This is a genomic window from Leuconostoc gelidum subsp. gelidum KCTC 3527, assembly GCF_000166715.1.
In the GTDB taxonomy this organism is placed as follows: domain Bacteria; phylum Bacillota; class Bacilli; order Lactobacillales; family Lactobacillaceae; genus Leuconostoc; species Leuconostoc gelidum.
Genome location: NZ_AEMI01000015.1, coordinates 1 through 57671 on the forward strand (window position 1 = coordinate 1; position 57671 = coordinate 57671).

54 protein-coding genes and 2 tRNA genes (1 of these 56 running past the window's edge) are annotated in these 57671 nt (G+C 37.1%); 13 read left to right on the top strand and 43 right to left on the bottom strand.

What is annotated here, in order from left to right; translation table 11 throughout:
• Positions 1–64 precede the first annotated feature (64 nt).
• From pgmB to EUI_RS0102800, 6 genes are all read right to left on the bottom strand, one after another.
• Positions 65–745, bottom strand: a complete 681-nt coding sequence (pgmB, locus tag EUI_RS0102775; protein ID WP_010015922.1) for a beta-phosphoglucomutase — start codon at positions 743–745, stop codon at positions 65–67.
• Positions 738–3110 carry a glycosyl hydrolase family 65 domain-containing protein gene (locus EUI_RS0102780; protein WP_010015924.1) on the bottom strand — a complete coding sequence of 791 codons (2373 nt, stop codon included), beginning with the start codon at positions 3108–3110 and terminating at the stop codon, positions 738–740. The genes pgmB and EUI_RS0102780 overlap by 8 nt, the downstream gene beginning before the upstream one ends.
• 25 nt (positions 3111–3135) lie before the next feature.
• Positions 3136–5184 carry a glucose PTS transporter subunit IIA gene (locus EUI_RS0102785; protein WP_010015925.1) on the bottom strand — a complete coding sequence of 683 codons (2049 nt, stop codon included), beginning with the start codon at positions 5182–5184 and terminating at the stop codon, positions 3136–3138.
• A 37-nt stretch (positions 5185–5221) separates the two neighbouring features.
• Positions 5222–5923 carry a trehalose operon repressor gene (gene treR / locus EUI_RS0102790; protein WP_010015926.1) on the bottom strand — a complete coding sequence of 234 codons (702 nt, stop codon included), beginning with the start codon at positions 5921–5923 and terminating at the stop codon, positions 5222–5224.
• 251 nt (positions 5924–6174) lie between these two features.
• Positions 6175–8298, bottom strand: coding sequence for an AAA family ATPase (locus tag EUI_RS0102795; protein WP_010015927.1), 2124 nt, complete (start codon positions 8296–8298; stop codon positions 6175–6177).
• A gap of 72 nt (positions 8299–8370) precedes the next feature.
• On the bottom strand, positions 8371–8604 hold the full coding sequence (locus EUI_RS0102800; RefSeq protein WP_010015928.1) for a hypothetical protein: 234 nt from the start codon (positions 8602–8604) through the stop codon (positions 8371–8373).
• A gap of 283 nt (positions 8605–8887) precedes the next feature.
• Between EUI_RS0102800 and rlmD the strand changes: the two genes are divergently transcribed.
• Complete coding sequence (rlmD, locus tag EUI_RS0102810) at positions 8888–10384, top strand: 23S rRNA (uracil(1939)-C(5))-methyltransferase RlmD (protein WP_010015929.1); 1497 nt, start codon at positions 8888–8890, stop codon at positions 10382–10384.
• Positions 10385–10424: 40 nt separating this feature from the next.
• On the opposite strand, the gene EUI_RS0102815 is transcribed toward rlmD, so the two are convergent.
• The 6 genes from EUI_RS0102815 to mutY all read right to left on the bottom strand — a co-directional run bounded on the left by EUI_RS0102815 (position 10425) and on the right by mutY (position 14326).
• The gene (locus EUI_RS0102815) at positions 10425–11273 is read right to left on the bottom strand and encodes a DUF1129 domain-containing protein (protein ID WP_010015931.1); all 849 of its coding nucleotides are present in this window, start codon (positions 11271–11273) and stop codon (positions 10425–10427) included.
• Positions 11251–11607, bottom strand: coding sequence for a PadR family transcriptional regulator (locus EUI_RS0102820; protein ID WP_010015932.1), 357 nt, complete (start codon positions 11605–11607; stop codon positions 11251–11253). The genes EUI_RS0102815 and EUI_RS0102820 overlap by 23 nt, the downstream gene beginning before the upstream one ends.
• 138 nt (positions 11608–11745) lie before the next feature.
• Positions 11746–11818: transfer RNA gene (locus EUI_RS0102825), tRNA-Thr, on the bottom strand.
• A 63-nt stretch (positions 11819–11881) separates the two neighbouring features.
• Positions 11882–11963, bottom strand: a tRNA-Leu gene (locus EUI_RS0102830).
• 222 nt (positions 11964–12185) lie between these two features.
• Positions 12186–13304 (bottom strand): AI-2E family transporter, encoded by a 1119-nt coding sequence (locus EUI_RS0102835; protein ID WP_010015933.1) that lies wholly within the window; start codon positions 13302–13304, stop codon positions 12186–12188.
• Positions 13304–14326, bottom strand: coding sequence for an A/G-specific adenine glycosylase (mutY, locus tag EUI_RS0102840; RefSeq protein ID WP_010015934.1), 1023 nt, complete (start codon positions 14324–14326; stop codon positions 13304–13306). Before mutY ends, EUI_RS0102835 begins: the two co-directional genes overlap by 1 nt.
• Before the next feature lie 127 nt (positions 14327–14453).
• Between mutY and EUI_RS10610 the strand changes: the two genes are divergently transcribed.
• Together EUI_RS10610 and EUI_RS0102850 are read left to right on the top strand one after the other, a co-directional pair.
• The gene (locus EUI_RS10610) at positions 14454–14597 is read left to right on the top strand and encodes a hypothetical protein (protein ID WP_010015935.1); all 144 of its coding nucleotides are present in this window, start codon (positions 14454–14456) and stop codon (positions 14595–14597) included.
• 114 nt (positions 14598–14711) lie between these two features.
• Complete coding sequence (locus EUI_RS0102850) at positions 14712–16115, top strand: MDR family MFS transporter (RefSeq protein ID WP_010015936.1); 1404 nt, start codon at positions 14712–14714, stop codon at positions 16113–16115.
• 93 nt (positions 16116–16208) lie between these two features.
• Here the strand turns inward: EUI_RS0102850 and thiD are convergent, their stop codons facing one another.
• The 13 genes from thiD to EUI_RS0102915 all read right to left on the bottom strand — a co-directional run bounded on the left by thiD (position 16209) and on the right by EUI_RS0102915 (position 31156).
• Complete coding sequence (gene thiD / locus EUI_RS0102855; RefSeq protein WP_010015937.1) at positions 16209–17015, bottom strand: bifunctional hydroxymethylpyrimidine kinase/phosphomethylpyrimidine kinase; 807 nt, start codon at positions 17013–17015, stop codon at positions 16209–16211.
• Positions 17016–17122: 107 nt separating this feature from the next.
• On the bottom strand, positions 17123–17602 hold the full coding sequence (gene rlmH / locus EUI_RS0102860; protein WP_010015939.1) for a 23S rRNA (pseudouridine(1915)-N(3))-methyltransferase RlmH: 480 nt from the start codon (positions 17600–17602) through the stop codon (positions 17123–17125).
• Between the two features lie 639 nt (positions 17603–18241).
• Complete coding sequence (locus tag EUI_RS0102865; RefSeq protein ID WP_010015940.1) at positions 18242–19381, bottom strand: S1C family serine protease; 1140 nt, start codon at positions 19379–19381, stop codon at positions 18242–18244.
• Positions 19382–19443: 62 nt separating this feature from the next.
• Complete coding sequence (gene yycI, locus EUI_RS0102870) at positions 19444–20208, bottom strand: two-component system regulatory protein YycI (protein ID WP_010015941.1); 765 nt, start codon at positions 20206–20208, stop codon at positions 19444–19446.
• A gap of 33 nt (positions 20209–20241) precedes the next feature.
• Positions 20242–21540: a two-component system activity regulator YycH gene (gene yycH / locus EUI_RS0102875; protein ID WP_010015942.1), complete on the bottom strand. Its 1299-nt coding sequence runs from the start codon at positions 21538–21540 to the stop codon at positions 20242–20244.
• Complete coding sequence (gene walK / locus EUI_RS0102880) at positions 21530–23401, bottom strand: cell wall metabolism sensor histidine kinase WalK (protein WP_010015943.1); 1872 nt, start codon at positions 23399–23401, stop codon at positions 21530–21532. Before walK ends, yycH begins: the two co-directional genes overlap by 11 nt.
• A gap of 106 nt (positions 23402–23507) precedes the next feature.
• Positions 23508–24215, bottom strand: a complete 708-nt coding sequence (yycF, locus tag EUI_RS0102885; protein WP_010015944.1) for a response regulator YycF — start codon at positions 24213–24215, stop codon at positions 23508–23510.
• A 141-nt stretch (positions 24216–24356) separates the two neighbouring features.
• A complete protein-coding gene (locus EUI_RS0102890; RefSeq protein ID WP_010015945.1) occupies positions 24357–25337 on the bottom strand; it encodes a ribose-phosphate diphosphokinase in 981 nt (326 codons plus the stop codon).
• 85 nt (positions 25338–25422) lie between these two features.
• Complete coding sequence (tpx, locus tag EUI_RS0102895; protein ID WP_010015947.1) at positions 25423–25920, bottom strand: thiol peroxidase; 498 nt, start codon at positions 25918–25920, stop codon at positions 25423–25425.
• Positions 25921–25977: 57 nt separating this feature from the next.
• A complete protein-coding gene (locus tag EUI_RS0102900) occupies positions 25978–26796 on the bottom strand; it encodes a Cof-type HAD-IIB family hydrolase (protein WP_010015948.1) in 819 nt (272 codons plus the stop codon).
• A 181-nt stretch (positions 26797–26977) separates the two neighbouring features.
• Positions 26978–27520 (bottom strand): NUDIX hydrolase, encoded by a 543-nt coding sequence (locus EUI_RS0102905; RefSeq protein WP_010015950.1) that lies wholly within the window; start codon positions 27518–27520, stop codon positions 26978–26980.
• Positions 27521–27644: 124 nt separating this feature from the next.
• Positions 27645–30098, bottom strand: coding sequence for a phosphoketolase family protein (locus tag EUI_RS0102910; protein WP_010015951.1), 2454 nt, complete (start codon positions 30096–30098; stop codon positions 27645–27647).
• 329 nt (positions 30099–30427) lie between these two features.
• The gene (locus EUI_RS0102915; protein ID WP_010015953.1) at positions 30428–31156 is read right to left on the bottom strand and encodes a GntR family transcriptional regulator; all 729 of its coding nucleotides are present in this window, start codon (positions 31154–31156) and stop codon (positions 30428–30430) included.
• Between the two features lie 79 nt (positions 31157–31235).
• Here EUI_RS0102915 and EUI_RS0102920 point away from each other — a divergent pair, with 79 nt between their 5' ends.
• Both EUI_RS0102920 and EUI_RS0102925 read left to right on the top strand, forming a co-directional pair.
• On the top strand, positions 31236–31736 hold the full coding sequence (locus EUI_RS0102920; RefSeq protein WP_010015954.1) for an aminoacyl-tRNA deacylase: 501 nt from the start codon (positions 31236–31238) through the stop codon (positions 31734–31736).
• Complete coding sequence (locus EUI_RS0102925) at positions 31729–32277, top strand: metalloprotease family protein (RefSeq protein WP_029508502.1); 549 nt, start codon at positions 31729–31731, stop codon at positions 32275–32277. Before EUI_RS0102920 ends, EUI_RS0102925 begins: the two co-directional genes overlap by 8 nt.
• A gap of 52 nt (positions 32278–32329) precedes the next feature.
• Here the strand turns inward: EUI_RS0102925 and dnaB are convergent, their stop codons facing one another.
• From dnaB to EUI_RS10985, 16 genes are all read right to left on the bottom strand, one after another.
• On the bottom strand, positions 32330–33796 hold the full coding sequence (dnaB, locus tag EUI_RS0102930; protein WP_010015957.1) for a replicative DNA helicase: 1467 nt from the start codon (positions 33794–33796) through the stop codon (positions 32330–32332).
• A gap of 2 nt (positions 33797–33798) precedes the next feature.
• Positions 33799–34251 carry a 50S ribosomal protein L9 gene (gene rplI, locus EUI_RS0102935; protein ID WP_010015958.1) on the bottom strand — a complete coding sequence of 151 codons (453 nt, stop codon included), beginning with the start codon at positions 34249–34251 and terminating at the stop codon, positions 33799–33801.
• A gap of 67 nt (positions 34252–34318) precedes the next feature.
• On the bottom strand, positions 34319–36349 hold the full coding sequence (locus EUI_RS0102940) for a DHH family phosphoesterase (protein WP_010015959.1): 2031 nt from the start codon (positions 36347–36349) through the stop codon (positions 34319–34321).
• 146 nt (positions 36350–36495) lie between these two features.
• The gene (rpsR, locus tag EUI_RS0102945) at positions 36496–36780 is read right to left on the bottom strand and encodes a 30S ribosomal protein S18 (protein ID WP_010015960.1); all 285 of its coding nucleotides are present in this window, start codon (positions 36778–36780) and stop codon (positions 36496–36498) included.
• Positions 36781–36817: 37 nt separating this feature from the next.
• Positions 36818–37360: a single-stranded DNA-binding protein gene (gene ssb, locus EUI_RS0102950; RefSeq protein WP_010015961.1), complete on the bottom strand. Its 543-nt coding sequence runs from the start codon at positions 37358–37360 to the stop codon at positions 36818–36820.
• Between the two features lie 33 nt (positions 37361–37393).
• Positions 37394–37690 (bottom strand): 30S ribosomal protein S6, encoded by a 297-nt coding sequence (gene rpsF, locus EUI_RS0102955; RefSeq protein WP_010015962.1) that lies wholly within the window; start codon positions 37688–37690, stop codon positions 37394–37396.
• 166 nt (positions 37691–37856) lie between these two features.
• Positions 37857–38162, bottom strand: coding sequence for a hypothetical protein (locus tag EUI_RS0102960; RefSeq protein WP_010015963.1), 306 nt, complete (start codon positions 38160–38162; stop codon positions 37857–37859).
• A 49-nt stretch (positions 38163–38211) separates the two neighbouring features.
• Entirely contained in the window at positions 38212–39657 is a 1446-nt protein-coding gene (pepV, locus tag EUI_RS0102965; protein WP_010015965.1) for a dipeptidase PepV, read from the bottom strand.
• 14 nt (positions 39658–39671) lie between these two features.
• Entirely contained in the window at positions 39672–40502 is an 831-nt protein-coding gene (locus tag EUI_RS0102970; protein WP_014947401.1) for an energy-coupling factor transporter transmembrane component T family protein, read from the bottom strand.
• 93 nt (positions 40503–40595) lie between these two features.
• A complete protein-coding gene (locus EUI_RS0102975) occupies positions 40596–42275 on the bottom strand; it encodes an ABC transporter ATP-binding protein (protein WP_010015967.1) in 1680 nt (559 codons plus the stop codon).
• Between the two features lie 53 nt (positions 42276–42328).
• Positions 42329–42895 carry an ECF-type riboflavin transporter substrate-binding protein gene (locus EUI_RS0102980; protein ID WP_010015968.1) on the bottom strand — a complete coding sequence of 189 codons (567 nt, stop codon included), beginning with the start codon at positions 42893–42895 and terminating at the stop codon, positions 42329–42331.
• Positions 42896–43367: 472 nt separating this feature from the next.
• Entirely contained in the window at positions 43368–43910 is a 543-nt protein-coding gene (locus tag EUI_RS0102985) for a hypothetical protein (protein ID WP_010015969.1), read from the bottom strand.
• Between the two features lie 185 nt (positions 43911–44095).
• The gene (adhP, locus tag EUI_RS0102990) at positions 44096–45151 is read right to left on the bottom strand and encodes an alcohol dehydrogenase AdhP (protein WP_010015970.1); all 1056 of its coding nucleotides are present in this window, start codon (positions 45149–45151) and stop codon (positions 44096–44098) included.
• Positions 45152–45321: 170 nt separating this feature from the next.
• Positions 45322–46224, bottom strand: coding sequence for an NADP-dependent oxidoreductase (locus EUI_RS0102995; protein ID WP_010015972.1), 903 nt, complete (start codon positions 46222–46224; stop codon positions 45322–45324).
• A gap of 152 nt (positions 46225–46376) precedes the next feature.
• Positions 46377–47873: a glutamate--tRNA ligase gene (gene gltX, locus EUI_RS0103000; protein WP_010015974.1), complete on the bottom strand. Its 1497-nt coding sequence runs from the start codon at positions 47871–47873 to the stop codon at positions 46377–46379.
• Between the two features lie 252 nt (positions 47874–48125).
• Positions 48126–48266 (bottom strand): GNAT family N-acetyltransferase, encoded by a 141-nt coding sequence (locus tag EUI_RS10985; protein ID WP_224156797.1) that lies wholly within the window; start codon positions 48264–48266, stop codon positions 48126–48128.
• A gap of 586 nt (positions 48267–48852) precedes the next feature.
• On the opposite strand from EUI_RS10985, the gene EUI_RS0103010 reads away from it, so the two are divergent.
• Together EUI_RS0103010 and EUI_RS0103015 are read left to right on the top strand one after the other, a co-directional pair.
• Positions 48853–49842 carry an L-tyrosine/L-tryptophan isonitrile synthase family protein gene (locus tag EUI_RS0103010; protein ID WP_010015976.1) on the top strand — a complete coding sequence of 330 codons (990 nt, stop codon included), beginning with the start codon at positions 48853–48855 and terminating at the stop codon, positions 49840–49842.
• Positions 49839–51032 (top strand): MFS transporter, encoded by a 1194-nt coding sequence (locus EUI_RS0103015; RefSeq protein WP_010015977.1) that lies wholly within the window; start codon positions 49839–49841, stop codon positions 51030–51032. Before EUI_RS0103010 ends, EUI_RS0103015 begins: the two co-directional genes overlap by 4 nt.
• Positions 51033–51379: 347 nt before the next feature.
• Here EUI_RS0103015 and radA read toward each other — a convergent pair whose 3' ends face one another.
• Together radA and EUI_RS0103025 are read right to left on the bottom strand one after the other, a co-directional pair.
• On the bottom strand, positions 51380–52747 hold the full coding sequence (gene radA / locus EUI_RS0103020) for a DNA repair protein RadA (RefSeq protein ID WP_081460643.1): 1368 nt from the start codon (positions 52745–52747) through the stop codon (positions 51380–51382).
• A gap of 98 nt (positions 52748–52845) precedes the next feature.
• Positions 52846–53385, bottom strand: coding sequence for a dCTP deaminase/dUTPase family protein (locus tag EUI_RS0103025; RefSeq protein ID WP_029508503.1), 540 nt, complete (start codon positions 53383–53385; stop codon positions 52846–52848).
• 382 nt (positions 53386–53767) lie between these two features.
• Here EUI_RS0103025 and EUI_RS0103030 point away from each other — a divergent pair, with 382 nt between their 5' ends.
• The 6 genes from EUI_RS0103030 to EUI_RS10025 all read left to right on the top strand — a co-directional run.
• Positions 53768–54673 (top strand): metal ABC transporter solute-binding protein, encoded by a 906-nt coding sequence (locus tag EUI_RS0103030; RefSeq protein ID WP_010015981.1) that lies wholly within the window; start codon positions 53768–53770, stop codon positions 54671–54673.
• Positions 54674–54677: 4 nt separating this feature from the next.
• Positions 54678–55337 (top strand): metal ABC transporter ATP-binding protein, encoded by a 660-nt coding sequence (locus EUI_RS0103035; protein ID WP_010015982.1) that lies wholly within the window; start codon positions 54678–54680, stop codon positions 55335–55337.
• An 18-nt stretch (positions 55338–55355) separates the two neighbouring features.
• The gene (locus tag EUI_RS0103040) at positions 55356–56162 is read left to right on the top strand and encodes a metal ABC transporter permease (RefSeq protein ID WP_010015983.1); all 807 of its coding nucleotides are present in this window, start codon (positions 55356–55358) and stop codon (positions 56160–56162) included.
• A gap of 259 nt (positions 56163–56421) precedes the next feature.
• Positions 56422–56727, top strand: a complete 306-nt coding sequence (locus EUI_RS0103045; protein WP_224132845.1) for a GNAT family N-acetyltransferase — start codon at positions 56422–56424, stop codon at positions 56725–56727.
• On the top strand, positions 56724–57407 hold the full coding sequence (gene rpiA, locus EUI_RS0103050) for a ribose-5-phosphate isomerase RpiA (protein ID WP_010015987.1): 684 nt from the start codon (positions 56724–56726) through the stop codon (positions 57405–57407). Before EUI_RS0103045 ends, rpiA begins: the two co-directional genes overlap by 4 nt.
• A 182-nt stretch (positions 57408–57589) precedes the next feature.
• A protein-coding gene (locus EUI_RS10025) for an aspartate ammonia-lyase (RefSeq protein ID WP_010015988.1) crosses the window boundary here: on the top strand, positions 57590–57671 show its 5' end (the start). It continues 1343 nt past the right edge of the window; only the first 82 of its 1425 coding nucleotides appear in the window; its start codon is at positions 57590–57592; its stop codon lies off the right edge, out of view.

Sequence of the window (57671 nt, forward strand, 5' to 3'; positions counted from 1 at the left end):
TCATATACTAACGTTTAGTTTTTTTGTGTTATTTATTTTCTAAGAATGACATCGTGTTTATAAATTATTTTGAATTTTGCATACCAGCAGCAATATTTGCCAGAGAAATTTCTGCTGTACTAGCTACCCATAAATTTGGAGATGCAGATTTTGCCGCTAAACCAATACCTAATGCTGTCTGACCAGCAGCTTTAATGGCTTCTACCCCCGCGCTAGCATCCTCTAATCCTATAATTTGGCTCGGACTTAACTTTAAAATGTCGCCGGCTTTAGTAAATATTTCGGGATCAGGTTTCCCATGTGATAATGTTGCTGGGTCAACGATCCCAACAAAATCATCAATAATACCCAATTTTTCAAGAATTTTAGGCGCATTTTTAGAAGCACTTGCAATACTAGCAATATAACCACCAGATTTAATTTCTGACAAAAATGCAGTCATGCCTGGTAAAATGTCTTTTGGTGTAATCTCTTGAATTAGTTCAACATAGTGAGTATTTTTTTGTATCGTAAAGGCTTGTTTTTCTTCATCACTATACTTATCTTGCTGTCCCGCAGCTGACAAGATCATGTTTAAAGAATCCATGCGACTAATACCTTTTAATTGGTTGCCTAGCTCATCAGACCAATTAACACCTATTTGCATAGCTAAATCATGCCATGCTTGCTCATGAAATTTAGCCGTATCAGTAATGACACCATCTAAATCAAAAGTAAAACCCTTAATATCTGAAAACTCAACCATTGTAAACTACCTTTCTTTCTTGTTGTGCAATAAGCGCAATTATTTGATCAGTTACCATAATATTGATATCACGATTACTGGTAATCGTTACCTCTTTAGCTGTTATCTCAATGGTTAATTGCGCGCCTTGATAAAGTTGTGTAAAACGTAATTTTGACCATTGCTTCGGCAAACGTGGATTTAACACAAACATATCATGTAGCATGTCCACACCTGCATAATCATTTTGAATAACCGATAATGTTTCACCCATCACACCCATGTGAACACCTTCGGCTGTTGTACCACCTTGTATATCATAATAATCTGAACCAATTGCATCAGTTAAAAAATCATAAGCTTGTGATTCAAGCGTTGTATTACCCTGTCGTGCAAGTTCAACATAAATACCCGCAAATACTGGTCGTGATGTTGTTGAACCATGTGTTGTCCGTTTTAAATAATAGGCTGTATTTTTAGCTAACCAATCATCTGGTAATTGATAACCTAATTGTGTAATTAACTCATGTGTATGCGCAGCGCCTAAATTATAAATTAACATCAAGAAATCAGCTTGTTTAATAACTTGGTAATCATCTGGCGCTTTTCCTTCAGATTTTAAAAGTCGATCAATACGATGAATATCACCGTATTTAGCTTGATAAGCAGAAAAATCTAACTGTTTCAACTGGAAAAATCCTTCATATTGTTCAACAATGCCATCACTATTAATTGATAACTTCAAGAGATGGCGGATCATTTCTGCTTTTTCTTGTTCATCATCAGTATACCCAACCTGCTTTGCTACTTGACTAAAATTGCTAGCAGGATTTTGTGATAATTCATGCAAGTAATTTAAAAGCCACACTAGCATAATATTTGTATAGGCATTATTAAGTAGGCCACCCTTATGTGCTCCAGGAATTTCTTCGTGAAACTCATTTGGTCCCATCACACCAGCAATAATAAATCTATCGCCTGCTGATTGTGCCTTGTTAATCCAAAAACGGGCAATTTGTATGAGCATTTCTAACCCATTATCATTCAGATGATCTAATTTCCCCGTCATTTTCTGGTACACCCACATGTTGTAGGCTATCGCCAAAGACACATGCCGTTGCAGACGAGAATTATCGGGAATCCAAGTATTATCGACTGTATTTAAATGAATTAACTGGCTTTGTTCATCCCCGTACATACCTGATTGCCAAGGGTACATCGCACCAGTTTCATTCTCAGACAAGGCATTTTTTTCAGCCACTGACAAACGGTTCGTACGATATTTCAAAATTGATCGTGCCACAGTCGATTCATTTGCTGAATAATAGGGTAAAACAAATAGTTCATCCCAGAAAATATGGCCACGATAACCTTCACCAGTTAATCCACGAGAACCAACAGACACGTCTAAATTCGGATTGGCATGACGATTTCCCATTTGGTTTAAATGAAAGATACCCATTCTGATTAATTTTTGCATCGCATCATCACCAGTAATTTGAATATCTTTTGTCTGCCATAATTCATGCCAATAAGCATGACTGTTTTGTTGAATCTCTGAAAACGTTGTTTGGTCAACCGCATTTTGAACTAATGCTGTGGGATCTGTTTTTGTTTCCAAATCACTTGCTAGCGCCATCACACGCGTGATAACCACCGTTTGTCCTGTACGCCCGTGAGCAGCATACTGGTCAATAACACTGTCATCTGTTATTTTAGTCGTTTTTGATTGCACATTTTCGCCACTTGATTGCGATGCCAAAGCCACTGTCACATGAGTTGTTCGTGTATGAGTTGTCATCGTTGTGTCAGTTATTGATTGAATCACAAATTCTTTCGAATCAAAATCTCGGTAGCGCGCAACGTTTTTATTTTCAACGCTACCATCAATTTTGGCCTCAACCGTCAAATCAACATCATAACTAGGTGTGACTTTGAATTTTAAAGCTAGACAATGCCAATTTACGGGGTCAACAATTTTGATAGTTTCAATATCAACAAAATGTTCCGGATTATCATCCACCAAAACACGATACTGATCAATTAATTCTCCTGTTTTAAAATCAAGTTGTCGTGTCAAGTTGGTCATCGTATCATTATTAATCACTAAGGGTTGACCAGCAATTGACACCGTCATCAATTGGACGTTTGGTAAATTAACTAAATCTTCATTAATTACAGCGCGTCCGGCAACCGGTGTTGACGTTTGATTAAAAACACCTGCTGCGTACAGTCCAGGGTAAAAATCGACATCATAAGTATTTGTAACAAGTGCACCACGCCAACCAAGAAATCCATTTCCTAGGCTTAGTAAGCTTTCACGACCGTAGTTTTTCACGCCATCTACGATATCATCATAAGTTAATGACCAAGTATTTTCTGCCATGTTTCCTCCTTAAATTGTCAACTTCTTACTTACCAGCAGCATCTTTAAAGGCGTTTCTCTTCTCAACTGTTTTTATTTCACTTGCGTCAGAGTCTTTAAAGCCGAAGAAGTACACCATTGCAAACGAGACAATAATTGTTGCGGCCGAAGCAATCCAGAAAATCAACATATTATTACCAGCGCCCACCTGACCTTTTGGTACAGCAAACGATGGGAAACCAATTAACGAACCGGTGAAACCATACATATTTAAGTTAAATAATCCTGCAATAAAGCCACCAACGGCACCACCAATATTGGCCATCCAGAATACACGACCATACTTTAAATTAATACCATACATAGCAGGTTCGGTAATACCAGCCATTGCTGACAGGAAGCCAGCACCGGCAAGCCCTTTAAGTGAAGGAATTTTTGTTTTCGCCCACACAGCCAGTGCACCAGCACCTTGAGCAATCATTGTAAAGTTAACAATGGCGTTCAACGTTGAATGTCCTGTTTGTGCAATTTCGTTGGCAATCAACGGTACCACCATCCAATGTAATCCAAATATAACAAGTGCTTGATACAAGCCACCAATAATTAAACCAGACAATGGATAGTTCAAATGTAGTAACCAGTTAATTACTGTAGAAATGCCTTGCGATGTTAACGTGATTGCAGGGCCGACAAGAATTAGCACTACAGAAGCCACAACAACTAATGTTAGTAATGGTTGGAAAATTGAACGTAATACCAATGGTAACTTCTTTTTAAGCCAATTTCCAACTGGTCGTGCTAGCCATGCAGCAAATATAATTGGGAAAATTGAATAGGCATAACTCGGAATATTAATTGGCAGTCCGAAGAAACTCGAATTCAAACTGACACCAAATAATGTCCCCATAATTTTACCAGGTTGAACAATTTCATTATTGACAACATGAGCATTTGTTAAGTTAATAAACTCTGGTTTAACAAGAAACGCACCAATAGCTGCAACAACAAATGGATCACTTTTCAGTTGTTGGGCAGCTGAGAAACCAACTAGAATTGGTAGAAAATAAAACGGTGCCATCGCCATTGATTGTAAAATCGTAAACGTACTCGATGCTGGATTAATAAAATAAATTGCCGAAAATGATGCTTGATTCGATACCAAACTCAAGAAACCATTTAACATACCACCAGCAGCAAGTAACCCAATGATTGGCATCATTGAACCAGTAATGGTGCCAATTATCGCCTGAAACGCGTGCACGATTGGATTTTTAGAACCATTACCACCTCGCGTTTCAGCCACTGCCTGATCTGTTGCATCATTATCAACCACATTATCGCCTAATTGCGTAATCACCTCATCATAAACATCGGCAACAGCAGGACCAATGACAACTTGATACTGTCCTAATGAATCGGCATAATTTACACCTGCTATACCATCTAAACTTTCAATGGCCTGATTATCAGCAATGTTGTGATCTTTCAAATAAAAACGCAATCGCGTAATACAGTGAATCACTTTATCCACATTTTGTGCACCACCAACACCAGCAATAATGTCAGCAGCCAGTCCTTCATACTGATTACCAGATCTTTTTACTGAACTACTCATTTTAGTTGTCTCTATTATTTCTTGTTTAATAGCTACATCAGCAACCACTTCACCAGCTGTTACCGTTTTATAATCGATAACTTTCAAACTATCTACCCGCTCAGCTGTGTTCGTCACGACCACCATCGTTGTTGTAGATAGATTGGCTGCAGTAATTTGGGCTAAATCAACAGACCCAACTTTATCTCCAGCACGTACATGATCACCTTTTTTAATTGTCCATGAAAATGGTTTGCCATCAAGACTGACTGTTTCAAGACCAATATGTGTCAATACATCTAAGCCATCTGAATTATGCAAACCAAAAGCATGACCTTGTAGGGCAATAACTTCGCCAGCTACTGGTGCAACTATATCATGACCCGTTGGTATCAGTCCAAATCCATCACCCATCGTTTTCTTGCTAAAAATTGGATCATCAACTTCTATTAATGGGATGAGTTTGCCGGCAAGCGGCGCCAAAATTTTTGTATTTGTCATTTCTTTTCTCCTATGCGTAACTATTCCCAACATCATTTCAATGGCGTCTAGAAAATTCGACACTCTTGAAGCGATCGCCACGATGACGGGATTCAGTAAATGCGATAATTCTCCCATCATTAAGAAAGGTTTCTGAACGAATCACGACAATTGACATGGGTTCCGTCAATGACATTAGCTGCCTATCTAATGTATTGGCAGTTTCAATCGTAATTGTCTTTTTTGCATAACTAATCACTAAACCTAACTTTTGCTCAAATAATTCAAATAATGATAGTGAAGTCGACAAACCTTTAATTTCTGGGACAACATCTTTTAAAACATAATCCCGGTCAATAATTACGGGTTCATTATCCAAATAACGAATACGCACAATTTCTGTTGCCGGTAAGGGTATTTGTTCACTATAATCAAAAACTAATGGAACATCTTTATCTGAAATAGCATACAGTTGCGTCCGTTCATTGAGATTTAGACGTGCCGCTAATTCACGATAACTTTCAACATGCGAAATCGGAAACGAATAACGATTTTGATTAATAACAAATGTCCCACGCCCTTTAATTCGCATGACATATCCCTCATCAACTAACATTGCAACAGCCTTTCGCGACGTCTCGCGAGCGACATGATAGCGATTCATTAGGGCAAAATCACTAGGTAATTTTGCATCTTCTGGATATTTCCCATCATTAATTTGTTTTAGCAATTCATCGTGGATGATCTGATATTTATTCATCACAAATTCTCCTCTATCGCTATTTACAGCTTAAATATAACATTATTTGTAAGCGCTTACAAATAATTAAGCTGGCTCTTTCATCTAAATGTATAGACAAGTTAAGCCACTGGTACCGTAGCATAGACTTACCAGTCTAGACAAGATTTTTTGAATTTAATCACTATTTGAACCGCTACCTAAAAATAAAACTAATCAGACACTAAAAAACGGTTAGCATGATATCGCTAACCGATCTTTTTGACACAATATTATTTTTTAATAATAGCTGAAATCACAACTTGATCATCAATTAAGTCTGCACTAAGTTCTTTCTCGCCAGGGCTATCAAGGTAAAAGTCAGTGACTTGATCACGAATTTGTTGTTCAATAACACGACGGAGTGGTCGTGCACCCATCGCTTCATCATAACCATCTTCAATCAAATGATTTTTAACAGCGTCAGACACCTGCAAAGTCAAATCTTTCTTAGCTAATGTCTGACTCACATCAGCTAGCATTAAATTAACAATTTGCTTGAGATCATCTTTACTCAAAGTTGAAAATTCAATCACCCCATTAAAACGGTTTAAGAATTCCGGACGGAAGTAAGGTGCCAAACGCGCCATGAGTTCACCATCGCTCTTATCTGAAAAACCGGCATTTGAAGTTGCAATAATCACTGTATTTTTGAAATTAACAACGTTACCTTGACCATCAGTGAGTCGACCATCATCCATTACTTGTAGTAATAATGTTAAAATTTGTGGATTTGCCTTTTCAATTTCATCAAGTAAGACAATAGAATAAGGATTACGACGCACTTTTTCTGTTAGCGTGTTACTGTTATCATCATATCCAACATAGCCAGCAGTAGTCCCAATTAACTTTGAAACTGCTGTCAAGTCTGAATACTCTGACATATCTAATCGTACAATGTTATCTTTGCTACCAAACATATCTAGCGCTAGTTGCTTAGCTAACTCTGTCTTTCCAACACCTGTTGGACCAACAAATAAGAAACTACCAATTGGTCGATTTCCTTCGTCAAATCCCGCACGGTTACGACGAATAGCACGTGCAACCATATTAACTGCGTCCTCTTGTCCGATAACTTTACCAGCCAGACGATCGCCGATTGTCTTCAAACGTTCAATATCAGAAGCACCCATTTGTGCGACTGGAATACCTGTTAAACGTTCAACAGACTCTGCCACATCATTAGCAGTGGCAACAACTTTGGTCGCTTCATCTGCCCCGGCAATTTTCTGTTCTAACTCAGCAATTGTATTTTTATGTTTTAATGCAGCTTCAAAATCCTCGTCTGCAACAGCCTTTTCCTGCTTTGCTTTGGTGTCATGCAATTGCTTTTCTAAACTAACTTTGTCTGTTACTGGATTTTTAGCACTCAAATGAGCTGCCGTCATATCCAACAAATCTATCGCCTTATCAGGCAGCGAACGTTGTGGAATATATTGTACCGCGTAATCAACAGCAGCCTTCAACACATCCTCTGGTAAGGAAACATGATGGTGCGTTTCATACAATGCAGCAATACCTTTTAAAATTTGTAGCGTATCCTTGGCAGATGGCGCATTAACAGTAACTTCATTAAATCGACGTGCCAAAGCAGCATTTTTCATAATAGTGTTACGATATTCATCTTGAGTTGTCGCACCAATTAGCGAAATTTCACCTCGACTCAAGGCAGGTTTGATAATATCAGCCAAACCTTTGCCCCCATCTTCACCGCCAGTAGAACCAGCGCCCAAAATTTGATGAATTTCATCAAAGAATAAGATAACATTCCCTGCTGATTTAACTTCTTTCATCAAGTTTTGAATATTCTCTTCGAAAGCACCACGGAATTGCGTACCTGCCTCTAAACTTGAAATATCAATCGAATAAATTTCTTTATCTTTAATAGCAGCAGGTACATCACCTGTCACAATTGCTTGTGCCAGACCTTCAACGACAGCTGTTTTACCAACACCAGCATCGCCAACTAATACTGGATTATTCTTCGTACGGCGACCCAAAATTTCTGCAGTCTCTTGAATCTCCTTGTTACGACCAATCACTGGATCAAGCAAACCATCACGTGCTTCTTGTGTCAAATTACGGCCCAACTTAGCTAATATACCTTCCTGCTTAGGTTGTCCTTGCGACTGAGCTACCTGTCGACCAGCGCTATCCCCATTAATTGTTGCCTGTTGACCCTGAGGCAACTGTCCGCTTTGACGATATTGCGCAAACTGCTCAGGTGTCACTTCTTGTCCATTGATAAGATAACGCCGGTTTTCAGAATTATAACCGTTCATATTACCCATCATATTATTAAAAATATTGTTCATATCTGATCCGAATGGATCATTTAAAAAATTGTCATTAGCCATTTAAAATTCCCCTTTTATTCATTTATATCAGACACTTAATAAGTGTAGCCACGTTCAAAGTTGTTAGCTACATCAACGCTCGTCTGAATTAAAATATAATTTTTCAAGATCTCTTAGCACTTCCCACATTGCTTGATGTTGCGCTTTAGCAAGTGCATCAAGATCTCTCATATTCAAACTAGTTGCACCTGATTGCGTTTTGTTAAATGATTTATGGATTGTTGTATAACCATATCCAGAATCTTTCGCTACTCGGTAGATCGTGAGCGAATTGTCATCCAAATACGCTTTAATATCAAATCTCATAATCATCACTCCAATTTAAAGTTTGTCCACGTACACGATCATGATCGCGATTAATAAAGTTTTTGCTTCTTATCATTTTTCCACATCTCCTTTACAATTCAATTATAACACATACGTGGTATAACACAAGTGTGGTATACCTAAATTTATCACCTGTTTTATATAGAATTAGCTGTTATACTTGATAGATAACAAAGTTACCATGGCATTGCAATGCAGAAAGGAAATGTTTTAGCGCTTGTTCAATACATAATATTAAACGATCCGCTAAAACATAAACATCATGACAGAAAATTCACCAAAAAAACGTGCCTATGCACAAAAAAATAGCAATTCAAGTGGTAAAAAACCTTTTTACGGCAAGAAATTTGATCCACGCAAATCAGGTCAAAGACAAGATCCCCATTTCGATGGTGTGGATGTACATGTCGATCAAAATTTCCCACTAACGATCAAACGCCTAGGCATCAATGGTGAAGGAATTGGCTACTTTAAACGTAAAATTGTTTTCGTTCCTGGTGCTTTACCAGATGAGGTGGCTGTTGTTAGAGTCACTGAAGTCGAACCTAAATATATTGCGGCTCGCGTGTTAAAAATTCGTGAAAAATCACCAAACCGTGTTAAACCCATGGATGAATTCGCTACTGAGGTCGGTGGCTTTGAACTCGAGCACATGACATATCCCGCACAATTAGCATTCAAAAAAGACGTCCTTGTGCAATCATTAGAAAAATTCCAACCACGCGGTTGGTCTGATTACGATTTGCGCGACACAATTGGTATGGAAAATCCATACGAATACCGTAATAAAGCACAATTTCCAGTTCGTAAAATAGGTAAAAAACTCAGTGTCGGTATGTACAAACGTAGTAGTCACGATCTTGTCGATCTGCCTATTGTCCATACACAAGACCCTGTTACAATGAAGGTTCTACGAACGATTCGTGAGCTACTTGATAAGCTTTCAGTTTCAATCTACAATGAAGATAAAAATCATGGCACAGTTAAAACAATTGTCGTTCGTGTGTCACATACAACTGGTGAAGTACAATTAACTTTTGTTACCAATACTGATGGATTCCCTGGAGACACAGCGTTGATTACGGCTATTAATCAAGCCTTACCAGAAGTCACAGGTATTTTCCAAAATTTCAATCCTGGTCGCACCAGCCTTGTCTGGGGTGATGAAACAATCAAATTATGGGGTAAAGACTACATTGAAGAAACAGTTATGGGGAAAACTTTCCAACTCTCGCCTCGTGCCTTCATGCAACTCAATTACACACAAATGGCAGTAGTCTATAAGGAAGCACTAGCTGCACTTGACTTAACACACGCTGATAAATTAGTCGATGCCTATGCTGGTGTTGGTACGATTGGTTTAAGTTTAGCTGATAAGGTTGGCGAAGTTCGCGGTATGGAAATTATCCCTGAAGCAGTTGATGATGCTAACATTAATGCCAAAATTAACTACATTGAAAATGCCCATTACGAAATAGGAACAGCAGAGGAACTATTTCCAAAATGGCAGTCTGAAGGCTGGTTAGCCGATGCATTGATCGTTGATCCACCACGTACTGGACTAGATACTGCTTTACGTCGCGAAATTTTGCGTACAAAACCGGAAAAATTTGTTTATATCTCATGTAACGCATCAACATTAGCCCGTGACTTAGTTGATTTAACAAAAGCCTATAAAGTCGATTACATTCAAAGCATTGATATGTTCCCACAAACTGCCCGTTGGGAAGGCGTTGTGAAATTAACACGCCGAGATTAATAAAAAACAGGTAGCAATAGTATAAACTATTGCTACCTGTTTATTTGATTTCATCAATTTTTTTTAATTTTTTGGCTACAATAATATTCCACAACCAAAAAACCATTAACAGCACAATGATAATGCCAACAACGATATATCGCCCCTTTTGTGTAGCCATCAATAGATGACCTATTTTCGGTAAACGGGTCACAATACCTAATGCACCAGCGCCACCTAAGTATATGGCAAATGGCCAACCGAAAGTCTTATCTTTTTGACGTATAAAGAAAAATGAGCCAATCAGTAAGCCAAGTATAATCACAATAATACCAAACCAACCATCAAGCTGAAAGCGAACTGGCGTTTTTACAAGAATTCCAATTAAGGTCACAGGTGCTATACCAATACTTACCGCTATGAAAGCAGCCGAAAACTTCAAAATTTTGTTTTGTATCATGATATTCACATTATAAATTGTTCGACCAATGTATTTAAACAAAATTAATGCGATACCAAATAGATACAGACCAGATAATCCTAGGGCACCAATATCAACAGGTTTGCCAGATGTCATCAAAGCTGGCAAAAAACTGACACCCATATAGACCATCACAACATATAAACCTGTCTTAATGACTTCCCAGAAACTGCGTGGCATTTCAGCCAATAACTCATCAGCAATCATCTTTGGATTTTTTCCAAAATACGTTTCTGCTGTGATGCCATCATTTTGTGCCTCTAAAATATCTTGTAATATCATGAGTAAATGCGTTTCTATTTTGTTTTCATCGCGCGTAAATCCCTCTATTCTGAAATACAATAATAAGTTTTCATAAAATATTTTATTCTCTTCGTTCAGATTTTTTCGTAACTCATTATTCATTTCAATCATTTCTTTTGTTTTCATCTGTTGTTCCCTCATCTATTAGTTGATTCACTGCACTTTCTAAAAATTGCCACTCTTTAATAAATTGCTGCTTAGCTGCTATACCATCTGATGTAATAAAATAATACTTTCGATCTGGTCCTTCCGCAGATGGTTGCATCTTACCCTCAACTAAACCACGTTTTTCCATCATAGTCAGTAACGGGTAAATCGTTCCTTTAGGAATATCGTCTAAACCATATTGATTAATCTGTTTACTAATACCATAACCATAATCTGGTTTTTTAACCAAAATCATGAGCATAACGCCTTGCAAAATGCCCTTAAGCATCTGACTCGAAATATTTGGCTTCATAATCTTACCCCTACACTAGTCTATTTAACATACTAGTAGTATAGATGATATCAACTAGTTTGTAAAGCCAATTAGTTGATTTAATCATGTCCAACAAAAAAAGCAGTGATATATTAATATATCACTGCTTTACTATAATGCCGACTAGCGGATTCGAACCGTTGACCCCCTCATTACTAGTGAGATGCTCTACCAACTGAGCTAAGTCGGCAACTCCAAGTACTCAAGTATGCCTAAATCATACTAGATACCCCAGAGAATACTAATTCTCTTATACGGGTGACAGGAATCGAACCTGCACGCCTTGCGGCACTGGAACCTAAATCCAGCGCGTCTGCCAGTTCCGCCACACCCGCATTGTTGTTTACGCAACTATATAAGTTTACTTGAAAAACGATCATACGTCAACACCCAATTTCAGATTGCCTTTTAATTGACATACTACATTAAACTCCATATCTTTACGTACCAACGTTTGTTGCATGATTAATTTATATTTTTTACAATGCTATACACGTTCATAAAAATAATAATTAATCATTTCAAGAACATTTTTGTCAAATAAAAAAACGAACCCGTTATTCTCGTAATATTTCTTTACTTTTTGTCAACGCAAAGAGCTCCAGAACAAAAGAAATAATCACTCGTAGAACTGCGTATACTGGTACGATCACGATCATACCAACAATACCCCATAAATTACCAGCTACCATTAATAGTAGCATAATGGTCAATGGATGAATCGCTAATGATTTACCAATAACATTAGGATAAATAAAATTGCCATCAAGTTGTTGAACAACTGTCATTACTATAAAGACAAAAATCATCTGTTTCCAAGATTGTGTACTGGCGACAATTAAAGCTGGTATCACACCAATCCAAGGACCAATATATGGCACAATATTTGTAATACCCGCCACGACGGCAAGCAACCAAGCATAGGGTTGTCCGATAATCAAATAACCAATAGCCATTGTGACACCAACAAACAACATTTCAATGGCCTGTCCCGAAATATACTTTTCTATGGTGTTGTCCATTTTTGTTGTCAATTCAGAAATTTTCTGCGCGTGTCGATCTGGAAAAGCTTTTTTAATGGCAGGTACCAAACGCTCCCCATCACTTAACATGTAAAATAATACAACTGGAATGGTAACAAGGTTAATCGTAACAGATGTGACTGTAGACACAACCGTTCCTAAAGTTCCTGCTGTAATGTTTAAAAATGATGCGGCATACTGACCCACTGCAGACCTAATTTGATCCGCATTAACAGATAAATGTAAATTTTCAAACCATCGACTATTGATAGTTTCTGTTGTAAATCGTTGCATATCTTGTGCGAAACTTGGCATTGCGGTGATCAAATTCGTTATTTCACGAATCAAGGTTGGCACAAGAACAATTAACGCTGTAGCAATAACAGCCAAAAACAAAACAAAAGTGATAATAACCGCAAATTGGTGAGGTATTGATTTACCAAAAATTTTTATTTTTTTTACTAATTTTAAAATGGGCTTTAGTACATAATAAAGAAAGCCTGCTACAAGGAGTGGTACAAATACTGTTGAAATAAAAACTGAAATAGGTCGCATCAAAAAATCAAACCCAGATACAATTAAAATTAATACAGCTCCTGCCAGTAACTCTAGCGTCCAAAAAAACAGTTTTTTTAATTTCATATTAGGAAACATTATTTTAAATCCTCCAGTGCTTTAAGTAGTTTATGTTGTACAGTAGGTAAAGATAATGTTTGCCAATCACTTGATGATAGGTATTGTTGATTGGGCATGCGATCAACCTCTTGTTTTACCAACCATATTTCCCAACGGCGATGTGTAAACACATGAACAATTGGCTTAATATTAAGTTGTTGTCCTTCAATATCATCAATACTATTGATCGGAATTAATGGGAACGTCCAAAAACCAGCGAGTAAACCAGTGTCTGGTCTTTGTTCAAATAATAACTGGCCACCTTTTTCAGAAATAATTGCAACATATTGCTGTTTTATTGGTTTCTGTTTTTTAGTTTTAACAGGAAAGTTAGCTTCCACACCGTCACGAAAAGCCGCATTAAACGATCGAACTGGCGAGTGATGACTATCTGGATTTTTAGCAGTCATGTAACTTGATCCAAGATCCATAATCGCCTGATTAAAATCTCCAGGACGTACTGGATCCACAATTGGTAAAATAGCATCATAAAAAATATGACGTGATTTTGTATTAGCAATATCAGCATCAATTTTGAGTAACCGACTGAACACACGATAAGCATTGCCATCAACAGCGGGCACCACCTCTCCAAAACTAATGGATGCAATAGCCGCTGACGTATAAGGACCCACACCCGGTAATTCCTGCAAATCATCTGCACTTTCAGGCCAATTACCATGTAACTCTTCCACAATGAACTTGGCTGCTTTTTGCAAATTACGCGCGCGCGAATAATACCCGAGTCCCTCCCATAGTTTTAACACTTGCGCTTCGGGTGCGTATGCTAAATCTTGGACAGTTGGCAAATCAGACATAAATCGCTCATAGTATGGTAAAACCGTATCCACTTGTGTTTGTTGCAACATAATTTCAGATACAAGCACGCGATAAGGCTCATGATTGACACGCCAAGGTAAATTCGCACGTCCCTCTTGGTTGTACCAATCAAGTAGTGTACGACGAAAATCTTTAATTGTTTGTTCAGACCATATTTCCATATATCTATTGTACCTTAATTTTATGATATTTTAGAAACACTTATTTGTTTAAAAGATTGATTTTTAAACCTATCTAACGTATAATAAGATCTTGTATGTAAAAACATTTGAAAAAGGAGTACCCATCATGGCATTAAAGAAGCCGCTTAATTCATTCGCCCGTGCTCGCAAGGTCGGACACAACTCAGCTAAGAAACAACGCCAAACTGCTATTGCAAAATTGCAACAATGGGCAAAAGGTAAGTCAGAAGAATTACCTGTAACAAAGTAATTTAATTTGATATAACAAAAACCAGTATTTTTACTGGTTTTTTGTTTACATCTTTATCATTATATTATCGTTAATCACATGTTATAATTATTTAAAAAGAAAGGTTGGGCGCACTTGAATATATCAAAAAAACAAAAATCAATTCTTATCATCCTTGTCATTGGCACATTTCTGGGGTTTTTAAATCAAACACTAATGAATGTTGCCTTACCTAATATTATGCATGAATTTAACATTGGTCCAGGATTAGGACAATGGATGACAAACGGTTACATGTTAGTTAACGGTGTCATGGTTCCCCTTACTGCATTCCTAATTCAACGTCTAACCACACGTAGACTTTACCTTACCGCTGTTGGCTTATTCGCAATTGGTACACTCATAGCCGGATTCGCGCCAAATTTCACCATTTTAATTACTGGAAGAATGATTCAAGCGATGGGTGCTGGCGTTTTTGGCCCATTAATGAACGTTATTGTGATGAATCTCTTTGCACCTGATAAACGTGGTGGCGCAATGGGCTTAATTGGTTTAGCGCTAAACTTTGCGCCTACACTTGGCCCAACATTATCTGGTTTTATTGTGACAAATCTCTCTTGGCGCTTTCTATTTTTCATCGTAGCACCCTTAATTATTGCCGACTTTATACTTGCTTACTTCTTATTACAAAATATTGGCGAACAAAAGATGCTTAAATTCGACTTTATCGGTGTCGTATTATCAAGTATTGGCCTTGGTTCATTACTTTATGGTTTCTCAAATGCTGGCGCAACACCATGGTCTGAATTCACCGTCTGGGGCTTTATTATTATTGGGTTAGTTGTCACTGCTTTGTTTATTTGGCGACAGTTTTCAACAAAAACACCATTACTTAACATGGCGGTTTTAAAACAACGTGAGTTTGTTATCGCCATGTTAATTAACATTGTCTTAATGATTGCTATGTATGGTGGGGCTCTTATGTTACCACTTTATATGCAAACTATTCGTGGCGCGTCAGCGTTTGTATCTGGACTTGTACTATTCCCTGGTGCCTTAGTTACTGCGTTTTTATCGCCATGGAGCGGGCGTCTATATGATCAATACGGCGTCAAATATCTCACATTAATCGGTATCTTAATTACAGCTGTTGGCACAATTGTTTTAGCCTCACTGACACTGACAACCCCATTGTGGTTTGCGGTTGTTGGTCAATTTATCCGTCAACTTGGCTTAGTCTTAGTGCTAATGCCTATTCAAACTGAAGCCTTTAATGCCTTACCTTTGGCACTAATGCCTGATGGATCAGCAATGTTCACGACAGTCCGTCAAATTGCGGCTTCATTTGGTACTGCAGCATTAGTTACTATCATGACAAGGTCATCTCTTAGCTATGCTAAAACGCATGCCAGCACACTCGATGTACTTATCCAGCTTCATGGCATAAAAATAACATTCCTGACCGCCGCAGCATTAATGCTTGTTGGTGCTGCACTCACCCTACTCTTTAGGAATAAGGCACCAAGAGACTTTATATAAAAAATAACTCTCATTGCGTGTAATAAGCACGAAAAAAACGATGGCAGTAAATTAGATAAATCTAATTTACTGCCATCGTTTTTTATGTTTAATTTAAATATCTGCTGCAGCCCAGTGATTAATCGGCCCAAACTGATGCCCAACAGCAATTTCATTCTCAATGGCCGCTTTTGTCACATCATGTCCTATTTTAATGGCTGTTGCTACATCTGTGCCTTTAGCCATTTCTGCAGCAATCGTGGCACTCAAAGTGTCACCTGTCCCATTGATATGTGTTGTATCAAAATAGCTATGCCGTAACCAAAAATCGCTACCATTTGCTAATAACACATAATCGGCAACCTCAGATTGATTTTCTTGATTATGCCAACCCTTAATGACAACATTTTTCACGCCAAATTTTTGAATATCACGTGCGGCTTCACGTTGATCAGCCTCTGAATTAATAGTCCTTCCGGTAAGTAGTTGTGCTTCAAAAAAATTAGGCGTAGCCACTTCAGCCAATGGTAGTAGCTTAGTTTTCAATGCCTGAAAGGCACTATCAGCTAACAGCTGCGCGCCGTGTTTCGTTGTGATCACAGGATCAACAACCAATGGCCCAAAATTATAAGTCTTATAGGCATTAACAACTGTTGTAATTAAATCAGCATCTGAGAGCATACCTGTTTTACTTGCCCGTACTTGAAAATCATCAGCTAAAACCTCAAATTGTTTTTCAATAAAGGGTAGAGGTAATGTTTCAGCAGCATGAATGCCAAATGAATTGCCCGCTACTGCAGCAACCAACACACTCATACCATATGTTTTTCGAATAAAAAATGTATGTAAATCAGCTTGCATACCTGCCGATCCATCTGAATCAGACCCAGCAATCGTCAAAACTTGTGGAAATTCATTCATGTCAACACACCCTTTTATAGATAATTACGATTTACTATATTATATGTCAACTATCGTTTATTTGCTATATTATTCACGCTTTATTTTATCGATTTCACAGCAAATTTTTATTTGTGGTACGGTGACCCCTGTTGAATCATAAAGGCACGGTAAATTTGTTCGATCAAAACAAGCCGCATAAGTTGATGCGGCAGTGTTAGTAAACCAAAACTCATTTGCATATTAGCACGTTGTTTAATTACTGGATCAAGCCCTAATGAACCACCAATAACAAAAGTGATATCCGAATATCCAGAAACGGTTACATCAGCAAGTTTTTTAGAAAACGCTTCTGAAGCTAATTGTTTACCTTCAATTGCTAATACAATAACAAAATCACGTGGCCCAATTTTTTCGGAAATACGCCCCCCTTCCTTAGCTATAATTTGATTATTTTGCGCCATACTAGCCTTTTCAGGCGTTTTTTCATCAATTAATTCAATGATTTCCATTTTAGCAAAACGTGATAATCGCTTTGTATATTCTGCAATACCATCCTTGAGATATTTTTCTTTTAATTTACCAACTGTGATCAATTTAATATTCATGTTATCCTCTATTTTAAACTTTCTTAATATTATGATGTATCGTGCAAACATTTGTATTTTAAAGTTTTCCACAATTATCCACACGAACAAGCAAACAATATGAGTATCATATTCCTATTATATCAGTCATTGAGATGTTCGTATGCTTTTTTATCCACAATTTTTGATGATATTACCATAAATTGTGGATAACTTTTGTGTCGCCGTTTGAGGCTATTTATGTCAGGAATGTCTGCTTCATTATGACTTATCCACAGTTTTCCACTTTTTTATCCACAGCTGTGGATAAGCACATATGTTCCCTTGACAATTCATGTTCTTTTAAATGCAAACGTTAGCATTTAACGTAAATCAAGCATTATTAATGTGTTTTTTCGTTATTTTTATAGATAAATACGTACAATAGGGTAATTGTTGCGTTTTAAGTAAAAAAATATCGATATTTTCAACTAAATAGCACTATTTAATAGTTTTTTATATTTTTAATCTATTTTTCCACAATATAGTTTCCTTTATCCACATTTTATTGACTTTTGTAAGCTTTTATCAACATTTTCACATTAGTTTTCAACATTTTATGAAAACGCTTATTTTAATACTTTTGTCAACAAATGGTAAAGAAAAAGCTAACGCTAGGCGTTAGCTTTCTAACTTTTGCGTTAACTTTACTTTAACCGTTTTCTTATCTTCTTGATGATAATACGTAATTGTTACAGTGTCATTGAGATTATGTTTATACAATTCTTCTCGTAAATCTGCTTGACCCGTCACTTTTTTGCCATCAATTGCAGTGATCACATCATATTTTTTCAAGCCAGCTTTATCTGCCGGCCCATTTTGAGTTGTGCTCATCACAACAACCCCACCATTAACAGATGCTGGGATTTTTAATAGCTTTTTTTGATCATCCACTGTAACTGCAGATAGTTCAACAAGGCCAATACCAATGGCAGGACGTGTTATTTTACCATCTCTAACAAGTTTATTCACAACATCAACGACCTGATCAGAGGGAATTGCAAAGCCCATTCCCTCAACACTAGTACCAGATGCTGACGATGAGAGCTTCATCGAATTAATACCGACTACCTGCCCTTGGAAGTTGACTAATGGGCCCCCTGAATTACCCGGATTAATTGCTGCATCTGTCTGAATAACTGTCGAACCACCATAATTTTGGCCATTCTCAGAGGTAGATGCTACTAGTCGTTTCTTAGCAGAGATAATACCCTCAGTCACTGAGGAAGCATATTCAGACCCAAGTGGTGATCCAATTGCCAATACCTTTTGACCAACCTGTATTTTACTAGAATCGCCAAAATCTGCTGTTGTTGTCACAACACTTGGATCTATTTTCAGTACAGCTAAATCAGTCATAGCATCCTTACCTACAAGTGTTGCCGTAACCTTTTTCCCGTCATGCAGCATAACTTGGATTTGGGCTGCATCGTTAATGACATGGTTATTTGTAACCACGTAAGCAGCATCTCCAGCTTTTTTATAGATAACACCTGATCCTTCAGATGATTCTTGATAACTATTAGTACCTGATTTTGAAAAATTCAATACCGAAACAACAGCATCTGAAATTTTACCGTACGCTGATGTTGCAGTTGCATTATCAGATATGGTCGTTGTTTTCGTGGCTTTGGTATTAACTTTTTGTGTCGTAGCTTGTAAGTTTTCAACACCACGTTGTCCATATAAAATTGCACCACCGCCAATAATACCAGCGATTGCACCTGTTAATATAATTTTTGTTACAGATTGTTGCGCCATTTTAGCCACCCATCAATTGAATTATGTTTATTCTACACGTTAAAAATTAATATTAGATTAAATCATTCCGACAAATTATCACCTGTAAAGGCATTAATTTTTAAAACATATTTTCCACTACCACTATATGCTTCAAATGCCCATACTGGTAAAAAAATATCGTACCCATTAACCGTCAAGGTTCTATCATAAGACAGATAACCTTTAGACAAACTATCACCACTATCAATCTCATTGTAACGATACAGTGCAATAATAGCTTCTTCTTCTGTTATTGTCGCACGATCATCACGAAGTCGTTCAATATTGACTAACTGTCGTTTAGTAAAACCCACAGGTTTACCACTTTTATTGTACTGAAAAGTCATAATCCCACTTTCAGCAATGACCGGTAGTCCCTCAATGCGTTGTGAATAGACACGATCAAAGTTCGTTTTATCCGCTGTTAATACTGGATTAAATCGATAACCAGCGCTATATGTAGCCAGCGCTGATTCATCTGAACCCGTGCCACTTTTTTTGAATGAATCTCGCTTAAATTTGGCAAACACGGTGTTTGTGTTATTCCCAGTAAAAATATCTAGGCCAGCAGGCAAAGACATCTCACGTCTATCACCATATTGTGCAGCAATATAGCTACTATAATGCACAGACGTCCCAAATTTAGGTAGTTTAATTTTTTGTTTTTTCATTTCTGAAATGATATCTGTGTTAGCATCTGTTACACGTTCTTGTGAGACCTCCCCAGAACGCCACCAATTGAGCAAAAATATATCTAACAAAAAAAACAAAATTAACATTAATATTTTAATTCGTTTAAATTGCATACTTTCCTCCTTGATTTTATAACTAGTCCTAGTTTAACGTGTTTTTAAAAAAGATGACACACTTTGCCAACCATTGGTTGTTTCAATCATCCACGTTGGTTCCATGTTGACGGCCGCCTGACTATCTTTATCAAGTAACCATTCATAACCCGGAGCGATGAAATTGTAGTCTTTCTCCTGTACACCAGCATCAGACAACTGATTAACAATATCTCTTGTTGATGGCAGAATCACATCAGGCTGGTTATTGGGTACAGGTACCCCAATTTCATTAAGGGAATACGTACTTGTCAAGTTTCCGTGTTTATCCATTGTCATATGAATAGCGCCACTTTCAGACTGAAAATAAACTGGAAAACCTTCAACATATGTTCGAAAAGTAATTTTTTGACCATTTTGCTGACTTTCATAAAAACGTGTATCGGTAAAATCAGACTGTAATAAATTAATTTGAGAGAGCCCCATATTTAAACGATTCAGATAGAATTCAGGTAATTTATTTTTTGTATTGTGATCTTCAAATGTCACTGTTTCCCAGTTTGGATCATAAACTATTTTTTGATTATTGAGTTTGTTTGTGTAAACTGTTTTATCACCATCCTGCGTTACATTAAGTTGATTAATTGTTCCTAGAAGTGCAGAAACATAGGTTTTAGGATCACGATGATTAACTAAGTAGGAATATACTGGCAATTTAATTTTTTGAGGATAATTAAGTCGCACACGATTATGATAATTTTGAAAATTAATATTCATATTTTTAGGCAATTGTTGTGCTTGTTGCCAAATATCATGATGATTTAATTTGTTGACTTTTACAGTTGTTATTTGATTTGTTTTAGTATTAACAAAATAACCATTATTTGAATGATCTAATGCTAATACAAAATAATCAAAATTAACATTTTTTCGAGTTGAAACACGCTGACTATAACGTATATTGAAGTAAGAGATTGGTACGACATCGGGGTAATGGAAAATTTGCGCTTGTTTTGTAGTTAAAATTTTTTTTATTTTGACAGCGTTCACAGTCTTTGTCTGCGCATCCGTTAATTGCGCGTTTGTCAACGCATGACGCATTTTTTTTAATTTAGCATCGGTTGCATTCATAACCAACTGTTGCGAGCCATCAGGTTGATTAACAATATATTGCGTCGGACGAAATATTTCAAGCAATTGTTTTTCTGGTTGTTGTGCCGTTGACTGGTCAGGCGCTTCATTTTTACCAAATGAACTAAAAATAAACCCTGTTAAAACAACCGAGATAACTAGCGATAGAACGAGTAACCCATTCAACAACGCGCTTTGTAAAAACTTTTGTTTATTCCGCATCCCAATCGCCCTCCTCAATGACATCATCATCTACATAGGCAAGTGAAATGTAAAAAGTTGATCCCCTATTTTCAACAGAATCGACCCAAATACGACCATTAAAACGCTCCACAACTTCTTTAGAAATTGCCAATCCTAAACCAGTGCCACCTTGTGCGCGTGAACGTGATTTATCCACACGGAAGAAACGATTAAATATACTATCTAAATCTTTACGTGGAATACCTAATCCTTGGTCGGAAATACTTAAAATAGCCCGTGTTTTAGTTTTTATTAAACGTGCTGTAATTATGCCACCATCAGGTGAATACTTGACAGCATTATTCATAATATTATCAAGAACTTGCGTAAACTTATCTGGATCAAATTCGACCCAAACATCTTCATTTGTAAATTCGCGTTGTATATTATAATTTTTATTTGGCGTATCAGTGTTTTTAGCATCACTTTCAATAATCATGTCAAATCGGTTTAACACAAAGTTAAATAAACTATTCAAATTAACAACTTCAAGTCTGACATCCATTGTCCCTTGATCTAGCCTTGATAAGGATAACAAGTCATTAATCATGCGAATCATACGCTGAGTTTCATCCTGCACAACACCCAAAAAATTTTGCGCCATTTCGGGATCGTCAATTGCGCCCTCTGCTAAGGCATCAACATACGATCGCACTGAAGTTAACGGTGTTCTTAATTCATGCGATACATTTGACACAAACATGCGCCGTTCAGAATCAATGCGTTGCTGTTCAGTAATGTTATGTAATACCACTACCAAACCAGAAATAAATCCTGACTGCCGCTTAATTAGCGATACATAAGCTTGCAATAATATATCAGTACTATCATCTGATAAATCAACGCGAAAATCATCAAGATTTTCTAACATATCACGTAATGTTCGTTTGCCCTGTAAATGTAACAAATCAATCACATTTTGGCCAATAGCTGCTTCACGATCAATACCAACAAAATTTGCTGCCGCTTGATTGATAATGGTAATTTCACCACGACGATTAGCTGCTAAAACACCATCTGCCATATGAGTCAAAACAGAATCTAATCGGTTTCGCTCAGCGTTGACAGTTTCTGTTGATTCTTCAACACGTGTTGATAATTCGTTTACTGATTGTGCTAAGTGCCCTAATTCATCAGAGCCATAGATATGATTAACCATTGAATAATCGCCACCGGCAATTTTAGTTGTTTGTTCATCAATTTGTGCAATTGGTCGTGTTAAGGTACGTGCAAGAAATAATGCTAATGCGATACTGATAAATAAAGCTGCCAAACCTGCAATGACAAATAAGCGCATCACGCTGTTAACGTTGCGATACACTGGTAACAAACTAGCTTTAACAACAACGACGCCAGTTATATCTCGCACACGCCCTGTCGTGACACCAAGAGCTGTCGTCATGAGTTCTTTTCGCTCACCGCTTTCACTAATTGTGCGTGACGTTAAGAAAGATTGTTCTCCCGCAACAGCTCTTTGGGCATTCAAATCAGTTGTTTTTTGACCAATTGTTTGTTGTCCAGAAACTGACAAAGTACCACGAATTGTACCTGTTTTATCGATTACCTGTGCTTCTTGAAGGTTAGTGTTATTTAACCCAATTAACACATCTTGAATTGCATGGTTACCAGCATCAACATCCCTATTTCTCAATGCTGTCGTAATTTGATCTGTCACATACTTTGGTAAGGTCATTTGTTGTTGGAATGTCGCTAAATTTTGTTGTTCTATTTGACGTACAAAAAACGCACCCAACAGTTCGAGTGCGATAATCATTAACAACACAAAAACAAGTGTGATGCGAAAACGTATAGATTTAAAAAAGTTAGTCTTAATGTTCATAATTGCTGACGCTTAGCGTCTGTCTCCTTGGCGTATAACAAAGAAAATACCTTCGTTGTACTATTAAGTAAAAAATATTTGCTTTACTGGTACTGAAGACATCTACTTACTCTGCGTCAGGACGCAAATAATATCCTACCCCACGACGCGTTGCCAACCAATTAGGGTGACTTGGATTATCTTCAATTTTTTCACGCAAACGGCGAACAGTAACGTCTACCGTTCGGACATCCCCGAAATAGTCATAGCCCCAAACCTGTTGCAATAAATGTTCACGTGTCATCACTTGACTAATATGTTGTGCTAAATAATAAAGCAGTTCGAATTCACGATGCGTTAATTCAATATCTTGGCCAGCCTTTGACACCATATATGCTTGTGGGTGTATTGTCAAATCACCTAACTCGATGTCATCAGTATTCACAACAGACTCATCAATATGTTGTGCAACAGCTTTACGGCTACGTAAATTAGCCTTAACACGTGCTACTAATTCACGATTTGAGAACGGTTTTGTAACATAATCGTCAGCACCCATTTCTAAACCTAACACTTTGTCAATTTCAGAATCTTTAGCTGTCACCATAATAACTGGTGTTTCTGATTTTGAACGAATTTGACGCAACACTTCAACACCATCAATTTCAGGCAACATTTGGTCAAGCAAAACAAGATCAGGCTTTTCTTCATTGAACACTGTCAACGCTTCCTGACCATCAGCTGCGGTTACCACTTCATATCCTTCTTTGGTTAAATTAAATTTAATGATATCTGAGATTGGCTTCTCATCATCCACAACCAAAATTTTACTCATGGACGTTCTCCTCATATGTTTCTACTAGTTTGTCTATCTCTAAGTATATCATTTTTTTACCATTCTGTAATATTTAACACAAAAAAACTGAATTTAATCAGTTTTATATGAAACCCTATTAACTTACTAACACATTCATGATTAATGTAATCGACGATGAAAGCGATTTTTAAACAATGATGAAATTGCTTCATTATTATTCACGCGACGAATTGCTTCACCAATCAACTCACCAACTGATACAATTTCCAATTTATCAAATTTTTTCTCATCTGGTAAATCAATAGAATCAGTTAAAATAACTTTTGTAAAGACAGAATTTTGTAGGCGCTCAATAGCTGGTCCAGAAAAGACAGCATGCGAAGCAACGACATAAACCTCTTTAGCACCATGTGCCATAATTAGTTGTGCACCTTGCGTAATTGTACCGGCGGTATCAATCATGTCATCAATCATAATTGCTGTTTTACCCCGTACATCACCAACAATACTACCGATTTCAGCTACATTGGGCTTTGGACGACGCTTATCAATAACAGCAACCGGAGATTCCAATGCTAGCATATTATTCAGATTACGTGCGCGTGTCATACCACCATGATCAGGAGAAACAATTACGGCATTTTGTTTATCAGCAATACCTGACTCAATTAAGTAATCAGCTAACAACGGCGCTGCCTGCAAATGGTCCATTGGAATATCAAAGAATCCTTGTATTTGTGCGGCATGTAAATCTAAAGCCAAGACTCGCGTTGTACCTGCGCGTTCTAACATATTCGCTACGAGTTTTGCAGTAATCGGCTCGCGTGAACGCGCCTTACGATCTTGACGCGCATAACCGTAATATGGCAAAACAACATTAATTTGGTTAGCAGACGCACGACGTAAAGCATCAATCATAATTAACAGTTCCATCAGATTGTCATTAACTGGCGCAGAAGTAGATTGAATAACGAAAACATTATCCCCACGAATGCTTTCTTCAATGTTAATCTGTACTTCACCGTCTGCAAATCGCTTCACAGATATCTCACTCAACGGTACGCCAACTGATTCAGCAATTTTTTTTGCAAGTGGCTCATTTGAGCTTAAAGAAAAAAGTTTCAATTTAGGTTCTGGCATGTCTGGCTCCAAGCATTCTATGTTCATTCAAGTTCATTTTAAAAACATTCATATTTTTTTGAAATTTCAAATAACCATTAAACACTTAAGCTGAGAGTGTTTGCAACGCTTTTAATGCGTCATCATAATCTGGTTCCTCTGACACTTCTGGTACAATTTGTGCATAACGCACAACACCTTGAGCATCCACAATATAAACTGAACGTGTATCAACACCTTGAGAAGGGATGTAGAGCTTTGTGGCGTAACCAAATGACTCTTGTTCATCTGACAACATACGCAAATTGTGTACCCCTTCCGCGGCACACCAGTCTCGCTGATCTGAAACTGAATTTGTTGAAATTGTTAAAAATTGCACATCTTGGAATTGATCAACAGCTTGATTGAAGTGACGTGTTTGTAACGAACACGTGCCTGTATTTAAATCAGGTACAACAGATATTAAAGTTAACTTACCAACTAAATCAGCTGTCTTAACTTTATCACCATTTTCATCTTCTAACTTAAAATGTGGCAATGTGTCACCGACTCTTAGTGGTTCACCAACTAATTCTGTCACTTCTCCAGATAATAATACATTCATTTTGCGACCTCCGCATTTTTTAGTAACATCGTTATTTATAGTAAATAAACTATCTATTTACTTGCCTAAGACAAACTTTTCAATTGCTTGTGCGACACCTGATTCATTATTTGTTACTGTTTGCGCATTTGCAATATGTTTAACATCTGCAATGGCATTACCCATGGCTACACCAATACCAGCTTGCTCAATCATCGAATAATCATTAGCCTGATCACCAATGGCCATTGTCTCAGCTTGTTCAATCCCTAATTTCTCAGCCAACGCTAGTAACGCATGACCTTTAGATGCATGACGATCAATAAACTCTAAATTATTCGCAGTAGAACGAATAACGTTAACATTATCAGCTATCTCAGCAGGTACTATAGCTTGAATTGCATCTAGTTCATCACTTTCAGCGTTAGCAATAGCTTTAATGAATTCAACTTTCTCTAAAGCCGCCTCAGTGTCTAAAACAAATAGTGGCAAATTTACCAAACTATTTTCAAAGCTGGCCCAAGGATGAATTCTATGGTTCGTCGTATAAGCTGCATCTTGTGTTTCAACCTGCACATAAGTGTTTTGAACCATCATAAATGCATTAATTTTTTGAAATTCTTTTACTGATAAAGGCTGGCAAAACAAAGTTTTTTCACCACTTGCTGTTTGTACAAGCCCGCCATTATATGTAATGACGTACTGGTTATTACCTTCAATACCCAATTCTGATAAAATATCACGAACACCTGGTAAAGGTCGACCTGTTGTAATGACTATTTTAACATCATTTGCTAAAGCTTGTTGGATACTTGATTTTACTTCTGGTGTTATTTCTCGTTGATCATTGAGCAATGTGCCATCAATATCAATAGAAACAATCTTAATTTTCGACATAATTTAACATATCTTTTATAATGTCATTTGTGTTTATTTAAAAAAATAAACTTGATGGACAATTATATTTCCCTTCATTACAAAATTAATTACTTATGACACTAACTTATTGCAGAACATAATTATATTATAACAAAGAACGCGATTTCAAAACATAATATTTTGCACATGTTTTGAAATATCAAGTATAGTTATCACTACCGAACAATTTTGTTTTTGCTTGAATAAGGATACAATCATCATCAAGATCATTATTACGATTCATTTGAATGACTTCAGATAGTGTTGCCCATCTTATAGCTTCTACTTCAGATATTTGACGTGTCATATTACCTAAAAACTGATCAATACATACAGCATACCAATCTTCGATCCAGTCAACATACCGACATTTTTTTACAAATTGGAGTTGATCTCTCGTCACAGTTAGATTTAATTCTTCATGTAACTCACGAATGATTGCCAATTCACTTGTTTCACCCGTTAATGCCGAACCTCCCGTTGCTGTTGTCCACATACTGGGGTAAGTTATTTTTTGAAACGAACGCTGTTGCAGCAAAACATTTCCTTGTATATTAAAAATTATAGCATTGACTACTAAATGATAATCCCCAACGTTTAATTTGTCTCCTCGGTGATGTGTACGACCTGTTAATTTATTTTTTTCATCATAAACATCCCATAATTCTCCTATTTTATCAGCCCGCTTATCATTATTCAGCAAATTTTTTACGCCTCTCACAGCATTAAATTTAAGAACATAAAAAGCGGACTAAGCAAATGCTCAGTCCGCCTTATTTACTCATGAATGCATTCATACAATGATCAGTAAATAATTAGCATTTGAATTACTTCAAAGCTGACCAGTTCCAATCAGTAAATTCTGCAATATCGCGACCTTCGTTACGAGTAACTTCGAAGTGCTTTGCCAATGTTTCATCCATCTTAGCAATGAAAGTATCAGCAGCTGCTTGATCAATCGCACCATTAGCTGACAAAATTTCGGCAGCTTCCTTAGCTTGATGGAAACGATCCAACTGTGAATACACACGCATGTCATAAGTTGTCGTGATATCACCATCTTCACGATAACCATGAACATAGACATCACCCTTGAACTTACGTTCGAAGAAGAATGATTCTACCAAGTTTTCATAAGCGTGGAAACCAAAGATAACTGGCTTATCAGCTTGGAAGTACTTGTTGAACTCTTCAGCTGATAATTCACGCTCATCGTTCATGTTAGGTTCTGACTTCTTTTGCAAACGTAGTAATTCAACAACGTTGACATAGCGGAACTTAACTTCTGGGAAAGCTTGGTTAATCAACCACAAAGCAGCTAATGTTTCGATTGTTGGTTCTGTACCAGCAGATGCAAATGTAATATCAACATCACCAGAAGGTGCAGTAGAAGCCCAATCAATGATCTTCAAACCTTCGTTAGCCAATACATCGGCTTCATCAGCAGTAAACCATTGTTGACGTGGTTGCTTTGAAGCAATGATCAAGTTAACTTTATGGCGTTCTGAGAATGCACGATCTTGAACAGCCAACAATGAGTTACCATCGGCTGGCAAGTATTCACGAATGAAGTTAGACTTCTTTTCAGCCAAATGTGTTAACATACCTGGATCTTGGTGTGTATAACCATTGTGATCTTGTTGGAACGCAGTTGATGTTGCAATCAAGTTCAATGATGGATAATCATTACGCCATGCTTGTTCTGACGCGTGACGCAACCACTTGAAGTGTTGTGTGATCATAGTGTCCACAACACGCAAGAATGATTCGTATGAAGCAAAGATACCAACACGACCAGTTAGTGTATAACCTTCTAACCAACCTTCTGCTTGGTGTTCTGACAATTGCGAATCAATAATACGACCTTCAGGGCCAACATATTGATCGTTTGGTTCCTTAACTTCTTCCATCCATTGACGGTTAGTTGTGTTAAAGAGGCTCCACAAACGGTTTGACATTGTCTCATCAGGACCAAAGACACGGAATGAAGTTGGGTTCAACTTCATAACTTCTTCCAAATAATTTGAAAGTGTTGTCATATCCATATTTTGAGTAACTGTTGCAAACTCATGTCCACGATTTTCGTTAGTAATTTCGTTGGTGAATTGACGCCAGTCAGGCAAAGTCAAATCTTGTGCCTTAGCACCGCGTGCACGGCCACCGTTAGCAATAGGGTTAGCTGACATACGCTTGTCGCCCTTAGGTGCGATAGCCTTCAATTCATCTTTTAGTGAACCATCAGCATTGAATAATTCTTCAGGCTTATATGAATTCATCCAGTCTTCGAATTGCTTCAATGTTGACAAGTCATTTTGTTCCAAATTCAATGGCACTTGATGTGCACGGAATGAGTTCTCAATTGGGTTACCCTTTTGATCGTGCGTTGGTCCACCCCAACCCTTTGGCAGACGTGCAATAATTACAGGCCATGCTGGGATTGTACCATCTTCATATTTACCATTTTCACGCGCATCTTTTTGGATAGCTTGGATGTCTTCAATAGCTTGGTCAAAGACATTAGCAGCCAATTCGTGGTATGCTGCGTAATCATGGATATCATCATTTTCAATAAAGCGCGGTGAGTATCCTAAGCCTTCAAAGAACTTTGTAACTTCTTCATGACTCATACGTGAAAAAATAGTAGGGTTTGAAATTTTAAAGCCGTTCAAATCCAAAATTGGCAATACAGCACCATCATTCTTGGCTGACAAGAACTTTGTTGAGTGCCATGAAGTCATTGATGGGCCTGTTTCGGCTTCTCCATCACCAACAACAGCAAATGCGATTTGTTTTGGATTGTCCAAAACTGCACCGAATGCGTGTGATAATGAGTAACCTAATTCGCCACCTTCGTGCAATGAACCAGGTGTTTGAGCTGTCATGTGCGATCCGATTCCACCAGGGAATGAGAAACGTTTGAACAAGCGACTCATACCTTCTAAATCTTGTGTGATTTCAGGGTAATCTTCAGTATATTCACCGTCCAAATAGGCGTTAGTAACCATCACTTGACCACCGTGACCTGGACCACCAACATAGAACATGTTCAAATCATACTTGTTGATCAAACGATTTGCATGAGCATACAAGAATGTTTGTCCTGAAATTGTTCCCCAGTGACCAATTGGCTTAACTTTAACGTCTTCCGCTTCAATTGGTGTGTTAGTAACTGAGAACAAAGGGTTGCTCTTCAAGAAGATCATCCCTGCTGACAAATAGTTGGTAGCACGCCACCACTTATCAACGAGTCCTAAGTACTCTTTTGAATTAAAATCTACCATGAGATTTAATACTCCTTATTTTTTGAGAGAATCGTAAACCGCGAACTTTTCTCCGTCATTTACTCTTCAAGTATAACTGATTATCATTTTTTGTTCAAGTAAAAAGCTTGTATTGGTTGCGGCTTGTTTTATTTTTGGTTGGCTCTATAAAAATATTGGTACGATCCAATTATAATATGGCGTGATTCTTTATAATTATAATAGTGATTCAAAAAATATATAGGTCTGTTCTAGCGACTCCCAAAAGTTAGATCAAAAATCTAACGCACGAAAAAGACATGGCCTTAAACTGCTAACTTTTAGGGTCGCTAGATGCACCGTTGCTATTTTTATTCAGCATCAAGACTGACAAACGCATTATATCGTAAATATTTATAATGCAAACGCATAGTAGAAAATTCTAAGGGTGTGCCATCATCCATGAAGAAAATACCTTCCATAATTCCTACCGGTTCATTCGCTTTGAGTTCCAATAATTCTTGATCTTCCGGAGTTGATGGTTCAGCCATAATTGTCATAAATGATTTTGTCACCGTACGATGTTTAGTTTTTTCAATGTACTCATACACTGATCCTGAAACAATTTCTTTATTCAAACCTGGCACAACGGCGATTGGTACATAACCACGTTCAATCATAAATGGTTCACCTGCTAATCGACGTAATCGCTTGATTTCATAGACAAAATCGCCGTCATTTAAAAACAACGCTTGTTGTTGCTCCGGTGTCGCTGCTACAACTTGAAAGTCGAGCAACTCAATACTTGGTGCTTGTCCATCCACACGAAAGGAGTCCGTCACTCCGAGATTTGAACCTTCATGTTGAAAAATAGCATTATTTTTCAAATAAAGTGGATTGACAAATGTACCACTTCCACGTTTTTTAAAAATAACCCCTTGTTGTACCAAAACATTCAGCGCACGCTTAATTGATGAGCGCGATACACCGTATTGTTCAGCTAATGAACGTTCATCTGGTAATTTCAGATTTGGAAATTCACCTTGGTAAATTTTTTGTTTTAAATCCGCTTGCACGGTTACATAAATTGCTTCTGACATCATGTAAAATAGTATACCATATACTGGTCTGACCAGTAATTATATTGGTGGTGCCAATTTATGGTAAAATAACACTATTATGGCAAAGAAAAAAATAAAAAAAACACTTCCCGAACAAATAATGGATAAACATGGTGTGACTTATGAACCAGTAACACTCAATATTTTGGATAAATCTGAAAAAGAGCGCGACGTAATACTCAACACTTATAATGTCAAACACGATGATATTTACAAAACATTGGCCGCTTCAGGTGATAAAACCGGTCCGTTAATAGCAATTTTGCCAATTACAAAACATTTATCAATGAAAAAACTAGCCGCAGTGTCTGGTAATAAAAAAGTGACCATGTTATCACTTAAAGACCTACAAAAAACAACTGGTTACGTTCATGGTGCTAACAATCCAATAGGCATCTGGCAGAACAAGCACTTTCCGATCTATATTGACACCACGGCTAAGAACGCTGAGTACTTTTTAGTTAGTGGCGGTGAGCTTGACCGTTCAGATAAAATTAACCCAAATGACATTGCAGAATTGATCAACGCACCTTTTGTTGACTTATTAGAACATGATTAATATTTTAATTTCTCATATCATCTGGTGGTTTGTTGTCCCCGTTATGAGCGCCTACCTGATGAGCCTAGTATCCTCATTCTTTACACATTTAGCAATACGTCACACATCTTATAAACTGGTTGCAATAATTGGCTTTTGGGGCGTCGTTATTCATGAATTAAGTCATTTACTCGTTGCCCTGATTTTCCACCATAAGATTACTCACTTTAAATTATGGCAAATAAGTGATGATGGTGTCTTGGGTTATGTTAACCACACCTATAATACTCAAAGCTTTTATCAACGTTTAGGTAACGTTTTTATCGGTTTAGCACCTATGCTTGTTTTGACCATTATTTCTTTCATTCTCACTCAATTGACTTATGACTCATTTTGGTCCATTTTTGGTATCATGTTTTTTCTACCCAGTTTTATTTTAGGATTCAATCTTTCTAAAGCTGATTGGCTCAATTTTTGGTACGGTGTGCCTTTCTATCTCATCAGCATTATTATAATTTCAGCAATCGAATTTGCAATCAAAAATATGCCTATTCTTTTTTAATATACTATTGCGTACGATACAAAAAAAGTGAGAAAATATCTCACTTTTTTTATTACCAACCAGCACTGCCATTAGATCCAGCATTAGGATCGTCTCGAAATAATGGTGCCATTGGACTAAATTTAAATGTTGGTTTATTAAACATTAACGTTGCTGTACCACGTGCTCCTGCGCGGTTTTTTTCTAAAATGATTTCAATGGGTACAGCTTCTTCTTCATCTCGCGGATCATTGCTACCTTCATCTTCACCGCCATCATTACGATAATAATCATCTCGATATAAGAAGGCAACGATATCAGCATCTTGTTCAATCGAACCAGACTCACGTAAATCAGATAACACTGGTCGTTTATCGGTTCGCTGTTCAACGCCACGACTCAACTGTGCTAACGCCAAAATAGGTGTATGCAATTCTTTTGCAAGCTTTTTAATCGATCGTGAGACTTCTGATACAGCCTGTTGTCGACTTTCTTTGTTATTAGATTCAATTAAACCAAGATAATCAATAATAACCATGCCTATTGGATGTGGATTATTAATGCGTTGATCTGATGTCATATCATTAACAATATCTTTTTCCAATTTACGTAATTTGGCACTGATTTGATTAATTTTAATACCTGGTGTATCGTCAAGATAAATTTGCATATTAGCTAAAGATTGCATTGCCAACGTCAATGATTGCCAATCTTCTTGTGTCATTTTACCTGTTGTCAAATGGTTAGAATCAATGGCGCCTTCCGCAGCTACTAAACGCGTCACCAGATCTACAGCCCCCATTTCTAAGCTAAACACGACTACCGGTACTTGTTCAGATTTAGCAACATTCTTTGCAATATTCAAAACAAATGCTGTTTTACCAACAGCAGGCCGAGCGCCAAGCACCACCATCTGATCTTCTCTAAAGCCATGTGTTAGTTTATCAAGTTCTGGATAACCCGTTGCTAATCCAACCACATCGTTATCATTTTCAACGGCATTATCCAAATTAGCTTGAAATTCTTGCAACACATCTTTGATTTTTTGAAAATCGTCATCCCCACGATTTTCAGCTAGACCGTCTAAATTACGATTAAGTGCATCTAAAATATCTTCACTTGGTTCTGACGCATCGTATGCTAACGACATACTTCTTGTTAATGTATCAATCATACGACGCAAGATTGCTTTTTCACGCACAATATTAGCATAATGCTTGAGGTTAGCAGAAGAGGCAGATGATTCAGATATTTCCGCTAAATACGCCATACCACCGACATTATCAAGTTGTTGCATGCTATTTAACTTGTCTTGCAGTGTCAACATATCAATTGGCCGTTGTTCATCAATTAATTGTTGCATGGCCTTAAAAATGGTTTGATTTGCTTGTCTATAAAAATCATCAGATTCTATAATAGCATTCGCTTCAACCATAGCATTGTCTGATTTAACATCGAAGAAAATAGCACCGAGCACCGCACGTTCCGCATCAACATCTTGTGGTACTTGCCTATATTCGTATGAGCCCGGATTGTCCATATTTAACCCTCACTGACGTGAACACGTAAGTTTGCTGTCACTTCACGGTGCAATTTTAGCGGTACATCTGTATATCCTAGCGAGTGAATAGGTTGGTTTAATACTAGTTTTCGCTTGTCTACTTTGAGCTGTTTTTGATCTGCCAAGGCTGTCACAATTTGTTTTGTTGATACTGCACCAAATAAGCGACCATCAGTTCCTGACTTACCTTTTAATTCAACAACAAATTTTTCATCTTCAATTTTTGCTTTTAGTGTTTGTGCCTCAGCTAGTGATTCTGCTGCAGCTTTATCTTCGGCTTTTTGACGTCCTTTCACAGCGCCTAAATTTTTTCCCGTAGCTGGTTCCGCTTTTTTGTTTTTAATCAAAAAATTATTCGCGTAACCATCAGGTACTTCTTTAATTTCGCCTTTCTTACCACGGCCCTTAACATCTTCTAAAAATACAACTTTCATATACTTATCCTCCAAATTTATTTGACTCAACACTAATACATCTGCAAACTCAACTTATTAAAATAAGCTATTGTTCCTCAGCATTTTCTGTTAAAATATGCTGCAACTGTTCTGTTACTTCTTCTGTGGTCATATCTGAAATTTGTGTCGCGGCGTTAGACAAGTGTCCACCACCACCCATAGATTCCATGACACGTTGCACATTGTGTTGACCAGTTGAACGTGCCGAAATGCCTACTCGGCCATCTACACGTTTTGTAATAACATATGACGCTTCAACACCACTTATTTGCAAAAGTTCATCAGCAGCTTGCGCTGTAATCAGACCAGAATAAGTCACATTATTTTCGCCTGTCACAATGGCACTACCGGTATGGATCACTGCTAAATTAATTAAGTGGGTTCTTGCCTTAAAGTCTGTAAACTTTTCTTTCATAAAGGACTGAATCAAATTACTATCTGCACCATTCGCACGTAAGTAGCTCGCAGCATCAAATGTTCTTGTCCCTGTTCGTAAGGTAAAGTTTTTTGTGTCAATTTGAATGCCACCAAGCATCGCAGTAGCCTCCAATTTAGTTATAGGTGCATGACTTTGATCTTGATATTGTAGCATTTCAACAACTAACTCAGATGTTGACGAAGCATACGGTTCAACATAACTTAACAAAGGTTTTTCAGCCAATCCCTTTTCGGCTAAGCGGTGATGGTCAATGGCAACAACACGATTTGCCATTTTTTCCAACAAATGTGGTGCACTTGTAATCGCTGCACTTGCGTGATCAACCAAAATCAGTAACGTATTGTCCCTTACCAACTTTAAGGCACGCGACTCGTCAACAATTGAATCATTAATGTTTGATCCTGGTGCTACAATATCTGGCGGATTTTTACGAATTTCTGCCAAAAGTGATGTAATATCACTATAAACTGTTTTTTCATCAATAATTAAAAATGCGGCTTTATTTTTGGTTTGTGCCATACGCCAAATACCAAGACCGGCACCAATAGCATCCAAATCTGGTGTTGCATGTCCAACAATCATAACATTATCAGATTGTTCCATTAGCTCAGCAACAGTTTGGGAAATCATTCTTGCCCGCACTCGTGTGCGTTTTTCCATTGGGTTCGTTGCGCCACCGTAAAAACGTGCAGCTGTCTGATTTGAATTGACAACCACTTGATCGCCACCACGTCCTAAAGCCAGATCCAAATTAGTTTGCGCCATTTTAGCTAGACTAATGATATCTTGCTCCCCATAAGCAATTCCCATGGACAATGTTACTGGGGAATTCTGTTGCGCTGTTGCTTCACGAATAGCCTTCAAAATTGAAAACTTATCTTTTTCAGCGGCCGACAATGCTGTTTGATAACCAAACATCACATAGTGGAGTGTATTCAAACGTCGCAAATAAATATGATGTTTTGCTGCCCAATCACCCAAAGCACCAGTTACGTAAGTACGTAATGTCGACGTTTCTGATTCACCCATACCTTCAGTAACTTCTTCGTAATTATCCACTGAAATTAAACCACTAAACAATTGATGATCTTCATATTCAGTTGCAATAGCAGCATATTCACTAATGTCCATCATGTAAATGACACGTAAATTCTGCTGCACATAAAGTGAAAATTGTTTATCTTGCCATGTAATTGTATTCGTTTCTTTCGCATCCGAATAGTTTTTAACATCAGTAGCTAAACTCTGGTCCAAGTCAGCAAGAGTCATACCTAAAACATCACGCTTATCCAGATATGCTTGCATATAAGGATTAATCCAATCAATTTTTTCAGTATCATTTAGTAAAATAATACCTATAGGCATACGAATCAATGCTTCTTGCTCACTACGAGAAATACGATAACCCAAGCCAGAAAGATATTCCTGTGCGTTTTCATTAACTTCCTTTAACGCTTGTGTCGAATAAACCAAACCAATAACAACAATAATAACCCAAATTAAACCAAATACCCAATTATTCATCAATGCAAAAATACCACTCATGACACTCACGAAAAGTAACAATAATGTCACTGTGCCTAATTTTGAATTTTGAAAAAAAATAGGTAGTGTTTTAAAATTAAATAGTTTTTTCACAAGTAACCTCAGTGTCTTTAATATATCATTAACATTTTAGTGTTGCCACATAGCAATGTATCATACGTTCTATTTTACCACAATTGAAGTTTTTCTAAATAAACAAAAAACCCAGGTAGCTACCTGAGTTTTTGAAGACAATAATATTAATCTTCCGTAACGAATGGCAACAAAGCCATAATACGAGCACGCTTGATAGCGATCGTAACTTTACGTTGGTTTTTTGCTGAAGTGCCTGTTACACGACGTGGCAAAATCTTACCACGTTCTGAAATAAAGCGTTCCAACAATTCTGTGTTTTTGTAGTCAATGTACTCAATATGGTTAGCTGCAATGAAGTCAACCTTACGACGACGACGTGGACCGCCTTGTGGGCGACGTGAGCGTTGTGGACGTTCTGAGTTTTGTGGACGAGAGTTTTGTTCTGGCATGATTAAAAGCTCCTTTCATATCGTTTTATTTATATTTTTAAAATGGTAAATCATCATCTGATATATCAATTTCTGTTTTGCCACTAGCCGCAAATGGGTTAGCTGCTTCATTCGGTGCAGTTGATTGCGTGTTTGAATTTTGGTTCGCACTAGCAAATGGATCAACACCACTAAATGAGTTATCACTTGGTGCACTGAAGCCACCACCATTATTAGATGGTTCCGACGTACCATTTTGGGCACGTCGCTTATCACTTTCAGCACGTGATTCAAGTAATGAGAAATTATCAACAACAACTTCAGTAACGTAAACACGTTGTCCTTGATTGTTTTCATAATTTCTTGTTTGCAAACGACCTTCAACGGCAATTAAAGCACCTTTTCCAGTAAAGTTTGCAAAATTTTCAGCTGCTTTACGCCAAATAACGGCATTAATAAAGTCAGCTTCACGTTCACCAGCTTGATTAGTAAACTGACGGTTAACCGCCAAACTAAACGTACCGACAGCCGTACCCGATTGGGTATAGCGCAATTCCACGTCACGGGTCAATCGCCCAATCAATACTACTCGATTAATCATAATAAAAGCTCCTTCACCAGTGGAATTTCAGAATTATTCTGCGTCGCGCTTAATGATCATGTGACGTAAGATATCTTGCGAAATCTTAGCCAAACGATCAAATTCGTTGATAGCAGCATCGTCTTCTGCAGTGAAATTGATAATGTGGTAAACGCCTTCGCGGTATCCAGCAATTTCATATGCAAATCGACGAGTTGCCCAGTCAGCTGACTTTGTAATTGTTGCACCGTTATCAGTCAAAATGCCGTCAAAACGCTCAACAAGCGCTTTCTTTGCATCTGATTCTAAGTCAGGACGAACGATATAAGTCATTTCGTATGATGTAGCCATGTTTTATTTCCTCCTTTTGGTCTCCGGCAGCCTTGGCTGCAAGGAGTGGATATACTTTTGTATACTCACAATTATTAATGATACTACAAAACGACCTAACATTTCAAGTGTTTCGCAGAATTTTCCACCTGGTCAACAAATAATACGTGAAAAAACTTCTAAGCGCTTACGATTCGTTGTTAAATTCAACTTCTTCTAACATATCCGTAATCGTATCAATGAAATCAGAATCTTCTAATTGCTTTAAAATACCATCATCTTTTTTGCCTTGCATACTAACAAGCAAATTGGATACAATATTTTCCCACATGGCATCGGCATTACGTTCTAATTTCACGGTACCGTATTGTGCCCGCTCTTTGCGAGCATTATTTTTTGTTTCTTGAAAAACATAGGCTTTCATTAAGACATTATCAACAATTTGTGTTGATAATGCTTGTTCTAACGCTTTTCTAAATTCTGGTAGCTGCATTTTTTCTCCCTAATCGCTGTATAGTTGTTCTTATTCTAAAAAATCTCACTTATTTTGCCAACTCATATAATGCCTGTGCAAATATAGCCTGCGCTTTGGGTATATTTTCTAACAGAACATACTCATCTGGTTGATGGCTCATCACTTCAACATTTGGAAATTGCCCTCCGAATGCAACGCCACGTTTTAACAGACGCGCATATGAACCACCATTTGATATTTTATAAGTTTTTGCCGTGTTTGTGTGTTGCGCATAAACTGATTCTAACGTTTGTACAATCGGATCATCAAGATTAACCATATGCGGCTGATTACCAAATTGCGTTTCCTTGAAAATCTTAGCATTGAGATCGCCAATATGTCGCTGAACTTGTGTTAAAATTGCTGTTTCAGTTATACCGATTGGGAAACGAAATTGAATTCGTATCTGACTAGGTTGTGCTTGTCGATAAGTCATTTTACCGATATTCATCGTGAGATCACCCATAATAGCATCATGAAATACAAGCCCTACTTTTTCACCAAACACATTCTGATGATTGTCATCACCCAAAAATTCTAAGAAGGCGTGTGCTTGCCCTTCAAATGCAAATTGATTCAAAAAATGAGCTAAATACGTCCCTGCATTTAAACCGTCCTCTGGATAAGCCCCATGTACTGCTTTACCATACAAAGTCAATAAAATGTGACCATCATCGTACTGTCCAATACCAGTGATTAAAGGTGTTTGTGTTAGATATTGTTCATATGTGGCTAAAAATTGATTAATATCAAACTTATCTGGCAAACTAACTATCGCTTTTGCGACACCAGGCACAACATTATCTCGTTCACCAGCATCAAACTTAAGTAACTGCCAGTCAGAATCGACTCGTGTCTCTCCCTTAAATTTAATCGTAATTGTTTGCACGCCTTTTTCCCCTGGTACTACTGGGAATGCCCCGTCTGGTGAGAATCCCAACGTTGGTTCCCCAACTTGTGCCAAGTACGCTTTCATATCACGCCAATCAGACTCTTCATCACTACCAAATATCAAACGAATACCGCGCTTTGGTAAAAAGCCATTGTTTTTTAATTGTAATAAAGCATAATAACTGGCAATTAAGTCAGCTTTCATATCATGTGTGCCACGTCCATAAAGACGATTACCAACAATTTTGGGACTAAACGGTAGGGTCATTCGCCAAGCAGACGCGTTACCTGGGACAACATCCACATGTGACAAAACGCCAACCGTCTCAGCCGCATCATTTGGTCCATAATCAACGACAACAACCATGTTATCAGCCACACGAGTTACTATAAAACCATCACGAGTCGCTAAATCAAACAAAAATTGCAACGCTGTCTCGATCCCAATTCCAAATGGCTGTTGAAACGTCGCTGTTGTCGTATCTAAAACTGACGGGATCGCCAAAAACTGCAACAAATCTTGTTGTAGTGATGGTTGGTACTTTTTCGCTTCTTCTTGCCATTCCCTTGCTGTTTTTTGCATGTAATTAACCAATCTTACCTATCCTGAAATGGATTATATAAACGACCATTATTGCTGATTAAAAGTCCTACACCAGTAACAATAACGACAATTGAACCAATAAAAACTATAATATCACGTTTTGAAAAGGCTTGTTCTTGGTACCAAGAACGCTTTTTTCCTCTACCAAAACGACGTAGTTCCATGGCCTGACTAATTGTTTCAATTCGATCCAAACTTGTAAATATCAAAGGTATAATAATTTGTACAGCACCCTTTGATCTTGCTAATAGTGACGCTTTTTTAGATATTTCATACCCACGTGCTTGTTGTGCCAAGCTGATTGTGTGATAGTCACTTTGAACATCAGGAATATAACGCAAGGTAATGGCAAAAGAATAAGCTATTTTATAAGGTACACCAATTTTATTCAAACCTGCAGCAAACTCACTTGGATTGGTTGTGAAAAGCAAAATAATTGCCAAGGGTAGTGAGAATAGATACTTTAACAACAAGTTAAATTCATAAAACACTTGCTCTTCTGTGATTGTCCAATAACCACTACCAAACAAAGCATGATGCGTGCCATACAACTGCGCCCCATATTGTGGCGCAAGCACGGTCACCATCACCAAATTGATCACTGCAAAAACAAGTACCAATTTCAACATAAGCGCATATTCATGATATTTTATTTGCGCCATTTTCATCAAAACAATCGCTAAAATACCTAGCGCTAACAGGAAACGTGTATCGTAGGAAATCATGCCCATTGTACTTATTGCCAAAAAACCAACCAGTTTTGCTGTGCCAGTTGTGTGATTAAGCCAAGTATCCCGTTCTTTGTATCCAAATAAATTATTCATAGTCATTATGCCAAAATATATCACTTTTGTGTCAATAAAATCTTCACACACACTAGTCAGCACTTTTTTCCTTCCAAAATATTCAAACTACAGTTATCCATGGACAATCGCCGCATTTAACTCTTCGGGATTTGAAATACCCAATCGATTCGCCAATTGATAAATACTTGTTGTGCGCAAGCTCGCCGCCGTTACTAATTTTTCATTTGCTAATAACTCAGCAGGTGTCGTATCTGCCAATAGTTGGCCATCAACAACCACCAATGCACGTTCTACAAAGTTGGCTAGTAAATGCATATCATGCGTAATGATGACAATCGTTGTTTTTTCTTGCTGATTAATTGTCGCTAGGAAATTTAATAGGTCCCCTGTATGTGTCGCATCCTGTCCAGCAGTTGGTTCATCTAAAATTAAAATTTGAGGCGATAACACCAACACAGCAGCAATTGTCAGACGTTTTTTTTGACCAAAACTAAGCGCCGATATCGGCCAATGTCGCATATTATCAAGATCAATTAATTTTAGAACAGTGCGCGTACGCGCTTCAACCTCATCATTTGGCACATGACGTAATATTAATCCGCTAGCCACTTCCTCAAAAACAGTTGCTTTGGTTATCATATGGTTTGGATTCTGAAGTACGTACCCGATATCATCTGCACGTTCTTTAATTGATTGCTGTAAGACTGACTTACCATCTAGTAAAATATCGCCTGCACCAGGCATCAAAAATCCTGTCAATAGATGTGATAATGTTGTTTTCCCTGACCCATTCTTACCAACAATACCTAAAACTTCACCTTGATGAATAACCGTGCTAAATTTTTTAAACAACGGCTGCTTTTTATCATAACTAAAATCGATATTTTCAATCACTAACTTTGGCGTGTCATGTAATCCTTTTTTTACCGGTATCTTCAGTTGCTCGATGGCTACCTTATTTTCATCTACAATGACCTGCTTAACATCTGCCACGTTTGCTAGTGACGCGACATCAACATTTGCGCGACGCAATAATTTAACATATAAAGGCTCATCTAAGCCATTTTCCGGCAAAATACCCAATTGAATCATTTCAGTTGGGGTGCCATTGGCTACGATTCGGCCATCTGCCATAACAATCACACGATCAACATTTGCGCTGAGCACCTCTTCAATACGATGTTCTATGATAACAACTGTCAATTCACGTTCTGTTTGCAACTTGTCAATCATTTCCATTGCGGCCACACCAGCAGCTGGGTCTAAACTTGCCAAGGGTTCATCAAATAACAATAATTTACCATCATCCACCAACACACCCGCCATCGCTGTGCGTTGCTTTTGACCACCGGAAAGTGCTTGTGGTGCTAAACCTAAACGTTCTCCCAAACCAAATCGATTGGCCCACTTACTCACTTCTGCCTTAATATGAGATACTGGTTGATTGTCATTTTCGAGCGCAAAAGCAATATCTTCTGCCACTGTCAACCCGACAAACTGGGCATCGGAATCTTGCAATACTGTCCCAGCTTGCAAAGACAAATCAAATAGAGTTTGCTCAATAATATTTCCACCATTTAACGTTAATTTGCCCGTAACATCTCCAGCATAAGCCTGTGGAATAAGCCCATTAAGCAAACGAAGAAGCGTCGTTTTTCCAGAACCAGATGCGCCAGCAATGAGTACTTTTTCGCCTGGATAAATCTGAAAACTCACATCGTGAAGTGTTGGTTCAGCCTGTGCATGATATTTAAATGTAACATGTTGAAAATCAATTATTGGTGCTGGCATAATATTCCTTTGAATTTATTTATGTACGCAAGCATTTACTTGCTTAGCAATCATTATTCGTTTCGTAAACTATTTTTCTTTGGTCGTGATTTAACATAGGCCACCAAAAGTAATGATCCGATAATCGCAACAGACAATGAATTCACTACCGCTGTAACGGCGCCTTGTAGAAAGACTTTTTGCGCAGCCTCCTTATAAATCAAAATATCACCGATTGGTGCGATAATAAACCACGCAATAACATTCGAAATCACTTGCCAAATATTAAATTGTATTAATTTTTTGGTTGATAAGTTACCATATTCCAAGGCTAAATGTTTCTTCCCGAGACCAAGTAAAAAGCCAAAAATACCATCAGCAATTACCCAAGACCACCAAGGTGAGCCATAAGTGACAGCATCATTTAATGTATGGCCAATAAAGCCAACTAACAAACCAACTACTGGACCAAACAAACCAGCAATTAAAGCCAACCAACCTTCTGCCACATTAATAGTGGTATTTGGTACACCTGTTGGGATGGCAATAAATTTCATTAGCACAAAGAAGACTGCTGCACCAATACCTGTTGCCACAACGGAACGGACTGAAAAACCCTCAGATTTTTTCTTAGTATTCATTTATTGTACTCCTTTTTCTAAAGCTAAATTAAGCTTTCTTTGGTTAACAACACTATTCAATTTGGTCAAACACCTAAACATGACGAGATGTTTATTTGTCATAATTATTTATTTTACCAACGTCCCTTCAACAATCATTGACATCGTCCTTTCAAATTTTAAGTTAATAAAAAAGTCCCAGTTAATCATAATGATCAACTGGGACGCGAAAAACGTGGTACCACCCAAATTCAACTATTAACTACCTAAGTTTTGGTTAATAATCCTTATAGTGATAACGGTTCTAACCGGACAAATAGCTGACACTACTTGTCATCTCCACGTTCATATTCAACATTTTATGACATATCGGCTCTCACTATTCCGACTCGCTTTTTTGACACGCAATGTTTACTCTTCGCTTCATTGATTCATTAAGATATGATAATTTTAAGGCAATTCTTAATTTTTGTCAATTCATTTATTATTTTTATCAGTCTGGTAAGATAATTTGCGTTGAAGGTCCTTGTTGCGCTTGAATTTCTTGTTGCTCTTGAACAAGATAGCTTGGAAATAACGTCAAAGCCTTTTCTTCAAAGCCAACCACTGAAGAGCCTAAAATACGCGTGACTAATTCTAGCAAACGTTCTTCAAAAGAGTCTTTGTCAATCTGTTCAATTGCTTGTTTCAAAGGTTGCTGGTACATATTAATATGTACATGAGGCATCAAAGCATAATCACGGCCAATTAATGCTGACCACGCTTCAAAAACTTCATCCGGAACTTCTTCCTGATCATTTTGAGTCAAAGGCATAAAATTAACACTAAACGTATTGTTAGCTTCGCCTTCTTCATCAAAAGCTGCCTGTGTGATGTTACCGTCAGTCAATTCTAATGCATAATCAAAATCAAACACACGCCGCTCATCAAAAACATGAATGAATCCAGCCGTTTCCTGTCCTTCGTTAGCTTCATCAACAACACGTAAAATGCGATCGCGTTGTCCATTAAAAAGTTGTTGTGTAAAATATGGCATGATCTGTCAGTGTATACCTACTGTTAACTAGTATGTCAACAATCTTTTATACATTCCCTCCAATACATCTGTTACCCAATTCTAACACAAGCACGGCCTAACCGCTACGACCACAACTAGTTTTATCATTATTTAGCTAACAAAAAAGCGTCCAGAACAACTACCACTCTGAACGTTCACTTGCATTATAATGCTGTGAGATCAAATACTTTACGACCTGTAATACTTCCGGCTTTCATCTCATCAATTACTTCGTTCATATCGTTAAAGTTAACTTTTTCTACAATGGGCTTAACTTTACCTTCGGCACCAAATTGAAAGGCTTCCTTCAAATCCGCACGTGTACCAACCAATGAACCGCGGACTTCGATACCATCTAATACAGTTTTTGCAATGTTTAGAGCCATATCACCTTGTGGTAAGGCAACTGCGACCAATTTACCCATTGGGCGTAATGAGCTGACAGCTTGGTCAAATGCTGCTGCATTAACGGCCGTTACTTGTGCGTTATGCACACCACCAGTTGCCTTTTGCACTTCAGCAGCAACATCGGCTACTTTCTTACGATTAATCAAAACCTCAGCACCGTTTGCCTTGGCAGCAGCAAGCTTGTCATCATTGCCATCAATAACAGCAACATGTGCACCGAAAACATTATGAGCATACTGCACAGCTAAATTACCTAAACCACCAGCACCATGAACGGAAACCCATTGTCCGGGCTTTGTTTCACCAACTTTAAGTGACTTATACATAGTCACACCTGCACACGTAATTGATGTGGCTTCCACTGGATCTAAGCCTTCTGGTACTTTAACAGCATACTTTGCATTGACAACAGTTTGCTGTGACATTGCACCATCAACTGTATAACCTGAATTACGGACTTTACGACAAAATGTTTCATTTCCTGAAACACAATAATCACATACGCCACAGGCATCATAGAACCAAGCAACTGACACGCGATCACCAATTTTCAAATAATCGCCCGCACCTTCCGCAAGCTTTGATACACGTCCAACACCTTCATGACCAATAACACGACGGAACTGACCATTACGTTGCCCCATTTCATTTGGATTGCCAAAATCAGCCCCGGCAACATGCAAGTCTGTGTGACATAAACCAACATATTCCATATCTACTAAAGCTTCACCAAATGTTAATGGTTTCGGTGTCCAATCATTAATTAAATCAACGTATCCATCTGGTGTTTCACGTACAAGTGCTGCTTTCATAATAATACCCCTTTTTCCATGTGAACTAATTTACAAATTAATTGTACGCGCTTTTTTATTATTTGTAAAGATTACAGCTCTTTTTATTATTTATTTTGTCAGTGAAAGTGATTTGATTCACTTTCACTGACAAAATAAAAGTACGTGACACATCACGTACTACCAACACATTATTCAAAAGTTAACACTAATTTGCCTATTACATGTTTTAAAGTTTGAAATGTCTTCAAATTTTCAACATTAAACGGCTTAATGTCTGAAATAATGACCTTGATCTTATCCTCTGATACCAACTGAAGGAGATCTCTTAATTGTTCCCCATTTGATTTTAAGTAACCATGTGTGACGCGTAAATCACTATCATCTCCAACAAGTGACACTAAACGGCCTGTTGGCTTTAATACAGACAACGCCTGTTTAAGCGTATCATGACCTATTGTATCCAAAATGACATCAACACCTTCTGGTATTATTTTAGCCAATTGTTCTGCACGTGCATCAATCACATGTAAATTCGAATCAAATTGTTTTAGGAAGCTGATACCTTCACCAACCGCTGTCGTGAAAATCTCATTTACCCCACGTAATTTAGCCATTTGTAACGCAGTCAAGCCAACTGAACCAGCACCTCCTAATATCAGCACAGACTCATCTGCCTGAACATTCAAGTCTTCAGTGATTATTTGATAACCTGTTTGTGCACCTAATGCTAAAGCTGCTGCCTGTGCATAACTCACATTATCTGGTATTTTAGCCACAGTTTTGCGACCTAAAGCGACAAATTCAGCGTAACTATTCAAATGTGGTGAAGCAGCTACTCGATCTCCAATAGTAAAACCAGTGACTTCTTCGCCTAGTGCAACTATTTCACCAGCCACAGATGACCCTGTAATTAAAGGTACTGTCTTTTCTTTACCCATTAATCCTTGTCTAAATTTCACATCATAAGGATCAATTGCTGTTGCGTGCTGTTTAACTAAAACTTGAGTTGGTTTGATAATCGGCTGCACAGCTGTTTTCGTTGCAACCAATACATCAACATCCCCATAATCAATCATTTCAATGGCATACATTTTATCACGCTTTCTACATCACTTTTAGATTTATAACCTTATTATATTGCAAACTACTAGTCATGTCGTCAACTTTGCTTAACATAAAAAGTACCACCTCCATTAGCGTCTAATATAAACGCTCCTGAGATGGTACTTCATCGTGTCACTAATTAATTCAAATATGTCGCTTTAATATCAGCCATTGTACTCAAAATTGTTTTCTTATCCATAACAACTAACATTTCTGGTAGGTTAGGACCTTGAATTTCATGCGTTGTCGCAATACGAATTGGGTTCCATAAATTGCGACCCTTGATGTCAAGTGTGTTTTGAATCGAACGAATGGTATTCATATAATCTTCTGCGGTTGCTGATTCTGGTAGCGCTGTGTAAGCTGATTCCCATGCAGAAAATACTTTGCGTCCATCGTCTGATGTCAAATAATCGACCATCTCATCAGTCATGTCTCCTAATTCAAAGAATGGTTGACGCACTAACGCAACAACTTCGCGTGTGTAAGAAATGCCTTCCACGCCAGCTACCTTGATCACTTCAGCAAGCCAATCTTTTTTAGTTTCTGCGTCAGCCGCGGAAACTAAATTAGCGTTTACTAATTCTTGAATTAATTGTGGCATCACTTGATCTAAATCACGACGCATCCACTGGTTGTTAATCCATTCCAACTTCTTTTGGTCAAATTTAGCATTAGCCTTTGACAAACGCGTTTCGTCAAACATTTGTTTAAATGATTCAAGTGAGAAAATCTCGTCTTCACCCTTTGGCGACCAACCAAGTAAACCAATAAAATTGACCATTGCTTGTGGTTGATAACCCAATTCGTGATATTGTTCTACGAATTGCAACAGATTCTCATCACGCTTTGATAACTTTTTGCCTGTTTCACCGTTAATAATCAATGCCATATGACCAAACTTTGGTACATCCCAACCTAAGGCTTCAAAGATCATAATTTGTTTTGGTGTGTTTGATACATGATCATCGCCACGTAATACGTGAGAGATCTTCATCAAATGATCATCCACAACCACTGCAAAATTGTAAGTTGGCATGCCATCAGTTTTTTGAATAACCCAGTCACCACCAACTTCTTTGGCGCCAATTTCAATATGACCTTTAACAATATCATTCCATGCGTAAACTTTTTCTTCAGGAACACGGAAACGAACGACAGCTTTCAATCCCTGCGCTTCAAATTCAGCATATTTGGCTTCACGTTCTTCAGATGTTAGCCCTTCATACTCGTAAACATAATGCGGTGCTTGCTTCGCTGCTTGTTGTGCTTCACGCTCAGCTGCAATTGTTTCCGTTGTTTTATATGACTTATAAGCCCGTCCCTTAGCCAATAATTCGTCAATAAATGGTTGGTATAACCCTTGTTCATTACGTTCTGATTGACGGTAAGGTCCGTACTCACCAGGATTTGCTGGTGATTCATCCCAATCCAACCCAAGCCAAGCCAAATTATCTAATTGTGATTTCTCACCGTCCGCAATATTACGCGCTGTATCAGTATCTTCAATACGGATAATGAACTTGCCATTATAATGGCGCGCAAAAAGCCAGTTAAAGATTGCTGTACGCGCATTACCAATATGTAAGTGGCCCGTTGGTGATGGTGCGTAGCGAACACGAATTTCTTCAGTCATGTTGTGTCGTTTCTCCTAAGTGTCATTTTATCATGTTTCGTCTAGATACTAGTATACAACATTCATTAGTCTAATTTCCAATATGCACAGTTGAAACAATACTATTGCAAACTTTTAGCAAAAAACCGAATTTGTTTATTATAAATGAGACCCACCTATCTTATCCTTTTTCAACAGCAGATTACATGTAATAGTTTATAATATCCAAATAATCATTTTTAAGATAAAAGTCATGATCCAAAGCTCTGGCTGTCAATCTGAACGCAACATACCCTCTATTTGATGGTCATCAATAACTTGTTTGAGCAGTAAAAAGCCTATGCCTTGATTCTGAAAATTCGAATCAACAGCGACAGAAACGAGTCTAATTACTGATTTATCTGTTTCATTGATTGAAAGTGTTCAATCAATTTTTGGTCTGATACAATACCATAAAATTAATTATTTTTTTCAATTAGTAAATCATTTGGCAATAAGTGTTTTCCTAAGGGCTCACGCAATATTTTGTTTCTCTTCACTTTTTCATTCAATGATAATTTTTTAAGTATTTATAGCATATTTTATTACAAGCATTAGTCATGGAAAAGTAATTATTTAATAGTATTCTGTTTCTATTCTTGCAACAACTAATATGAATAACAACGAACCCTATCATACAATTATTAAAACTGCTAGCATTAACGGCAGTGTTTATCAAGATATTTAAATATAAAAATTTTGATTAATTATAATTTTTATATTTTAAAATATATTATTTAGTGCTAGACTTATATACAAATTAGGAGGGCTATTTTTATGAATAAATTAAAGTCGAATATAAAGTTATTATCGGATGATTTTGATCCTTGGTATGTATTGCTATCAGAACCAGCAATAATTGATAAAAAAAGGTAATTTATACTGAAAATCCAAAACTAGAAAAAAATTTATAGATGTTAAGTATGACAATTTAAAAAAAGAGGCTGAGCAAAAAGCACAATTGATTATACGTGAACGATGGAGAGAATTAAGATTATTATCTCCATCTCAGCAAGTTGCAACAATACTTTCTTCTAAAAAATTTAGAAATGGTAATTCTTTTGACGTTAAAAATTATTTAACAAAATGTCTGGAAAATTCTAAAGAAAGCATTCAGTTTGTATTGCCCTCCTTTCCATTTAAAATTCCTAATCCCTTAAAAACTTGGCATCATAATTTAGATGCGGGTGAAATGTTATGTTTACAACGATTATATTTAATTTCTTTTTTAACTCAAGAATTGATGAATAAAAAGACAGAATTTATAATTATCTCTGATGGTCTCATTTATTCCGATCTTTGTGATGTAGATGCGTTTGAATATAAATCGTATAGTCAACGTGCTAAACAAATAATTGATAAAATGGGTATTCAAGATAATATTAAATATGTTGATATGATGAATGATGTTCTTAGTGATAAACAAGATGAATATGATCAAACCTTACAACAAGTGCAGCATGAGTTAAAGGATTGGTGGAAAAATAATAAATCCTCTTCTAGAATTCAATATTTAATAAATAATATGAGTGGAAATATAAATACAAATGACATAGATTGTTCAGTTCTTAGATCAATGACTCAAGAAAATGTTAATTCAGTATTTGAGGTATACTCGGAGACTTTACAAAGACGTGCTTCGCAAAAAGCGTTTGAGTTCACTTCAAAACTTGTAATATTACGTGTTATGGACGCTGTTTTACAGAAATATGAAGGTTGTATTAGAGCCACTGTTCATCCAAAACCCGGACAATTTGGGATACATTTAGTTAATTCCAATAGTCGAATTTTCCCCTGGCAAGGAGTAATCTTGAAAAACAATTCTAATGAATTTCATACCACATCTACGCAAGAAGCATGGAAAGAAGCAAAATATGAAGTGTTTGAAAAAGAATCTGGTGATTTTCTATATTATTCGGCAAATAATATTCAAGATGGGATAAACTTATGATGGTACAAAAAAATAAGGTTGTAATTAGCTTATTAATGCTTTCCCAAGCTTGCTATTTATCCGCAATGAGTGTTGATATGACTATTACTGCTTTGGTCGGCTCGGAACTGTCTCGAAATAAAGTTTATGCCACTATTCCAATGGCTTTGATTGCCATATTAAGCGTTATTGTTGCCCCGAATATTCCAAAAATTGCTACAAGAATCGGATTAAAAAACATATTTATTTCAGGCGGATTTATTGCCGCTTTAGGTGGTCTTATTTCTTGGTATGCTATAACAAAACATTCTTTCATTCTTCTTTGTATTGGTACTTCTTGTGTAGGTGCTTACCAAGCAATTGCCAATTATTACCGATATGTCGCTGCCGATATTTCTCATGGAAAAGAGGTTCGCAATATTTCTTTAGTATTATCGGCTGGGGTAGTTGCAGCTATTATTGGACCTATACTAGCAACATGGACAAGCCAAATATTATTTCCAATCTATTCTGGTGCATATATACTAGTTGGTATTCTTGGTGTCTGCGCTATGATCATTAATAGTTGTCTACCTCGTAAAGAAGTAGACAATACGATAATTTATCCAACTAATACACAAAACACGCAAAAACAAAAATACGTGAGTTTTTTATCTCTTCTCAAAAGACCAACCTTTAGAAGTAGTATCCTGATATGTCTATGCAGTTGTTTTTCTATGGCATTAATAATGTCGGGGGCTCCGATATTTATGAAAAGTATGCTGCACAGTTCTGCTAGCCAGAGAATGATGGGTATGCAGCTACATATGATTGGCATGTATTTACCAGTTGTTCTATTACCTTTTTTTTCAAAGTATATTTCGTTAAAAATACAAATATTATGTGCTTTAACCATCGGGATTGCTGCTACTTGGATTAGTATATTCAATGTCAATCACGTGACAGTTATGTTAACACTGCTTTTTATTGGTATTTTTTGGAGTTTGAGCTATGCTTCCGGAAGTGCTTTATTAACAAAATCTTATACGGCAGATGAGCGTCAATCAGCACGGGGAAAAGGAGAACTATTTCCAGTATTGGGTCTTGCTTTGGGTAGCCTTACGGCTGGTCCATTCAGTGAATATATTAATTGGTCTGCACAAATGTTCTTTGTCTTAATGTTTATTTTTTTAACTATGATCATGGTTATTATAGATTGGAAAAAGATATAATTTCTTAGAATATTAGTGAATTTCTGATTCATAAAACTTAAAATTGACTTTGACAGCTAAACTATTGTATTCAAGTAAAAACGCTTATTTTCTTATAATAAGCGTTTTTTATTTTTTAGTAACATCCTTTTGTAAAAAATTAACCACTTACACAAAAAAGCTACCAGAAAAGGTACCTTTTTGTGCAAAAATTTTATTCAAGTTTGATAACTATCATTTATTAGGTTTTTATCTTTTTTAAATCGTTTTTAAATTCGGTCGTTGGTCTAGCAAACAACCGACTGTATTCATCTCTTTGCTGTGTTAATTGATACCATAAGCACAACAAAAAATTCTCAGCCACTAATTTAATCCAAAGCCAATTTTAAAGCCTCACTTAACGTCGTTACGCCAATAACTTGTATACCCTCTGGAAACACGATACCATTCAAATTGTTCTTAGGCACAATTGCCCGTTTAAATCCGAGCTTACGCGCTTCTTTTAATCGTCCTTCAATATCAGCAACACTGCGTACTTCGCCCGTTAGCCCTATTTCGCCGACAAAAACATCACTCGGACGAGATTCTTTATCGTGGTATGAACTAGCTATTGCTACTGCAATAGCTAAATCAATCGCTGGCTCATCTAACTTAACACCGCCTGCTGCTTTCAAATAAGCATCCTGATTTTGCAAAAGTAGATTGGCTCGTTTTTCTAACACTGCCATAATTAATGACACGCGATTCCGATCTAATCCTGATGCTGTCCGTTGTGCATTGCCAAACACTGTTGGTGTGACCAAAGCTTGCAATTCCACTAAGATTGGTCTAGATCCTTCAAGTGCGACAACAATTGCTGAACCCGTTGCCCCAGCTAAACGCTCTTCTAAGAAAATTTCCGAAGGATTAGCCACTTCAATTAAACCACCATCACGCATTTCAAAAATACCCAACTCATTGGTTGCACCGAATCGATTTTTCACTGCACGTAAAATACGATATTTATAATTACTATCACCCTCAAAATAAAGCACTGTATCAACCATATGCTCCAAAATTTTAGGCCCTGCAATCGCACCATCTTTGGTAACATGACCAACAATGAAGATAGATATATTATTTGTTTTGGCAATTTGTAAGAGATCTGCAGTGACTTCTCGAATTTGTGATACTGATCCTATTGCTGATGTCACATCTGGTTCTTGCATGGTTTGCACAGAATCAATCACCACAAAATCCGGTTGTAATTCATCAATTTGTTTTTTAATGGCCGTCATATCAGTTTCTGGGTACAAATAAAATTCATCGTTACCGACACCCAAGCGGTCAGCACGTAACTTAACTTGTGTCGCAGATTCTTCACCGGTGACGTACAAAACGCGGCCCTCATGTGCCAATTGCCCAGAAACTTGCAACAACAGTGTTGATTTCCCAATACCTGGATCACCACCAATTAACACCATTGACCCAGGAACAACACCACCACCTAATACACGATTGAGCTCTTTTAAATTGGTCGCCACACGTGGCGTTTCTTCAGAAGTAATTTCATTAATTTTTTCTACTTTTGCCGTACGTCCATCAAGACTCACACGACTTTTACGATCATTTACTTCAGGCGCAATTTTTTCTTCGACAAATGTGCCCCATTCACCGCAGTTTGAACACCGCCCAAGATAACGTGCTGATGTGAAGCCACAGTTGGAACAAATAAATTGTGTTTTTACTTTGGCGATAGTTATTCTCCTTTGTCAATAATTGATTAGATGCATTGTGTAACTTGATAGTTTTTCTAACACTGTTTGCGATAACAATAGAGTATGTTATTAGTTGATTAGTTTTGTCCAGTCGATCCAAAACCACCCTGACGTGAAGCCTTTGCGACCTTATCATCCCCATCTGCCAATAAATATGGTAAGAAAATACCTTGTCCAATCCGTTCGCCTTTTTTTATTTTGACATCCTTAATGCCAAAATTAATGAATTGGAAGAAAATCTCGCCTTCATTTGAAGAATTGTTATAATAGTCTGCATCCACAATTCCGACACCATTGGGCATCATAATACGTTTTTTAATTGGTCCACTTGAACGCGAAACAAGTTGCAAATACTCACCATTATCCATGTAAGCCTTGATACCAGTGGGTATTAAAACTGGTTTTAGCATATTTTGGAGATCTGCATTATCACGCACACCCTTTAATTTACCTAATGACAAAATACTCAATCCCTTAAAAAAATGATTACTTAAAGCGCTAGGAATGACAACATCTTCTGAAGCTTCGAAGTCATATCCAGCTGCCGCTTGTGTGCTTCGTTTTGGTAAATTAAGGCCATCATTGGCTTTCGTTGAAACAATTTCAAATCCACGCATATTATTAAAGTACAGCGATGTAACTATATAGTTACACACGCTATACGTTTCCTCCATTATTAGTTGATCTTACTTTACCATTATACGGTAAAATTCGATTAATTTTAAATTGACTTTGAATAAACGTAATTTGAAATAGTCATACCCACATCGTTTAATAATTTTAAGTTTGATAATTAATTAAAAGTAATCGCTACTTATTGTTGACATTAATGATAATGATTACTATAATAAGTATTAGTTTGTTTCAGAAAGCGACGAATGGATCATCGAACAAGAAGGAGTAAAAACATGAACATCAAAAATAAACACAAACTGATAGATCCCTAAGTTGTTTAACTGTTAAAACCACTTAAAATTAAGAAAGATAGGAATAAAGAATATGAAACGTCGTTATACAATAGGTACTATAGTCATTGTTATATTAGCAGCAATTATCCTTATATTTATCGGCACGCATCATAGTCAAACAAGCAGTGCAAACAATAATAAAGGCATAAAAGTTGTGTCGTCTGTTGATTTTTACGGGGAGGCTGCTAAAAAAGTTTTGGGAAATTACGGTAGCGTACAATCCGTTATCACAAACCCAAACATTGATCCACATGACTATGAACCAAGTGCCAAAATAGCCAAAGAGGTATCCAATGCCAATTTAGTCGTTTATAACGGTATTGGCTATGACTCTTGGATGACTAAGTTAGCCAAAAATGCTAATGTCAAATCAGTTCGAGTTGGCGAAGATGTCTTAGGTAAAAAAGACGGTGATAATCCTCATTTGTGGTATCAAAGTCAAACAATGCCAAAACTTGTAAACTACTTAGCAACTAAATTTTCAAAAATAGATCCAAAGCACAAATCAGAGTTCAAAGCGAATGCTGAAAAGTACATTGCACAATTACAACCTATTCAAACTAAAATCACCTCTTTAAAGAAAAATTCAGACAATAAAGCTGTAGATGTTAGCGAACCTGTGTTTGATTACGCTTTAGAGGAACTTGGTTATACGGAAAATAACACGCATTTCGCAAAATCCGTCGAGGACGGTACTGATCCTTCACCAAAAGATATCAAAATTATGCAAGATGATATTAAAAGTAAAAAAATCTCATTTTTCGTACAAAATACACAAGCTACAGACAAAACTGTGACCGAATTAGTGACATTAGCAAACAAATATTCAGTTCCTGTCTTGAAAGTAACTGAAACAATGCCCAAAGGTAAAACATACGAGCAATGGATGATTTCACAGTACAATCAATTAGAAAAAATTCAACAAACAGAAAAGTGATACTATGTTAAGTAAAATTTTAGAAGTAGCAGAATTAAACATTCAAGTTGCAGGAAAGCCACTAATTGATAGGCTTTCTTTTACTATTTATACAAATACACTGCTGTGTATCACCGGTGACAACGGGGTTGGTAAAACAACTTTAATAAATCATCTGTTAAAAGCTGCTAAATCTAAGCAAGAACACCAATCACACATTAATTTCAATACATCTTTTGAAGCGATTCAAGTCATCCCACAGTTTAGAAATATTGATGATGACTATCCATTGAGTATTCAAAATTTTGTCACACTGAATTTGATCAAACAATGGCGCCCTTGGTTAACCTCTCTTGAAAAAGAAAAATTAAGCAAAATTCTATCTTTAGTCAATCTGACTGCCATCAAAAATCGACCACTCGGGGAAGCTTCTGGCGGCGAAAAGCAACGTGCTTACTTGGCTCAGGCACTTATAGCTCACCCAAAACTACTCATACTAGATGAAAGCACATCCAACTTAGATCGTGAATCAAGAATCAATTTATTACATTTAGTCAAGACGATTATTAATCAGGAGAATATTGCCGTCATATTTATCACTCACGATCCCGAACTAGTTAAGTTATTTGGTGACGTTGAGTTACATATCAGCAATCGTCATGGTGTCATGACTAAACTACGGTAGCAGAGAGGAAAGATCAGTATGTTTACCTATTCATTTATGCAATATGCGTTTATTGCCAGTTTTTTTATTTCTATTATCTGCGCAATAATGGGCGTATTTGTAGTTGCTCGAAAAACTGCATTTTATACACATACACTTTCTGAAATAAGTTTTTCAGGCGCCAGTTTCGCGATATTTGCAGGTATTTCACCAATAACTGGCATGTTATTATTTACAATTACTAGCTCAATTTTTGTATCATTGACGGGTCGAAATATGAACCAACGAGAATCATCAGTGAGTGTTTTTTCGGCTATTTTTATAGGTCTTGGCGTCCTTTTCTTGTCACTATCAAACAAGCAGTCAAGCTATGCAACCAATATTTTATTTGGTAGTATTGTGGGAATAAGCCGCGCAAATGTGACTGAATTACTCATTTTAATTGCAACTATTTTATGTATTACGGGCATCATGTTTAGAAAACTTAAATATATTTCTTTTGATACCATCGGTGCTCAATATAATGCAAAAAATACTGCTTGGATCTCATCGCTTTTTTTAATTTTGGTCGCTTGTACCGTCAGCGTGACTGCACAAATTGTTGGCTCTTTACTTATTTTTTCTTTATTGACTATTCCTGCATCCTCCGCTAAATATTTAGCTCATTCGGTTCATAGCATGATGCTTTTGTCGTTCGTATTTGCTTTATTTGGGACATGGATGGGTCTCTATCTCAGCTACATAACCAACTGGCCAGTCAGCTTCTTCATTACATTTATTGAAGGCATCATTTATGGTTTGGCACTAGCATACGCTAAGATCCCTAATTCATCAAACAATAGATAATTTTTGTTATGTTAATTGTTAGTTACCCAATCACCAGTAAGTAACCGATTGCTACATCAATAGCTAAAATGTATTGGGTATTATTGATTTAATCGTGATAATGATTTTTAAGACACTGTTTAGTTGATATGAATTCATACATAATCCCTGTTTTTAAAATGTGTTACTTCAAAATTCATATGTTAAAAATTAACAACACAATTGCCCCAAGTCATGCGGTATAATGAGATAAGAAGCAACTACCTTGTTATCTTACGCATTGAAAACAGAATGGAGAAAAATTATGGACTTTCAACATGAACCTGGACGTTATTTTTTACAAAAAAATGACAAAACAGTGGCTGAAATCACTTACACAACCATCAATAATGGGCAAACATATGCTATTAATGCAACAAACGTTGACCCTTCTTTACGTGGGCAAGGTATTGCCGCAAAATTACTTGATACCGTAGTTGCTGAAGCACATGATAAACACATGACAATTAAGGCTGTTTGTCCTTACGTCAAAAAAGCTTTTGCAAATAACCCAACTAAATATCAGAAAATTGAGTATAAACCATGAGTACAGATTTACAAAAAATTATTGCTGGTCGCCGTGCCACTGAGTTTGTTCAAAATGGTATGGTCGTAGGTATTGGATCTGGATCAACAATAGCCCATGTCATTGACTCTCTCGGAGAGCGCGTGGCTCAGGAAAACTTAAAAATCGTTGGCGTGGCAACCTCTGAAAAAACACGCCGCAATGCTGCCCAACTAGGCATACCAATGTATAATGTTGATGATGTTGACAAAATTGACCTCACAATTGATGGTGCTGACCAAATTGCGGATGATTTTTCAGCGATTAAAGGTGGCGGTGCTGCCTTGCTTTGGGAAAAGATTGTAGCTTTCAATTCACGTGAAAATATTTGGGTCGTTGATGCAACGAAACGTGTTTCAAAATTAAATCAATACTTACCAGTTGAAGTTATTCCCTACGGATCAAATCAACTATTTAAACGTTTTCAAGCTGACGGATTTCATCCGTCATGGCGATTAGATCAAAATGGTAATCCTGTACGCACCGACTCAGCAAATTTTTTAATTGATTTACATCTACCAATCATTGAAAATCCTCGCGAACTTGGCGATGAGCTAATTAAAATGGTTGGTGTTGTCGAACATGGGTTATTCACAGATGTTGTCAATCGTGTTGTTATTGGCGAAGACGACCATACAGCCAAAGTTGTGTCAGTAAAATAATAATAAACAGCACATCATGCATGTGCTGTTTTAATTTGGTTTTAATTCATACATGAGTAAATTTATTGTTTAAACGCTTTATTTACAAAGAAAAACGCATGTCAATATAGGTGACATATTTAATTGGTATAGTCGATAAAAGAGATAAAATGATCCTATAGGAATTTACTAAGGAGAGCCTCATGCGCACTGAATCTGATTCACTCGGTCAACTCAACATCCCAAAAACAGCTTATTATGGTATTCATACACAACGTGCATTAC

What these genes read in the sequence shown, in the direction of transcription:
- pgmB (WP_010015922.1), bottom strand. Translation starts at nt 745, where the DNA reads ATGGTTGAGTTTTCAGATATTAAGGGTTTTACTTTTGATTTAGATGGT.
- EUI_RS0102780 (WP_010015924.1), bottom strand. Translation starts at nt 3,110, where the DNA reads ATGGCAGAAAATACTTGGTCATTAACTTATGATGATATCGTAGATGGC.
- EUI_RS0102785 (WP_010015925.1), bottom strand. Translation starts at nt 5,184, where the DNA reads ATGACAAATACAAAAATTTTGGCGCCGCTTGCCGGCAAACTCATCCCA.
- treR (WP_010015926.1), bottom strand. Translation starts at nt 5,923, where the DNA reads ATGAATAAATATCAGATCATCCACGATGAATTGCTAAAACAAATTAAT.
- EUI_RS0102795 (WP_010015927.1), bottom strand. Translation starts at nt 8,298, where the DNA reads ATGGCTAATGACAATTTTTTAAATGATCCATTCGGATCAGATATGAAC.
- EUI_RS0102800 (WP_010015928.1), bottom strand. Translation starts at nt 8,604, where the DNA reads ATGAGATTTGATATTAAAGCGTATTTGGATGACAATTCGCTCACGATC.
- rlmD (WP_010015929.1), top strand. Translation starts at nt 8,888, where the DNA reads ATGACAGAAAATTCACCAAAAAAACGTGCCTATGCACAAAAAAATAGC.
- EUI_RS0102815 (WP_010015931.1), bottom strand. Translation starts at nt 11,273, where the DNA reads ATGAAAACAAAAGAAATGATTGAAATGAATAATGAGTTACGAAAAAAT.
- EUI_RS0102820 (WP_010015932.1), bottom strand. Translation starts at nt 11,607, where the DNA reads ATGAAGCCAAATATTTCGAGTCAGATGCTTAAGGGCATTTTGCAAGGC.
- EUI_RS0102835 (WP_010015933.1), bottom strand. Translation starts at nt 13,304, where the DNA reads ATGTTTCCTAATATGAAATTAAAAAAACTGTTTTTTTGGACGCTAGAG.
- mutY (WP_010015934.1), bottom strand. Translation starts at nt 14,326, where the DNA reads ATGGAAATATGGTCTGAACAAACAATTAAAGATTTTCGTCGTACACTA.
- EUI_RS10610 (WP_010015935.1), top strand. Translation starts at nt 14,454, where the DNA reads ATGGCATTAAAGAAGCCGCTTAATTCATTCGCCCGTGCTCGCAAGGTC.
- thiD (WP_010015937.1), bottom strand. Translation starts at nt 17,015, where the DNA reads ATGAATGAATTTCCACAAGTTTTGACGATTGCTGGGTCTGATTCAGAT.
- rlmH (WP_010015939.1), bottom strand. Translation starts at nt 17,602, where the DNA reads ATGAATATTAAATTGATCACAGTTGGTAAATTAAAAGAAAAATATCTC.
- EUI_RS0102865 (WP_010015940.1), bottom strand. Translation starts at nt 19,381, where the DNA reads ATGGCGCAACAATCTGTAACAAAAATTATATTAACAGGTGCAATCGCT.
- yycI (WP_010015941.1), bottom strand. Translation starts at nt 20,208, where the DNA reads ATGCAATTTAAACGAATTAAAATATTAATGTTAATTTTGTTTTTTTTG.
- yycH (WP_010015942.1), bottom strand. Translation starts at nt 21,540, where the DNA reads ATGCGGAATAAACAAAAGTTTTTACAAAGCGCGTTGTTGAATGGGTTA.
- walK (WP_010015943.1), bottom strand. Translation starts at nt 23,401, where the DNA reads ATGAACATTAAGACTAACTTTTTTAAATCTATACGTTTTCGCATCACA.
- yycF (WP_010015944.1), bottom strand. Translation starts at nt 24,215, where the DNA reads ATGAGTAAAATTTTGGTTGTGGATGATGAGAAGCCAATCTCAGATATC.
- EUI_RS0102890 (WP_010015945.1), bottom strand. Translation starts at nt 25,337, where the DNA reads ATGCCAGAACCTAAATTGAAACTTTTTTCTTTAAGCTCAAATGAGCCA.
- tpx (WP_010015947.1), bottom strand. Translation starts at nt 25,920, where the DNA reads ATGAATGTATTATTATCTGGAGAAGTGACAGAATTAGTTGGTGAACCA.
- EUI_RS0102900 (WP_010015948.1), bottom strand. Translation starts at nt 26,796, where the DNA reads ATGTCGAAAATTAAGATTGTTTCTATTGATATTGATGGCACATTGCTC.
- EUI_RS0102910 (WP_010015951.1), bottom strand. Translation starts at nt 30,098, where the DNA reads ATGGTAGATTTTAATTCAAAAGAGTACTTAGGACTCGTTGATAAGTGG.
- EUI_RS0102915 (WP_010015953.1), bottom strand. Translation starts at nt 31,156, where the DNA reads ATGTCAGAAGCAATTTATGTAACCGTGCAAGCGGATTTAAAACAAAAA.
- EUI_RS0102920 (WP_010015954.1), top strand. Translation starts at nt 31,236, where the DNA reads ATGGCAAAGAAAAAAATAAAAAAAACACTTCCCGAACAAATAATGGAT.
- EUI_RS0102925 (WP_029508502.1), top strand. Translation starts at nt 31,729, where the DNA reads ATGATTAATATTTTAATTTCTCATATCATCTGGTGGTTTGTTGTCCCC.
- dnaB (WP_010015957.1), bottom strand. Translation starts at nt 33,796, where the DNA reads ATGGACAATCCGGGCTCATACGAATATAGGCAAGTACCACAAGATGTT.
- rplI (WP_010015958.1), bottom strand. Translation starts at nt 34,251, where the DNA reads ATGAAAGTTGTATTTTTAGAAGATGTTAAGGGCCGTGGTAAGAAAGGC.
- rpsR (WP_010015960.1), bottom strand. Translation starts at nt 36,780, where the DNA reads ATGCCAGAACAAAACTCTCGTCCACAAAACTCAGAACGTCCACAACGC.
- ssb (WP_010015961.1), bottom strand. Translation starts at nt 37,360, where the DNA reads ATGATTAATCGAGTAGTATTGATTGGGCGATTGACCCGTGACGTGGAA.
- rpsF (WP_010015962.1), bottom strand. Translation starts at nt 37,690, where the DNA reads ATGGCTACATCATACGAAATGACTTATATCGTTCGTCCTGACTTAGAA.
- EUI_RS0102960 (WP_010015963.1), bottom strand. Translation starts at nt 38,162, where the DNA reads ATGCAGCTACCAGAATTTAGAAAAGCGTTAGAACAAGCATTATCAACA.
- pepV (WP_010015965.1), bottom strand. Translation starts at nt 39,657, where the DNA reads ATGCAAAAAACAGCAAGGGAATGGCAAGAAGAAGCGAAAAAGTACCAA.
- EUI_RS0102970 (WP_014947401.1), bottom strand. Translation starts at nt 40,502, where the DNA reads ATGAATAATTTATTTGGATACAAAGAACGGGATACTTGGCTTAATCAC.
- EUI_RS0102975 (WP_010015967.1), bottom strand. Translation starts at nt 42,275, where the DNA reads ATGCCAGCACCAATAATTGATTTTCAACATGTTACATTTAAATATCAT.
- EUI_RS0102980 (WP_010015968.1), bottom strand. Translation starts at nt 42,895, where the DNA reads ATGAATACTAAGAAAAAATCTGAGGGTTTTTCAGTCCGTTCCGTTGTG.
- EUI_RS0102985 (WP_010015969.1), bottom strand. Translation starts at nt 43,910, where the DNA reads ATGCCATATTTTACACAACAACTTTTTAATGGACAACGCGATCGCATT.
- adhP (WP_010015970.1), bottom strand. Translation starts at nt 45,151, where the DNA reads ATGAAAGCAGCACTTGTACGTGAAACACCAGATGGATACGTTGATTTA.
- EUI_RS0102995 (WP_010015972.1), bottom strand. Translation starts at nt 46,224, where the DNA reads ATGTATGCCATTGAAATGATTGATTATGGGGATGTTGATGTATTGGTT.
- gltX (WP_010015974.1), bottom strand. Translation starts at nt 47,873, where the DNA reads ATGACTGAAGAAATTCGTGTTCGCTACGCACCATCACCAACGGGCCAC.
- EUI_RS0103015 (WP_010015977.1), top strand. Translation starts at nt 49,839, where the DNA reads ATGATGGTACAAAAAAATAAGGTTGTAATTAGCTTATTAATGCTTTCC.
- EUI_RS0103025 (WP_029508503.1), bottom strand. Translation starts at nt 53,385, where the DNA reads ATGCGTGGATTTGAAATTGTTTCAACGAAAGCCAATGATGGCCTTAAT.
- EUI_RS0103030 (WP_010015981.1), top strand. Translation starts at nt 53,768, where the DNA reads ATGAAACGTCGTTATACAATAGGTACTATAGTCATTGTTATATTAGCA.
- EUI_RS0103035 (WP_010015982.1), top strand. Translation starts at nt 54,678, where the DNA reads ATGTTAAGTAAAATTTTAGAAGTAGCAGAATTAAACATTCAAGTTGCA.
- EUI_RS0103040 (WP_010015983.1), top strand. Translation starts at nt 55,356, where the DNA reads ATGTTTACCTATTCATTTATGCAATATGCGTTTATTGCCAGTTTTTTT.
- rpiA (WP_010015987.1), top strand. Translation starts at nt 56,724, where the DNA reads ATGAGTACAGATTTACAAAAAATTATTGCTGGTCGCCGTGCCACTGAG.